The following is a 57,671-nucleotide window of genomic DNA, read 5'->3' on the forward strand; positions in this document are numbered from 1 at the left end:
CGCTCCCACAGGTTTTGCGTCGTTCATCAACTTTGTGAACGACGCAAAACCTGTGGGAGCGGGCTTGCTCGCGAAGACGGACTTTCAGGCGCTACAGCACTCAGCCCTTGGCCCCAGCCTCCAGCATGTTCTCCGGCCTCACCCAGGCATCGAACTCTTCATCAGTCAGATACCCGAGCTGCAACGCCGCCTCGCGCAAGGTCAGGCCTTCGCTGTAGGCCTTCTTGGCGATCTCCGCCGATTTGTCATAGCCGATGTGCGGGTTGAGCGCCGTCACCAGCATCAGGCCACGCTCCAGGTGTTCAGCCATTTTTTCCGCATCCGGTTCCAGGCCTGTCACGCAGTGCTGCTGGAAGTTGCTGCAGCCATCAGCCAGCAAACGGATCGATTGCAGCAGGTTATGGATGATCACCGGTTTGAACACGTTGAGCTGCAGGTGGCCCTGACTGGCGGCAAAGCCGATGGCGACGTCGTTGCCCAATACCTGGCAGGCCAGCATCGACAGCGCTTCGCACTGGGTCGGGTTGACCTTGCCCGGCATGATCGAACTCCCCGGTTCATTGGCCGGTAGTCTGACTTCGGCGAAGCCTGCGCGCGGGCCGGAACCCAGCAGGCGCAGATCGTTGGCGATTTTCATCAGTGTCACGGCGAGGGTTTTCAGCGCGCCGGACAGCGTGGTCAGCGGCTCATGACCGGCCAGTGCGGCGAACTTGTTCGGCGCGGTGATAAACGGCAAACCGGAGAGAGCGGCCAATTCCGCAGCGATGGCCTCACCGAAGCCGTGGGGTGAGTTCAGTCCGGTGCCGACGGCGGTTCCACCCTGGGCCAGCTCGCAGACCGCGGGCAGTGCGCTGCGGATCGCCCGCTCGGCGTAGTCGAGTTGTGCGATGAAGGCCGAGATTTCCTGACCGAAGCTGATCGGTGTCGCATCCATCATGTGGGTTCGGCCGGTCTTGACCAGTTTCATATGGCGGGCGGCCAGTTCGGCCAGCCCGCCGGTCAGTTCACTGATCGCCGGCAGCAAGTGCTGCTGCACCGCCTGGACGGCGGCGATATGCATGGCGGTGGGGAAGCAGTCGTTGGAACTCTGGGAGCGATTGACGTGATCGTTGGGGTGCACCGGGGACTTGCCGCCACGGGGGTTGCCGGCCAGTTCGTTGGCGCGACCGGCGATCACTTCGTTGACGTTCATGTTGCTCTGGGTGCCGCTGCCGGTTTGCCAGACCACCAGCGGAAACTGGTCGTCGTGGTCGCCGGCGAGCACTTCGTCGGCTGCCTGCTCGATCAGGCGGGCGATATCGGCGGGCACGTCGCCATTTCGATCATTGACCCGTGCCGCGGCTTTCTTGATCAGCGCCAAGGCATGCAACACGGCCAGCGGCATGCGTTCGTTGCCGATGGCGAAGTTGATCAGCGAGCGTTGCGTCTGAGCGCCCCAGTAGGCTTCATCCGGGACTTCAACCTGGCCGAGGCTGTCGGTTTCGATACGGCTCATCTTGCTCACTCCTGTAGGTCCGATTGCGCAGTTTAGGCCGTGATCGACGGCCGTGGTTCCATCAGTCTGAATTTGACCATTCAACCCCTCTAAATCAGTCGCGACAAGGCTTGGGGTTGAGCGACACACTTTTTTAGGCGCAGAATGGACGCCCTTGGGGTCTTACCTCGCCAGCTAGAAAAGGAAACTCGATGACTCGTCTTCGTGCCATCTGTACCGCCGTTGCTTTGGTCTGCGCCAGCGGCCAGGTTCTTGCCGACACCGCCAGCCATAACGCCAGTGCCGAGGCTTTCCTGACCATGGCGCACGCTGACAAACTGGGCACTCCGGTGTACATGCAAGTACAGCAGATGTTTGCCCAGCGTTTCGAACAGACCAAAGCCCCTGAGTCGAAAAAGGCCGTGCTGGAAACCTACCAGGCCAAGGCCAACGCCGCTCTGGACCAGGCCATTGGCTGGAATAAGCTGAAACCGGACATGGTCAAGCTCTACACCACCAACTTCACCGAATCCGAGCTCAAGGACCTGGTTGCGTTCTACCAGTCGCCACTGGGCAAGAAAGTCCTGGAAAAAATGCCTCAGCTGACCCAGCAATCGGCCCAGATGACCCAGGCCAAGCTGGAAAGCGCGGTGCCTGTGGTCAACAAGCTGCTGGCCGACATGACCGCCGAGCTGACGCCGAAAGACGCGGCTGCTCCAGCCAAGAAAAAGCCTTAAGCGGAGTTCGGTATGACCATGCAACAACGCATCGAATCGACGCTGGCCCTGCTTCAGCCCGAGCATCTGCAAGTACTGGATGAGAGCCATATGCACAGCCGGGGGCTGCAAACCCATTTCAAGGCTGTGGTGGTCAGTGCGCAGTTCGAAGGCTTGAACCGGGTCAAGCGCCACCAGAAGGTCTACGGCACGCTTGGCGAGCTGATGGGCGAGTTCCATGCGTTGGCGCTGCATACCTACACGCCAGAGGAATGGGCCCGGATCGACGCGGCTCCGGCCTCGCCGACCTGTGCCGGCGGCAGCAAGCACTAAACACAGGTTTTTTGTTAGAATGCCCAACGCGCCGCTCACCCGGCGCGTTTTTTTTCGCATCCGGTTCACCCCTTACGAGGGTAGCCACCTGGAGATTCACCCATGACACAACAGATTGTCGTGGCGGCACTGTATAAGTTCGTCACCCTGGAAGATTACGTCGCCCTGCGCGAGCCCCTGCTGCAAGCGATGGTCGACAACGGCATCAAAGGCACGCTGCTGATTGCCGAAGAAGGCATCAACGGCACCGTGTCCGGCAGTCGCGAAGGCATTGACGGGCTGATGGCCTGGCTCAAGAACGACCCGCGCATGGACGACATCGACCATAAAGAGTCGTACTGCGACGAGCAGCCGTTCTACCGCACCAAAGTCAAACTCAAGAAAGAAATCGTCACCCTTGGCGTGGAAGGCGTGGACCCGAACAAAAAGGTCGGCACCTACGTCGATCCGCAGGACTGGAACGCGCTGATCAGCGACCCGCAAGTGCTGTTGATCGACACCCGTAACGACTACGAAGTCTCGATCGGTACCTTCGAAGGCGCCATCGACCCGAAAACCACCAGTTTTCGCGAATTTCCAGACTATATCAAAGCCAACTTCGACCCGGCCGTGCACAAGAAGGTCGCGATGTTCTGCACCGGCGGCATTCGCTGCGAGAAGGCGTCGAGCTACATGCTCAGCGAAGGTTTCGATGAGGTCTATCACCTCAAGGGCGGCATCCTGAAGTACCTCGAAGAGGTGCCGCAGGAAGAAACCAAGTGGCAGGGCGACTGCTTCGTGTTCGACAACCGCGTGACCGTGCGTCACGACCTGAGCGAAGGTGACTACGATCAATGTCATGCCTGCCGCACACCGGTCAGCATCGAAGACCGCACGTCCGAGCATTACGTGGCCGGCATCAGTTGCCCGCATTGCTGGGATAAGCTGAGCGAGAAGACCCGTCGCAGCGCCATCGACCGGCAGAAGCAGATCGAACTGGCCAAGGCTCGTAACCAGCCTCACCCGATCGGCTTCAACTACAAGCAAGCATCCTCCGAGGCCTGAACCATGTCTGCGCGCCTGCTCTATGTGATGGACCCGATGTGTTCCTGGTGTTGGGGGTTTGCCCCGGTGGCCAACGCACTGGTCGAGCAGGCGCAAGCCGCGGGTGTGGATGTGCATCTGATCGTGGGTGGTTTGCGCACCGGTAGCGGTGCGGCGCTGGAGCCGACCACCCGCCGCTACATCCTTGAACACTGGCAGGCTGTCACCGAGGCCACCGGCCAGCCGTTCAAGTTTGAAGGCGCGTTACCCGATGGTTTTGTCTACGACACCGAGCCGGCCTGCCGGGCACTGGTGACGGCGCGCGGACTGGCGCCGGATTACGCCTGGAAGCTGCTCGGGCTGATCCAGCATGCGTTTTATGTCGAAGGCCGGGACGTCACCCGCGCCAGCGTGCTGGTGGAGTTGGCCGAACAGGCCGGCGTACCGCGCATCGAGTTCGCCGCCGCTTTCGACCGTGCCGACATGCACACTGCGACTGATGCCGATTTCACCTGGGTCCAGGACCTGGGCATTGCCGGTTTCCCCACCCTGCTGGCCGAGCGTAACGGCCAACTGGCGTTGTTGACCAATGGCTATCAGCCGTTGAGCGAGTTGTCCCCGCTGCTCGGCCGCTGGCTGGAGCGTGCTGCCTGTGCATGACCTGCCTGATGATGTCGCTACCGCTAAACGCGTCGACCGTCTGAGCTGGGCGGAAATCCGTCGCCTGGCCCTGCATCACAAGAAATCCCTGTGGATCGCCAACGGCGTGGCCGTGCTGGCGACCTTGTGCAGCGTGCCGATTCCGTTGCTCCTGCCGTTGCTGGTGGACGAGGTGTTGCTGGGGCACGGTGACGCCGCGCTTAAGATCATGAACCACGCGCTGCCCGAAGGCTGGCAAAAAGCGGCGGGCTACATCGGCCTGATGCTGCTGGTGACCTTGACCCTGAGGTGTACGGCGTTGCTGTTCAACGTGGTGCAGGCGAAGTTGTTCGCCGGGCTGGCCAAGGACATCGTCTACCGCATTCGCATACGCCTGATCGAACGGCTCAAGCGTATCTCGCTGGGTGAATACGAAAGCCTGGGCAGCGGCACCGTAACCACGCACCTTGTGACTGACCTGGACACACTGGACAAATTCGTCGGTGAAACCCTCAGCCGTTTCCTCGTGGCCATGCTGACCCTGGTCGGTACGGCGGGCATTCTGATGTGGATGCACTGGAAACTGGCATTGCTGATCTTGCTGTTCAACCCGCTGGTGATCTACGCCACGGTGCAGTTGGGCAAACGGGTCAAGCACCTGAAGAAACTCGAGAACGACAGCACTTCGCGCTTTACCCAGGCGCTGACCGAAACCCTGGATGCCATCCAGGAAGTTCGCGCCGGCAACCGTCAGGGGTTCTTCCTCGGTCGCTTGGGGCAACGCGCCCGTGATGTGCGCGACTATGCGGTGAATTCGCAATGGAAAACCGATGCGTCGAACCGGGCCAGCGGTTTGCTGTTCCAGTTCGGCATCGATATTTTCCGGGCCGCGGCGATGCTCACGGTGTTGTTCTCCGACCTGTCCATCGGCCAGATGCTCGCGGTATTCAGCTACCTGTGGTTCATGATCGGTCCGGTAGAGCAACTGCTGAACCTGCAATATGCCTACTACGCTGCCGGCGGTGCGCTGTCGCGGATCAATGAGCTGCTGTCGCGCGATGATGAGCCTGAATACCCGGGCGGCGTCGACCCGTTCATCGGGCGCGAGACGGTCGGGCTGGAAGTTCAAGGGTTGAGCTTCGGTTACGGTGACGAACTGGTCTTGAACCAGATGAACCTGTCCATCGCCCCCGGCGAAAAGGTCGCGATCGTCGGCGCCAGTGGCGGGGGCAAGAGCACGCTGGTGCAACTGCTGCTGGGCTTGTACACGCCGTTGGCCGGAACCATTCGCTTTGGCGGTTCGACCCAGCAGGAGATTGGTCTGGAAACCGTGCGGGAAAATGTTGCTGTGGTCCTGCAACATCCGGCGCTGTTCAACGACACCATCCGGGCCAACCTGACCATGGGCCGCGAGCGCAGTGACGAGGCCTGCTGGCAGGCACTGGAAATCGCCCAATTGCACGGCACGGTGCGGGATTTGCCCAATGGCCTGGACAGCGTCGTCGGACGCTCTGGCGTGCGTTTGTCCGGCGGGCAGCGTCAACGCCTGGCAATTGCGCGGATGGTACTGGCCGAGCCCAAGGTGGTGATCCTCGACGAAGCCACCTCCGCGCTGGACGCCGCCACCGAATACAACCTGCACCAGGCACTGGCGCGGTTTCTGAGCAACCGCACCACATTGATCATTGCCCACCGTCTTTCGGCGGTGAAACAGGCCGATCGTGTGCTGGTGTTCGATGGCGGGCAAATTGCCGAGGATGGCGACCATCAGCAACTGATTGCCGATGGTGGGTTGTATGCCAAGCTTTATGGTCATTTGCAGCGGTTGTAGGTTTAACTCCACAGCACCTGGAGCGCGTTTTTCCCACCGTCGTAGCCGAACTCTTTCATCACGATCGAGCACGACTCGCAAGGGGGCATCGTCGTGGCGATGTTGACGGATTTGATTGCCTTGGGGTCGGGGTATTTTTCCCGAATCACGCGGATCAACTTGCTTTCGCTGTCCAGTGACGTCGGTTTTTTCGACTGCGCCGGCTTGTATTTTTCGATGTCCTTGATGGTCACCGGCACGGCCAGCAACTTGCCCTCGGCGGTCACGTCAAGGGAGGTATAGGGAAAGCTCTGATTCATGTCGATATTGAAGTAGGTCGAATCACCGACCGGAACTGAATCCGCTCCAAGATGTTGCTTGAACAGCGGCAATTGACCGGTTGTTTGCTGGGCACCGGACACGCTGACGTAGATTTCCCGTTGCCCACTGCTGGTCATGACATCGGCGTAGGCAATGTTTCTCGGATTGAAGGAGCGTTCGCGTTTGGGTATCAACTGGTGCAGCTTCTGCATGGTCTGGTTGATCCTTAGCGCGCTGTTGGCATTATTGGCGTCGATCGTCGGCTCCTTGAACAAGGTATCGAAAATATTGGCGGTGCTTTGACGCAAGTCCTCCGGAGCGTCCTTGCTCCTGCTCCATGTCGTGGCTCCTTCAGGCAGTCGAGTGACGATCATTCGGGTTGAATGATCGAACATCAGTGCTTCTCCAGGACTGGTGTCGACCTTCAGGAGTTTCATGTTGCCCGGAGGGTTAGAGGTCGTTCCGATCGGAATGGCGATCTCGTCCATGGTTTTCATGGCGAGCTCAAGGGCTTCTTTGCTATGGATGCGTGCGATGTTATTGGCGCTCAATGACCCGGTGTACACCGTTAGCAGTTCCGCACCCAGGGTGCCTTCAGCCATGTCAGCCTTGAACAAGCGTTTCAATGTCAGCGGCTCGCTCAGGTTTTGGCCCTTGGGCACTGTCGCGACGTAATATTTGTCGGTGTTGATTCGGCTGAAGACATAAGTGCTCGATTCATCGGTGGATGGCACCAGAATGGCCCCGATCCGGTGCGGGTCCTCGGCGCCCTCATAAACCCCCTTGACTTCGATACGGCCATAAATGCCTTTGCGGAACATCAGGCTGGCCGGCATCTCGCGACGGGGCACCAGCCACTTCTTGTCAAAGCCAAGTTCGGTGATGTCACCAGGGTAAAGGGTCGGTTTATTGTCGATGACCTGATAAAGATTTCCCTCATGGGTTATAAACTGACCGTCATGACCTGGCCGGGTAACCGCTTCAGCCACCCTGTCGCCAAACCAGGGGGCGTAACCTTTGGTTTCGTCGAATGAGCCGACCTCCGGTGTTGGGGCGGGCGTTCCTGTCACAAAACTGCTGAGGCATTCGCTGCCGTTGTTTGGCGCGCGGCGTGGCCGGCAGGGGACTGACGTCAATGCGCTGCTGTCATCGATCATCTCGATGCGGCGCAGGTCTTCGCCATCCAGGCGGTAGGGAACGTCGTCGATGAAGACTGTCGTGCGCCCATCTATATCGAACTGATAGCGAACGTGCGCCTGATCCGGGAGTTCGAAGAAAACCAGATCGTCGGTTTTTTTCACGGTGCTGTAGCTGGAGCGCCCGAGTGAAAGCTCATGATTTCGGGTGGTGAGCCGGGGCCCGTAGGGCCTGGTGGACAGCAGGTCAAACAAGTAATGGTGGCCGTCGATCTTGCGTACCGGAACGTCTTCGATGCCTTTGACGATGGCTAACTGGTCGGCGTCCGTCAGCGGCTTCCAGCGTCCCGGTTCAGTGATCTGGGGCAGGCTGTCGAAAAAGTCATAGCTATCGGCTCTCCCCGCGAGTTTTTTCAACTGGAGCATCGCCCGCTTTTCCAGATAGACGACTGCACGCCCTGCGCTTTTTATGCCGCTGCCAGTAAGCCGCAGCAGATCCACTGAACCGTCCAGGGGGTTGAAGTTTTTCAGACTCGAGGTCACCAGTTTTCGGGATAGATTCGTCATTCGCGGCAACGTTGCCCGAATCCCCATTCTGCCGGCATTGGCGCTCAAGCGGATGCTGCCGGCAACGAACTTACCCAAGGGAACCATGAATGACACGATATCGAGCGCCAGTCCGATCACGCCGAGGACGCGATCACCGAACTTATCCGATTGAAGGTCTTCGAGGCTGCCCCAGAATGGTACGAAACCCTTGAGGTTATGCAGCCAGTGTTCCTTGTTACTGTCGCGTTCGAATTGAGTGACTCCCCAGGCTTCGCGACGAAGTTCCTGTTCATCAAGATAAAACAATCGGGCTGCAATAAACGACGCGATTTGTCGTGTACGGGGGGATGTCAGCGTGAGGTTGGGAAAATGGTCGTGATATGCCGACGGCAACGCAGCTGGAGGGAGGGTGTCGCCGAGCTGGTCAAGAATCGCGAGGCAGGTGGTGCCTGATTTCGGGGGCGTGCCGGAATCATGGGCATTACGATCGAATGGCAGGCGATGTGGGCGTATGGCGATATGGAAGTCATAGTCTTCCTCAACCAGGCGGTTGACGAAGAAAAATTTGTCACGAACACCTCCGACATGGGCGGTTGTCACATCAGTGCGCGGCCTTATGACGCCAGCACGGGGCAGGCACTCATAGAAGCGCACGGCGTTGTCATAAGTTGCTTGCAGCACAAACCCCATGCGCGCCCTGAGCGGCAGCGTATGTGTTGCAGTTTCTTCTTCGGCCTTGCGCCCGGTCTCATCCCTGAGGCTGAGAACCCTGACCTCACCCTGCTCCAGTATCTTGCGATCAGCCCACGGCAGCGTGACCAACAGGCTTTTGATCAGGTTTTCGTAGGCTGTTTTTTTCTTGGCCAGATAGTTTTTGAATTGCTCGTCGAACAGGGCTGCAATGTCAGGCAGCGTGCGATTGACTGGAAACAACTGTACGTGGCGAGTCTTGGAATCTACCGGGCCTGATTCAAATTTGCGTTCAGATGACAGTCTGATCCAGTGTCTCGCGGTTTTGCCGTCGCTGCTGATGTACCACTTGTGATCGGGGCTCAAGCCATCCGAGGCATATACTTCCACCAGCGGCCAGGTTTTATGCGGTACGTCCGGTGTGTCCAGAAGACTGCGCTCAACGCGCTTGCCTGAACGATACAGGTTGCGCATCACTTTGGTGGCAACAGGGGCCGGCATAAGGTCGTTGGCCAATGCCCGCTTTAGTTGTTGTTCCGCCAGTTTCAGCCGGTCTGGAGGCGCCACTTCGAGTTGGACAATTGCCTCATTCAATTGCGCCTTGTGGTTTTCCAGCGCTTGCAAGGCGCTCAGTTTGTCCTGCGTAGCGTCGCCAGTTTGCGCACCCGGCTGCACTGCACCGGTTGCATTTGTCCACGCCAACGCCGCTGGAACTCGCGTCAGGTCAATCAACTGGTGCAGAGCGTCGGTGGCGTTGCGGATTTTCTCCAGCGGCAGATCGGTGATTTGCTGGAAGGTCAGTCGTTGCAGCAGGGCCGGGTCCAGTGCATGGGCGAGATGGGCGCCGTGAACGAAATTGACCCAGACGACAGAAGTGGCGTATGGCAAGTCGTGGGGGATGTCGCGCACCTGAAATTCAACCGGGAACCAGGCTTGACAGAGCCTTCCCAGCAACGCTGTTTCGGTCGGCGTTGTCGTGCGAAATGAGTCTTCCAGATGCTGCCGGAAGTTCTTGAGGATATTCGCGTAGCTTTGGCCTTGATTGGCGCGTTGTTGCAATTGATAGCCGGCAATGCTGTGTGGCGCTTCGGTACACGTCAGGTCGTACCATAGTCGCAATGCCTCCAGCAGCAGTTTTTCACCAATGTCCGGAACCGTTACTTCGTCGGGTTTGCTGCCGTACCAATCGAGTTCTTCCAGCAGGCGTTGGGCCAGGTTGCGTGCCTTCGCAGTGTCGAGCAAACGCTCAAGACAGGCGGTGGGCTGGACCGCCAGTTGATGGGGGGCCAGCGGTGGTTCGATTTCACTGGTCAGGGCGTCGATGACGGAGCTGGCTTCATTGGTGACCAATTCGCTGACGACGTCGAGAATCAGGGTGTGGTCGTGTGGTTCTATCAGTTCACTGATTTGCAGACCCTGCTCCAGATTCAATCGGTGAATGGCGCGTTTCTCCTCCACCTCTTCAATCAGTCGGGTCAGGGAATCGGTGTTTTGTGCAATTGGCAACGCAAGTCCGTAATACTTCAGGAACTGTGACAAAGGCAGCAATCTGTCGGTGCGGATGTATCCACCTATGTTCAACAACGCTTGTTGAAAGGCTCGAACATCGCTGGTGGAACTTGTTACATCCTCGATTGTGTATGTAGCGACGCCATCCTTGAAGCTTGTCGAGAACACACACTGATCGGCGATGCCGGTGACTTCCATCAGCAGTCCTTCAGGGGTTCGAAGATACTCAGACAAGGCCCTGTTGCCGGCGTTTTCGATAAGCCCTGACAGTAGGGTTTGCGCGTGGCTGTGCTCCATGCCCAGGGGAGAATCTGCCTCGGGAGGCATGTAAAAGTATCGCAAGTCGGAAGATGCCGTTTGCACAGATCGTAATGCGGTCAGTAATGCCCTGAATTCGGCTTGATGACTGGTACGTCGTTGTAATGGGGGGGGATTCGAGTTTGTGGATAGCATGAGAATACGGCTCTTGAAATGGAGTAGAGCCGTCAGTGTCAGAGTTTTGTGCACTCCGGATGCGGTACATATGTAATGCATGTTGTACCGTATCTGGCTTGCTGGAAACGGGAACGCCCCCTAGTCTAGCGGTAGCGATTTCGTCCGGAAGGCGAGCAAGCAGTGCTAATGCAAGGGACCTCATGAATCAAACGCGGACTCTCGGAACGCCACGGCTGTTGGGCATCGTCTGGCCATTTATTGCCGTTGTGGTGTTTCAAGCCTTGTTGGGCGGCGTTAGCCTTTACGTGCTGTCGGCGGTTCGCGGCTATGTTGCCGGCGAAAGCCTGTGGTCCAAGGGCCAGAAAGACGCCATCTATTACCTCAACCTCTACGCCGACAGCGGCGACGAAGCGATTTTTCATAAATACCAGAACGCCATTTCCGTGCCACAGGGCGGGCATGAGTTGCGTGTGGCGCTGGATCATCAACCGCCGAATATCGAGGCGGCACGTGTGGCGATCCTCAAGGGCGGCAACCATCCGGATGACATCTCCAGTGTGATCTGGCTGTACCTGAATTTCCGGCACTTCAGTTACCACCAGAAAGCCATCGACCTTTGGAGGGTGGGCGACGCGTATCTGGTGCAACTCGATGCCATTGCGCGGGAGATGCATCAGCGCATCACCACCAGGCAGGCCACCGATGCTGATATCAAGCACTGGAAGGATCAGATATTCGTCATCAACGAAAGTGTGACACCGGCGGCGAAGGCCTTCAGCGATGCCTTGGGCGAAGGCTCGCGGATGATCCTGCGACTGTTGCTGGTGACCAACCTCGCCACCGCCCTGGGCTTGATTGCATTGGCCTTGATGCGCACCCATAAACTGCTCAAGCAGCGCCATGCCTTCGCCGATGCGCTGCAGCTGGAGAAAGAGCGGGCGCAGGTCACCCTGCAATCGATTGGCGACGGCGTGATCACCACGGATGTTTCCGGTGCGATTGCCTACATGAATCCGGCGGCCGAAGCGTTGACCCACTGGAAGGCCGAGCAGGCGACCGGGTTGCCGCTGGCGGCGCTGTTCAACTTGCTGGACGAAGATGCCCAGATCGATGGTCTCACCCTGATCGAGCATATTCTCAGCGGCCAACTCAGTGGCGGCAGTAAACACTCCAAGCTGATTCAACGCCTGGACGGCAGCACGGTGTCAGTCACGCTGGTGGGCGCGCCAATCCGCAATGCCGGCAAAGTCAGCGGGACGGTGCTGGTGCTGCATGACATGACCCAGGAACGGCAATACATCGCCAATCTGTCGTGGCAGGCGACCCACGATGCCTTGACCGGGCTTGCCAACCGTCGCGAGTTCGAATATCGCCTGGAACAGGCGCTGCACAACCTGTCTCGCCATTCGGGTCGCCATGCCCTGATGTTCCTCGATCTGGACCAGTTCAAGCTGGTCAACGATACCTGCGGCCACGCAGCGGGCGATGAGCTGTTGCGACACATCTGTGCGCTGCTGCAATCCGGGCTGCGCGAAGGCGACACCCTGGCGCGCCTTGGCGGCGACGAATTCGGCATCCTGCTGGAAAACTGCGCACCGGAAGCGGCGGAGAAAATTGCCGAAAGCCTGCGCCAGACTGTGCAGAATTTGCATTTTGTCTGGAAGGGCCGGCCTTTCGTGACCACTGTCAGTATCGGGCTGGTCCATGTCGCGCAGAATCCGACGACGCTCGAAGCTTCGCTGCGTGCTGCCGACATGGCGTGCTACATGGCCAAGGAAAAGGGCCGGAACCGGGTCCAGGTCTATCATCCGGATGACTCGGAACTGTCCCTGCGCTTCGGCGAAATGGCCTGGGTGCAGCGTTTGCACATGGCGCTGGAGGAAGACCGCTTCTGCCTGTACGCCCAGGAAATTGCCCCCTTGGGCCATGTCGATCAGGGCAGCGGGCACATTGAGATTCTGCTGCGATTGCATGATGAAGCCGGGCGGATAATCTTGCCCGACAGCTTCATTCCAGCAGCTGAACGCTATGGTCTGATGAGTTCGATCGATCGTTGGGTGGTGCAGAACGTGTTCAAGGTCATCGCCCAATGCCGGGCCGAGCAAGGCCACGGGCCGCTGGCCATGTGTGCGATCAATCTGTCAGGCGCGACGATCGGGGATGAGGCGTTCCTGGACTTCTTGCGCGAACAGTTTGTGACGCATTCGATTCCGCCTGAAATGATTTGTTTTGAAATTACTGAAACCAGTGCCATTTCAAATCTTGGCAGCGCCATTCGATTCATTAATGAACTCAAAGGCTTAGGCTGCCATTTTTCCCTGGACGATTTTTGTGCCGGAATGTCCTCATTCGCGTACCTGAAACATTTGCCTGTAGACTTCCTGAAGATCGACGGGAGTTTCGTAAAGGATATGCTGGACGACCCGATTAACCGCGCCATGGTCGAAGTGATCAATCACATTGGCCATGTGATGGGTAAGCGCACGATTGCCGAGTTTGTCGAAACGCCCCAGATCGAGCAGGCATTGCTGGAAATCGGGGTGGATTATGCTCAAGGGTATGTGATTGAACGCCCGCATCTGTTTACCAGCGATAGTCTGCTAAGTCGTCCTGCCAGGCCTCAGCCGCTGCTGTTCAAGGCGCCTGGCACGTTCCGTTGAAACTCCTGTCGGTCTGACAATCACAATCAAAAGGAGCTCGACAGTGATCGATACATTCAACCGAACCGGACCGCTCATGGAAGCTGCAAGTTACCCTGCCTGGGCCCAGCGCCTGATCCAGGATTGCAGCGAGAGCAAGCGCCGGGTTGTCGAACACGAACTGTACCAACGCATGCGAGACAACAAGCTCAGTGCGAAGACCATGCGCCAGTACCTGATTGGTGGCTGGCCGGTGGTCGAACAGTTCGCGTTGTATATGGCACAAAACCTGACCAAGACCCGTTTTGCCCGTCATCCCGGCGAAGACATGGCCCGTCGCTGGCTGATGCGCAATATCCGTGTCGAATTGAATCACGCCGACTACTGGGTGCACTGGAGCCGCGCGCACGGTGTCAGCCTGGAAGACCTGCAGGCACAGCAGGTAGCACCGGAGCTTCACGCCTTGAGCCATTGGTGCTGGCACACCAGTTCAGCCGACTCGCTGATCGTTGGGATTGCCGCCACCAACTACGCCATCGAAGGGGCGACCGGGGAATGGTCGGCGGTAGTGTGTTCCAACGGTATCTATGCAGCCTCGTTCCCCGAGGAAGATCGCAAGCGGGCGATGAAGTGGCTGAAGATGCATGCCCAGTACGACGATGCCCATCCATGGGAAGCCCTGGAAATCATCTGCACATTGGCGGGCACCAACCCGAGCAAAACCCTGCAGGTGGAGCTGCGTCAGGCTGTTTGCAAGAGCTACGACTATATGTACCTGTTTCTCGAGCGTTGCATGCAATTGGAGCACGCAGAACGGGCACCGGTCGTTCGTGAGCGGATGGCACTGGCCGAAGGCTGATACAGCCATCACGCAATAAAACTGTGGGGGCGGGCTTGCTCGCGAAAGCGGAGTGTCATTCAGCTCAGATGTTAGCTGATACGCCGCCTTCGCGAGCAAGTCGAATCGTCGCACCGCCGCTCCCACATTGTTTTGTGTCGCGTCTAGTGACTCAGCCCGCCATCTCCAGCCGGTTACGACCTTCGCGCTTGGCCACATACAACGCGCTGTCTGCCCGTCGCAACAGGCTTTCGGCAGACTCGCCGGGTAACAGTGTCGAACAGCCGAGGCTGACCGTCAGCACGATCGTATGACCATCGGCCAGGTACTCTTCAGACTGCGCTGCAAACCGCAGCCGCTCACCGACCATGGCAGCGGCCTCGCGACAGGTATTGGACAGCAGGATCAGGAACTCTTCACCGCCATAGCGGAATACCATGTCCACATTGCGCAGCTGGTTTTTGATCGAGGCAGCGACCGCCTTGAGCACGTCATCGCCTGTGCTGTGGCCATGGGTGTCATTGACTTGCTTGAAATGATCGATGTCCAGCATCAGCACCGACAACGGTTGCAGATGGCGCCGAGACAGCTCGATTTCCCTTTGCAGCGTCTGGTCCATGGCGATGCGGTTACCGGCGCCTGTCAGCGGGTCGCGCAGTGCGTTTTGGGTGGCGGTACGGTACAGCAGCGCATTGCGCATCGGGAAAAGCAGCGCGGCCAGCAGTGATTCGAGATTGCCTTGTTCCTGTTCGCTGAAACGCTGATTGCGGCGGAAAACCAGCTCACCCAGGTGTTCGCCTTCGTGGCTGAGGTTGTAACTGATGGAGTGGTGGCCGCGTTGGCCGAACTCCAGGCGCAGGTCACTGCTCTTGTGCTGGTAGCACAAGGCGTCCAGCGGCACCAACCGCTGAATCTCGCGATAGAAAGTCCCAAGAATGCGTTGCGGCTCCAGACTGGTTTGCAACTGCAGGCTTAGTTGCTGGCGCAATTGCGCAAGACTGACAGGTCTTTCCAGGAGGGGCGGCTGCTGACCAAAGCCCAGGCGCTGCAATTTGGCGCTATCGAAGTCAATTGCGTTGGTCTGGGAGGGTGGTTTCATAAGGCGTGCGCCCCTAAGCAGTAAGGCTGTCTTACAAGCAGGGTGAGAGCGGCTTAGGGCTGCGCGTCGTACTGGTCCGTCAGTCCCGTAGGACATTTCGTACAAGTTTAATCCGCTTTGTAGAAGAAGAGTAATCTCTGGACTCAAGCTTCACCCCCGTCTGCTTTCACGTTACATGTCTGAGCAAACTTAGAGCGAAAGTCGTGCCATTCGGTTCATCAGAATAAAAGCTGTATTAAATCAATAGGTTGATGTTCTTCTGCTTCCTGTGTAGCGCAGGGTGTGACGTTTGTTTGACAGGCGCCTGGTTCGAATCCGATAGCCTTCGTGTGCCGCGACAGGAAGCTGGCGCGGCACCAATAAGCGACGTACGGTCGTTACTGGGCGTTGAACGCCTGGCCATTGATACCCGTGCTGTCCGGGCCCATCAGGTAGAGGTAGACCGGCATGATCTCCTCGGGTGTCGGGTTGTTCAGCGGGTTTTCACCCGGGTATGCCTGGGCGCGCATACTGGTGCGGGTGGCGCCCGGGTTGATGCTGTTGGAGCGTACCGGAGCCACGGTATCGACTTCGTCAGCCAGGGTTTGCATCAGGCCTTCAGTGGCGAACTTGGAGACACCGTAAGCACCCCAGTACGCACGTCCCTTGCGGCCGACGCTGCTGGAAGTGAACACCACCGAAGCATCCTGCGACAGCTTGAGCAGCGGCAGCAGTGTGCTGGTGAGCATGAACATGGCATTGACGTTGACTTGCATGACCCGCATGAAGTTTTCGCCGGAAAGCTGCTCGATCGGCGTGCGCGGGCCGATGATCGAAGCATTGTGCAGCAGGCCGTCGAGATGCCCGAATTCGCTTTCGATCATCGCTGCCAGCTCATCGTATTGATGGGGCAGGGCGGTTTCGAGGTTGAAGGGGATGACTGCCGGTTGTGGATGACCGGCGGCTTCGATTTCGTCGTAGACCTGGGTCAGGTTGGCTTCGGTCTTGCCCAGCAGCAGCACGGTTGCGCCGTGTGCCGCGTAGGTTTTCGCCGCTGCGGCGCCGATGCCGCGTCCTGCGCCGGTGACCAGAATGACCCGATCCTTGAGCAGTTCGGGGCGGGCGGAATAATCAAACATAAAAAACCTCACAAACAGAAGACAGATCGCAGCGCGGCCATTCGCGGGCAAGCCCGCTCCCACAAAGACTGAGGGTGTTCACACATTTTGTATCCACCAGGGGAACCTGTGGGAGCGGGCTTGCCCGCGAAGGCGTCAGACATCCCGCCACTTCCCTGGAGCCTGAAACCGGATCTCAGCAGCTACACAAAGCGCTATCGAGCACCTTGCGCAACTCCAGCGGATGATCGACCACCACGTCCGCACCCCAATGCCGCGGGTTGTCATCCGGGTGGATATAACCGAAGGTCACCGCAGCAGTCTTTGTGCCGGCATCGCGACCCGACTCGATGTCGCGCAGGTCATCGCCCACGAACAGCACGCTGGCCGGGTCGAGGTCGAGCATCTTGCAGGCCAGGATCAGCGGCTCCGGGTCCGGTTTGCTGTTCTTCACGTGATCCGGGCAGATCAGCAGCGCCGAGCGTTCAGCCAGCCCCAGCTGTTGCATGATCGGCTCGGCGAAGCGCAGCGGCTTGTTGGTGACCACGCCCCAGATCAGGTTGGCCTTCTCGATGTCGGCGAGCAGTTCGCCCATGCCGTCGAACAGCTTGCTGTGAACGGCACAACCCACGAGGTAGCGCTCCAGGAACTCCAGGCGCAGTTCCTCGAACCCCGGCGATTCCGGGTCCATGGCGAAGGTCACTGCGACCATCGCCTTGGCGCCACCGGAAATCTCGTCGCGAATGTGCTTGTCGTTCATCGGTGGCAAGCCGCGGTCGGCACGCATCGCCTGGCAGATCGCAATGAAGTCCGGCGCGGTGTCGAGCAGGGTGCCGTCCATGTCGAAAAGAACTGCTCTGATTGGCATCGGCTTATTCCTCGCGCAGGGTCTGGATCATGTAGTTGACGTCCACGTCGGCCGCCAGTTTGTAGTGTTTGGTCAGCGGGTTGTAGGTCAGGCCGATGATGTCCTTGACGGTCAGGCCGGCCATGCGGCTCCAGGCACCGAGTTCGGAAGGGCGGATGAATTTCTTGAAGTCGTGGGTGCCGCGCGGCAGCAGCTTCATGATGTATTCGGCGCCGACGATGGCGAACAGGTACGCCTTCGGATTGCGGTTGATGGTGGAGAAGAACACCTGGCCGCCGGGCTTGACCATGCGGAAGCAGGCGCGGATGACCGACGATGGGTCCGGCACGTGCTCAAGCATTTCCAGGCAGGTGACCACGTCGAACTGCTCGGGCATCTCCTCGGCCAGGGCTTCGGCGGTGATCTGCCGGTATTCGACGTTGACGCCCGACTCCAGCTGATGCAGCTGGGCAACCGCCAGCGGCGCTTCGCCCATGTCGATACCCATGACGGTCGCGCCGCGCTGGGCCATGGCTTCGCTGAGGATGCCGCCGCCGCAACCGACGTCGAGGACTTTTTTCCCGGCCAGGTTGACCCGTTCGTCAATCCAGTTGACCCGCAGCGGGTTGATGTCGTGTAGCGGTTTGAATTCACTTTCGCGGTCCCACCAGCGATGGGCCAGGGCCTCGAATTTGGCGATTTCGGCGTAGTCGACGTTGCTCATGGTCTAAGTCCTCTAAAACTTGAAAAATCCTGTTGCCCCGGATTGTGCTCCAGGGTGCTTACGATTCGATACGGCCGCTGATGCGCTGGCCCCAGGCCTTCGCGACAGTGCCAAGCTGTTGTTCATCCAGGCGTGTCAGGCGACGGTCGTCGAGCAGTTGCTTGCCGGCTACCCAAAGGTGTTTCACGCAGTCCCGGCCGGTGGCGTATATAAGCTGCGAAACCGGGTCGTAGACCGGTTGCTGGGCCAGGCCGGAGAGGTCGAAAGCCACCATGTCCGCGGCCTTGCCGATTTCCAGTGAGCCGGTTTCGGCCTCGATACCCAGAGCCCGGGCGCCGTTGAGGGTAGCCATGCGCAAGGCGCGATGGGCATCCAGCGCGGTGGCCGAGCCGGCGACAGCCTTGGCCAGCAAGGCTGCGGTGCGGGTTTCGCCGAGCAGGTCCAGGTCATTGTTGCTCGCCGCGCCATCGGTGCCGACCGCGACATTGACCCCGGCCTGCCACAAACGCTCGACCGGGCAGAATCCGCTGGCCAGCTTCAGGTTCGACTCCGGGCAATGAATCACATTGCTGTTGCTTTCTACCAGCAGGGCCAGGTCTTCATCGCTGATCTGGGTCATGTGAACCGCCTGGAAGCGCGGCCCCAGCAGGCCCAGGCGCGCCAGGCGGGCCAGTGGTCGTTCACCGCGCTGCTCGACCGATTGCTGCACTTCGAACGCCGTCTCATGCACGTGCATGTGGATCGAGGCGTCCAGTTCTTCGGCAATCACCCGGATTTTTTCCAGGTTTTCGTCGCCCACGGTGTAGGGTGCATGGGGGCCGAAGGTGATTTTGATGCGCTCGTGGTGCTTGAGGTCGCCAAACAACTCGACACCCTGACGAATGGCTTCGTCCGCCGAAGCCGCGCCCGGAATAGGGAAATCGAGGATCGGAATCGCGATCTGCGCGCGAATGCCGCTGTTGTGTACGCGCTCGCTGGCAACCTTCGGGAAGAAGTACATGTCAGAGAAACAGGTGATGCCGCCTTTGATTTGCTCGGCGATGGCCAGGTCCGTGCCGTCGCGTACGAAATCCTCGTCGACCCACTTGGCTTCGGCGGGCCAGATGTGGTTTTCCAGCCAGGTCATCAATGGCAGATCATCGGCCAAGCCACGGAACAGTGTCATCGCCGCGTGCCCATGGGCATTGATCAGGCCGGGGCAGAGCAGCATGTCGGGCAATTCGCGGGTTTCTGTTGCGTTAAGCTTCAGTGCGGCGGAACGTGGGCCGATAAACACGATGCGTCCATCACGGATGCCCACGCCATGCTCCTTGAGGACAACACCAGCGGGCTCGACGGGTACCAGCCAGGTCGGCAGCAATAACAGGTCGAGCGCAGCGGCAGTGTTCGGCATCGAGGGTCGGTTCCAGTGCTTTTGTATAGGATGGCGAAGTATACCCGAGCGTCTTCGCGGGGGGATCGCTATAATCGGCGGCTTTTGTTCATGAGTGCGGGGTGAGGGATGCGCGATCGACTGTTGGCTGCGGAAAAGGTAAAGGCCATCGATTGGCGTGATGGCGCTCTCCATCTGCTGGATCAGCGTATTTTGCCGTTCGAGGAAACCTGGATTACCTACACCAGTGCAGCGGGTGTGGCCGAGGCAATCCGCTCGATGGTGGTGCGCGGTGCTCCGGCGATTGGCATCAGTGCGGCTTATGGCATTGTACTGGCAGCCCGCGCCCGGATTGCCGAAGGTGGCGACTGGTACGCGGCGCTGGAAGAGGATTTCATGTTGCTGGCCGATTCCCGCCCTACCGCCGTCAACCTGTTTTGGGCGCTTGGCCGCATGCATGACCGGCTTGATCGCCTGAAAGACAACGCCGATCCGCTGGAGGTGCTGGAGGCCGAGGCCATCGCCATTCACGAAAGTGATCGCGAAGCCAACCTGACCATGGCGCAACTGGGGGTGGACCTGATCCGCAAGCATCAGGGCAACGCCCAGGCGATCCTGACCCACTGCAACACCGGTGCGCTGGCCACGGGCGGCTTTGGCACCGCGCTGGGGGTGATTCGTGGCGCATTCATCGAGGGCATGGTCGAGCAGGTATATGTCGACGAAACCCGCCCATGGTTGCAGGGTTCGCGGCTGACTGCGTGGGAGCTGGCCAATGAAGGCATTCCCGTGACCCTCAATGTCGATTCCGCTGCGGCGCATATCATGAAGACCAAAGGCCCTACCTGGGTCATCGTCGGCGCTGACCGGATCACCGCCAATGGCGACGTGGCCAACAAGATCGGCACCTACCAACTGGCGGTCAACGCGATGCACCACGGCGTGCGCTTCATGGTGGTGGCGCCGAGTTCGACCATCGACATGAACCTGGCCAGTGGCGACGACATTCCGATTGAAGAGCGTGATGGTCGCGAGTTGCTGGAGGTCGGTGGCAAGCGCGTCGGGGCCGATGTCCATGCCTTCAACCCGGTGTTCGACGTGACGCCGGCGGATCTGATCGATGCGATCGTCACCGAAAAAGGCATCGTCGAGCGCCCGGACACGGCGAAGATGGCGCAGTTGATGTGCCGCAAGCGTCTGCATTGATGATTCAGGGTGCCTGATAAATTGCCTTCGCGGGCAAGCCCGCTCCCGCACTCGACCTGGTCTGACTGGAGAACTCGGTAAAATGTGGGAGCGGGCTTGCCCGCGAAGAGGCCCTCAAAGTCAACAAATCAACCCGAATCAGCCACAAATTCTCCATTCAACACGGCTCTGAGCCTCTCTCGTCCCCTTCAAGCCTGTCACCGGTCAACTAACTACTCTCCATGCGCATCTGGGGGATAGGTGCGTGGCGGCTCTTGTGATAACATCCGGCGGTTTCCATGGTTACCCTTCGGGGTGACCTTTACTGCGCAGATCCATGGCATAACTCGTTGATTTGTCGTAAGCCAATGCATGGCACTGAGCCTGCAGCGGCGAGCTTCGTTGGTCCTGACGAAGTTTCACCAGAAAAAGGAATCAGGCTTCTCATGGGCGAACTGGCCAAAGAAATCCTCCCGGTCAATATCGAAGACGAGCTGAAGCAGTCCTACCTCGACTACGCGATGAGCGTAATTGTCGGGCGGGCACTGCCGGATGCGCGCGATGGCTTGAAGCCCGTGCACCGGCGCGTGCTGTTCGCGATGAGCGAGCTGGGCAACGACTTCAACAAGCCGTACAAGAAATCTGCCCGTGTTGTCGGTGACGTGATCGGTAAGTATCACCCGCACGGTGATACCGCGGTGTACGACACCATCGTTCGGATGGCGCAGCCATTCTCCCTGCGCTACCTGCTGGTAGACGGCCAGGGCAACTTCGGTTCGGTGGACGGCGACAACGCCGCGGCCATGCGATACACCGAAGTGCGCATGACCAAGCTGGCGCACGAGCTGCTGGCTGACCTGCACAAGGAAACCGTGGACTGGGTGCCGAACTACGACGGCACCGAAATGATCCCGGCGGTCATGCCGACCCGTATTCCCAACCTGCTGGTCAACGGCTCCAGCGGTATCGCCGTGGGCATGGCGACCAACATTCCGCCGCACAACCTCGGTGAAGTCATCGACGGTTGCCTGGCGCTCATCGACAACCCAGAGTTGACTGTCGACGAGCTGATGCAATACATCCCCGGTCCGGACTTCCCGACCGCCGCGATCATCAACGGTCGCGCCGGCATCATCGAGGCCTACCGCACCGGTCGCGGGCGCATTTACATGCGCGCCCGCTCGATGATCGAAGACATCGACAAGGTCGGTGGTCGCCAGCAGATCGTCATCACCGAACTCCCTTACCAGCTGAACAAGGCGCGTCTGATCGAGAAGATCGCCGAGCTGGTAAAAGAGAAAAAGCTCGAAGGCATCACCGAGCTGCGCGACGAGTCCGACAAGGACGGTATGCGCGTCGTGATCGAGTTGCGTCGCGGCGAAGTGCCGGAGGTCATCCTCAACAACCTCTACGCCCAGACCCAGCTGCAAGCGGTGTTCGGTATCAACATCGTCGCGCTGATCGACGGTCGTCCGCGGATCCTGAACCTCAAGGACCTGCTGGAAGCCTTCGTCCGTCACCGCCGTGAAGTGGTGACCCGTCGTACCGTGTTCGAACTGCGTAAAGCGCGCGAACGTGGCCACATTCTGGAAGGCCAGGCAGTTGCCCTGTCGAACATCGACCCGGTCATCGCCCTGATCAAGGCATCGCCAACGCCGTCGGAAGCCAAGGAAGCGCTGGTCAGCACCCCTTGGGAATCCTCGGCCGTGGTGGCGATGGTCGAGCGCGCCGGCGCCGATTCGTGCCGTCCGGAAAACCTCGATCCGCAATACGGTCTGCGCGACGGCAAGTACTTCCTGTCGCCGGAGCAGGCGCAAGCCATTCTGGAACTGCGCCTGCACCGTCTGACCGGTCTGGAACACGAGAAGCTGCTGGCCGAGTATCAAGAGATCCTCAACCAGATCGGCGAGCTGATCCGCATCCTCAACAGCGCCACGCGCCTGATGGAAGTGATCCGCGAAGAGCTGGAAGTGATCCGCGCCGAATACGGCGACGTGCGTCGTACCGAAATCCTCGATGCCCGTCTCGACCTGACCCTGGGTGACATGATCCCGGAAGAAGAGCGCGTCGTGACCATTTCCCACGGTGGCTACGCCAAGACCCAGCCGCTGGCTGCGTACCAGGCCCAGCGTCGTGGCGGTAAAGGCAAGTCGGCGACCGGCGTCAAGGATGAGGACTACATCGCTCACCTGCTGGTTGCCAACAGCCACACCACGCTGCTGCTGTTCTCCAGCAAGGGCAAGGTGTACTGGCTGAAAACCTACGAAATCCCTGAAGCATCCCGCGCTGCCCGTGGTCGTCCGCTGGTCAACCTGCTGCCGCTGGATGACGGTGAATACATCACCACCATGCTGCCGGTCGAGGAATACACCGAAGGTCACTATATCTTCATGGCCACCGCCAACGGCACCGTGAAGAAGACCCCGCTGGAATCCTTCAGCCGTCAACGCAGCGTCGGCCTGATTGCGCTGGAGCTGGATGAAGGCGACGTATTGATCAGCGCGGCCATCACCGATGGCGAGCGCGAAGTGATGCTGTTCTCCGACGGCGGCAAGGTCACCCGCTTCAAGGAATCCGACGTTCGCGCCATGGGCCGTACCGCTCGCGGTGTGCGCGGCATGCGTCTGCCGGAAGGTCAGAAGCTGATTTCCATGCTGATTCCGGAAGAAGGCAGCCAGATCCTCACCGCTTCGGCGCGTGGCTACGGCAAGCGCACGGCGATCACCGAGTTCCCTGAGTACAAGCGTGGCGGTCAGGGCGTTATCGCCATGGTCAGCAACGAGCGTAACGGCCGTCTGGTCGGTGCGGTCCAGGTACTCGACGGCGAGGAGATCATGCTGATTTCCGACCAGGGTACCCTGGTGCGCACCCGTGTCGACGAAGTGTCCAGCCTGGGTCGTAACACCCAGGGCGTGACCCTGATCAAGCTGGCCAACGACGAAACACTGGTCGGGCTGGAGCGGGTTCAGGAACCGTCGGAAGTCGAGGGTGAAGAGCTGGAAGGTGAAGAGGGTGAAGGGTTTGTCGGGGAAGTCGTGATCGACGACGTTGCCGATGACCAGCAACTCGACGCCGCCGCTGACGAAGAACCACAGGAATAAGCGGGCAAGCAGGGGGCGGATGAAAATTCGCCCCCTTGTTGTTTGAATTGTCGAATTGTTCTCATGTAGGAGCTGTCGAGCGAAGCGAGGCTGCGATCTTTTGATCTTGCCTTCAGGAATAAAGATCAAAAGATCGCAGCCTCGCTTCGCTCGACAGCTCCTACAGATCAAATAGATTGATTGAAATCAGAGCGAGATTGGATGTGAGCAAGAGAGCCTATAACTTCTGTGCCGGTCCTGCGGCGCTTCCCGAAGCTGTCCTGCAGCGCGCCCAGGGTGAACTCCTCGACTGGCACGGCAAGGGCCTGTCGGTCATGGAAATGAGCCATCGCAGCGATGAGTTCGTGTCCATTGCCACCAAGGCCGAGCAGGATCTGCGTGATCTGCTGAATATCCCCTCGAACTATAAAGTGCTGTTCCTGCAAGGTGGCGCCAGCCAGCAATTTGCTCAGATTCCTCTGAACCTGTTGCCGGAAAACGGCTCGGCCGACTATATCGACACCGGTATCTGGTCGCAGAAAGCCATCGAAGAAGCTTCGCGCTTCGGCCACGTCAATGTTGCCGGCACCGCCAAGCCTTACGACTATTTCGCCATTCCCGGCCAGAACGAGTGGAAGCTGTCGAAAGACGCGGCCTACGTTCACTACGCGCCGAACGAAACCATCGGCGGTCTGGAATTCCAGTGGATCCCGGAAACCGGCGATGTTCCGCTGGTCGCCGACATGTCCTCGGACATCCTGTCGCGCCCGGTGGATGTGTCGCGCTTCGGCATGATCTACGCCGGCGCCCAGAAAAACATCGGCCCGAGCGGCATCGTGGTAAACATCGTGCGTGAAGACCTGTTGGGTCACGCCCGTTCGCTGTGCCCGACCATGCTCGACTACAAGGTCGCAGCCGATAACGGCTCGATGTACAACACGCCGCCGACCCTGGCCTGGTACCTGTCCGGCCTGGTGTTCGAGTGGCTCAAGGAGCAGGGCGGCGTCGAGGCCATCGGCAAGCTCAACGAAGTCAAGCAGCGCACGCTGTACGGCTTCATCGATGCCAGCGGCCTGTACAGCAACCCGATCAACAAGTCGGACCGCTCGTGGATGAACGTGCCGTTCCGCCTGGCTGATGATCGTCTGGACAAGCCGTTCCTGGCCGGTGCCGACGAACGTGGCCTGTTGAACCTCAAGGGTCACCGTTCCGTGGGCGGCATGCGCGCCTCCATCTATAACGCCGTCGACATCAACGCCGTCAATGCGCTGGTTTCGTACATGGCAGAGTTCGAGAAGGAACACGGCTAATGTCTGAGCAAGAACTCAAGGCACTGCGCCTGCGCATTGATGCCCTGGACGAAAAGGTCCTGGAGCTGATCAGCGAGCGTGCGCGCTGCGCCCAGGAAGTCGCGCGGGTAAAGATGGCCTCGCTGGCCGAAGGCGAAGTGCCGGTGTTCTATCGTCCTGAGCGTGAAGCTCAGGTGCTCAAACGTGTCATGGAGCGCAACCAGGGGCCGCTGGGCAACGAAGAGATGGCGCGGTTGTTCCGTGAAATCATGTCTTCGTGCCTGGCGCTCGAGCAGCCGCTGAAAGTGGCTTACCTCGGCCCTGAAGGTACGTTCACCCAGGCGGCGGCCATGAAGCACTTCGGCCACGCGGTGATCAGCAAGCCGATGGCGGCGATCGACGAAGTGTTCCGCGAAGTGGCGGCGGGGGCAGTGAATTTTGGCGTGGTGCCGGTGGAGAACTCCACCGAAGGCGCGGTCAATCACACCCTCGACAGCTTCCTCGAACATGACATGGTGATCTGCGGCGAAGTCGAGCTGCGTATCCACCATCACCTGTTGGTCGGTGAAAACACCAAGACCGACAGCATCAGCCGCATCTACTCCCACGCCCAGTCCCTGGCCCAGTGCCGCAAGTGGCTGGACGCCCATTACCCGAATGTCGAGCGCGTGGCGGTGTCCAGCAACGCCGAAGCGGCCAAGCGGGTCAAGGGTGAGTGGAACTCGGCGGCCATTGCCGGTGACATGGCGGCCGGCCTGTACGGCTTGACCCGTCTGGCCGAAAAAATCGAGGACCGCCCGGATAACTCCACGCGCTTCCTCATGATCGGCAACCAGGAAGTGCCGCCGACAGGCGACGACAAGACATCGATCATCGTTTCGATGAGCAACAAGCCGGGTGCGCTTCACGAGTTGCTGGTGCCGTTCCACGACAATGGCATCGACCTGACGCGAATCGAGACTCGTCCGTCGCGCAGCGGTAAATGGACCTACGTGTTCTTCATCGACTTCGTCGGCCATCACCGCGACCCGCTGGTCAAAGGTGTGCTGGAAAAGATCAGTCAGGAAGCAGTGGCACTCAAGGTGCTGGGTTCCTACCCGAAAGCAGTTCTCTAAGGGGCGGTAGCAAATGAGTGGCAATTTCCTCGCTCTGGCACAGCCGGGCGTGCAACAACTTTCGCCTTACGTTCCGGGCAAGCCCGTGGACGAACTGGCGCGTGAGCTGGACCTCGATCCAGCCAGCATCATCAAGCTGGCGAGCAACGAAAACCCGCTGGGCGCGGGCCCCAAAGCGCTGGCGGCGATCCGCGATGCGCTGGCCGAGCTGACCCGTTATCCGGACGGCAACGGTTTTGCACTCAAGAGCCTGTTGGCCGAGCAGTGCCGCGTCGAGATCGATCAGGTCACGCTGGGCAACGGCTCCAATGACATCCTGGAGCTGGTCGCGCGTGCCTACCTGGCACCGGGTCTGAATGCCGTGTTCAGCGAGCATGCGTTCGCTGTCTACCCGATTGCCACCCAGGCGGTCGGCGCACAGGCCAAGGTGGTTCCGGCCAAGGATTGGGGGCATGATTTGCCTGCCATGCTGGCGGCGATCGATGCCAACACCCGCGTGGTGTTCATCGCTAACCCGAACAATCCGACCGGGACCTGGTTCGACGCCGAGGCGCTGGACGAATTCCTGCAGGATGTGCCGGAGCATGTGCTGGTCGTACTGGACGAGGCTTACATCGAGTACGCCGAAGGCAGCGATCTGCCGGATGGCCTGGACTTCCTGGCGGCTTATCCGAACCTGCTGGTTTCCCGCACCTTCTCCAAGGCCTATGGCCTGGCGGCGCTGCGCGTGGGTTATGGCTTGTCCACGGCGGTGGTTGCAGACGTGCTGAACCGCGTACGCCAGCCGTTCAACGTCAACAGCCTGGCCCTGGCCGCGGCCTGTGCGGCGTTGAAGGACGAAGAATATCTGGCGCAAAGCCGTCAGTTGAACGAGTCCGGCATGCAGCAACTGGAGGCCGGTTTCCGTGAACTGGGGCTGAGCTGGATCCCGTCCAAGGGCAATTTCATTTGCGTCGATCTCGGTCAAGTCGCGGCCCCGGTGTTCCAGGGCTTGCTGCGTGAAGGCGTGATCGTGCGTCCGGTGGCCAACTACGGCATGCCGAATCACCTGCGCGTCACCATCGGCCTGCCGGCAGAGAACAGCCGTTTCCTGGAAGCGCTGTCCAAGGTTCTGGCTCGTGGTTGATGTCACTGCGCTGCAATCTGCTGAGCCTATGATCGGTCGCCTGGTGGTGGTCGGTCTCGGGTTGATCGGCGGTTCGTTTGCCAAGGGGTTGCGTGAAAGCGGTCTGTGCCGCGAAGTGGTCGGGGTCGATCTCGATCCACAATCGCGCAGGCTCGCGGTCGAGTTGGGTGTGGTGGATCGCTGCGAGGAAGACCTGGGCGTTGCTTGTCAGGGCGCCGATGTCATCCAGTTGGCGGTGCCGATCCTGGCCATGGAAAAAGTGCTCGCACGTCTGGCGGGCATGGATCTGGGGCAAGCGATCCTGACCGATGTCGGCAGTGCCAAGGGCAATGTGGTGCGTGCGGCCACCGAAGCATTTGGCAAGATGCCGTCATGTTTCGTGCCTGGGCATCCGATTGCCGGTTCAGAGCAAAGCGGGGTGGAAGCCTCCAATGCCGAGCTGTTCCGTCGCCATAAAGTCATTCTGACGCCGCTGGATCAAACCGATCCGGCAGCCCTGGCGGTGGTCGACCGTTTGTGGCGCGAACTGGGCGCCGATGTCGAGCACATGCAGGTCGAGCGCCACGATGAAGTGCTGGCCGCGACCAGTCATCTGCCGCACTTGCTGGCGTTCGGCCTGGTCGATTCGTTGGCCAAGCGCAATGAAAATCTTGAGATCTTCCGTTACGCTGCGGGCGGTTTCCGCGATTTCACAAGAATCGCCGGAAGCGACCCGGTCATGTGGCACGACATCTTCCTCGCCAACCGCGAGGCTGTCCTGCGCACACTCGATACATTTCGCAGCGACCTCGACGCCTTGCGCGACGCGGTCGATGCAGGGGATGGGCACCAATTGTTGGGCGTCTTCACTCGCGCCCGGGTTGCCCGCGAGCATTTCAGTAAAATCCTGGCCCGCAGGGCCTATGTGGACGCTATGAATTCCAACGATCTGATTTTCCTGGCTCAACCTGGTGGCCGCCTGTCCGGTCGGATTCGCGTACCGGGTGACAAATCGATTTCCCACCGTTCGATCATGCTGGGCTCCCTGGCCGAAGGCGTCACCGAAGTCGAAGGTTTCCTGGAGGGCGAAGATGCCCTGGCGACCTTGCAGGCTTTCCGTGACATGGGGGTGGTCATCGAAGGTCCGCACCACGGTCGCGTGACCATCCACGGCGTCGGCCTGCATGGCCTGAAGCAGGCACCGGGCCCGATCTATCTGGGCAACTCCGGTACTTCGATGCGCCTGCTGTCCGGCCTGCTGGCTGCGCAGAACTTCGACAGCACCCTGACCGGCGACGCTTCGCTGTCCAAGCGCCCGATGAATCGCGTGGCCAATCCGCTGCGTGAAATGGGCGCGGTGATCGAAACCGCCGCCGAAGGTCGTCCACCGATGACCATTCGTGGAGGCAACAAGCTCAAGGGGCTGACCTACACCATGCCGATGGCCAGTGCCCAGGTTAAGTCCTGCCTGCTGTTGGCCGGCCTGTATGCCGAAGGCAAGACCACGGTTACCGAGCCTGCTCCGACCCGCGACCATACCGAGCGCATGCTGCGTGGCTTCGGCTACCCGGTAACGGTCAATGGTGCGACCGCATCGGTCGAGTCCGGCAACAAGCTGACCGCGACCCACATTGAAGTCCCGGGTGATATTTCGTCTTCGGCGTTCTTCCTGGTGGCGGCATCGATCGCCGAAGGTTCGGAGCTGGTGCTGGAACACGTCGGCATCAACCCGACCCGTACCGGTGTGATCGACATCCTGCGCCTGATGGGCGCCGACATTACCCTGGAAAACCAGCGTGAAGTGGGTGGCGAGCCTGTAGCTGACTTGCGCGTACGTGCGGCTAAACTCAAGGGTATCGAGATTCCCGAGGCGCTGGTTCCGCTGGCGATCGACGAGTTCCCGGTGCTGTTCGTCGCCGCCGCCTGTGCCGAAGGGCGCACCGTGTTGCGTGGCGCGGAAGAACTGCGGGTCAAGGAGTCGGATCGTATCCAGGTCATGGCCGATGGCTTGCTGGCGCTGGGCGTCAAGTGCGAACCAACCCCGGATGGCATCATCATCGACGGCGGCCAGATCGGCGGCGGTGAAGTGCACGGTCATGGTGATCACCGTATTGCCATGGCGTTCAGCGTTGCTTCGCTGCGCGCCAGTGCGCCGATCCGCATTCATGATTGCGCCAACGTCGCGACATCGTTCCCGAATTTCCTGGCGCTGTGCGCACAGGTCGGTATTCGCGTGGCACAAGAGGCGCAGTCGTGATCAACATTGCACCGGTCATCACCATCGATGGGCCAAGCGGTTCGGGCAAGGGCACGGTAGCCGGGATTCTGGCCAAGCGCCTGGGCTGGAACCTGCTGGACTCCGGTGCGTTGTACCGATTGCTGGCGTTCGCCGCGCATAACCACGGTGTCGACCTGACCAATGAAGAGCTGCTGAAGAAACTCGCCGCTCATCTGGATGTGCAGTTCATCGCAGCGACGGACGGTCAGTTGCAACGCATCATTCTGGAAGGTGATGAAGTCAGCGATGTCATTCGCACCGAAAGCGTCGGTTCCGGCGCTTCCCAGGTAGCTGCGCTGCCCGCTGTACGCGAGGCGTTGCTGCAGCGCCAGCGGGCTTTTCAGGAAGCGCCGGGCCTTGTGGCGGATGGTCGGGACATGGGCACGGTGGTTTTTCCTGACGCGCCGCTGAAGATTTTTCTGACGGCCAGCGCCGAGGAACGGGCACGCCGTCGATATTTGCAGTTGAAGGGCAAAGTCGAGGGTGTTAGTCTGTCGAGTCTGCTAGATGAGATACGTGCACGCGATGAGCGTGACACCCAGCGAGCGGTAGCCCCGCTCAAACCGGCGGCTGACGCCATACAGCTGGATTCCACGGAATTATCCATCGACCAGGTGCTGGAACGCATCATGAGCGAAATCGCCATTCGCGATATCGCCGGGTGACCAAGAAGGCCGCAGGGGACCAGTCATAGTCCTGCGGTGGCTTCTTTTAAATGAAACTAACCCACACCGTCTGGGGTGTGGAGATGGGCGTATTCTTCGCCCTCATCAACAGGAATTAAAATGAGCGAAAGCTTTGCGGAACTCTTTGAAGAAAGCCTAAAAACCCTGAACCTTCAGGCAGGCTCCATCATCACCGGTGTTATCGTTGATATCGATTACCAGGCTCGCTGGGTAACCGTTCACGCTGGCCTGAAGTCTGAAGCACTCATCCCGCTTGAGCAGTTCTACAACGACGCTGGCGAACTGAACATCAACGTCGGTGACGAAGTTCACGTTGCTCTGGACTCGGTTGAAGACGGCTTTGGTGAAACCAAGCTGTCCCGTGAAAAAGCCAAGCGCGCTGAATGCTGGATTGTTCTGGAAGCAGCCTTCGCAGCCGAAGAAGTGGTCAAGGGCGTTATCAACGGTAAGGTTAAAGGCGGCTTCACTGTCGACGTTAACGGCATCCGTGCGTTCCTGCCAGGTTCTCTGGTTGACGTCCGTCCAGTGCGCGACACCACGCACCTGGAAGGCAAAGAGCTGGAATTCAAGGTCATCAAGCTGGACCAGAAGCGCAACAACGTTGTCGTTTCCCGTCGTAGCGTCCTGGAAGCCGAGAACTCCGCCGAGCGCGAAGCTCTGCTGGAATCCTTGCAGGAAGGCCAACAAGTCAAAGGTATCGTCAAGAACCTCACCGATTACGGCGCATTCGTCGATCTGGGTGGCGTCGATGGCCTGCTGCACATTACCGACATGGCTTGGAAGCGTATCAAGCATCCTTCCGAAATCGTCAACGTTGGCGACGAGATCGATGTCAAGGTTCTGAAGTACGATCGCGAGCGCAATCGTGTTTCCCTGGGCCTGAAGCAACTGGGCGAAGATCCATGGGTTGCTATCAAAGCCCGTTACCCGGAAAGCACTCGCGTTACCGCGCGTGTAACCAACCTGACCGACTACGGCTGCTTCGCTGAGCTGGAAGAAGGCGTTGAAGGTCTGGTACACGTTTCCGAAATGGACTGGACCAACAAGAACATCCACCCTTCGAAAGTCGTACAAGTCGGCGACGAAGTGGAAGTCATGGTTCTGGACATCGACGAAGAGCGTCGTCGTATCTCCCTGGGCATCAAGCAGTGCAAATCCAACCCATGGGAAGATTTCTCTGGCCAGTTCAACAAGGGCGATAAAATCTCCGGCACCATCAAGTCGATCACCGATTTCGGTATCTTCATTGGTCTGGACGGCGGCATCGACGGTCTGGTTCACCTGTCCGACATCTCCTGGAACGAAGTGGGCGAAGAAGCCGTTCGCCGCTTCAAGAAGGGCGACGAGCTGGACACCGTTATCCTGTCGGTTGACCCAGAGCGCGAGCGCATCTCCCTGGGTATCAAGCAACTGGAAAGCGATCCGTTCTCCGAGTACGTTCAAGAGAACGACAAAGGCGCCATCGTTAAAGGCATCGTGAAGGAAGTTGACGCTAAAGGCGCCATCATCACTCTGGCCGACGATATCGAAGCGACTCTGAAAGCCTCCGAAATCAGCCGTGACCGCGTTGAAGACGCGCGCAACGTTCTGAAAGAAGGCGAAGAAGTAGAAGCCAAGATCATCAGCGTTGACCGCAAGAGCCGTGTAATTCAGCTCTCGATCAAGTCGAAAGACGTTGAAGACGAGAAAGAAGCAATCCAGAGCCTGCGCGACAAGCCAGTAGCTACTGATGCTCCTGTGGCCACCACTCTGGGTGACCTGCTGCGTGCACAAATGGAAAAACAGAACTAAGTTCTGATTTTCTGTAAAAAAGGGCGACTTCGGTCGCCCTTTTTTGTGCCTGGCGTTTGGTGAAGTACCTGGGGGGTAGTCGCTTGGGTCGTGAACCAAAAAGGACGAAAGAAGGTCTGATTGTTTAGTCGGATCAATCGCTTATTTGCAGCTAGTCTTTAGCCTGAGACTCATGATCGCTCGATAGGCTTTCTGGCAAAAGGACGTGAATGAACAAACTCATTGTCGCAGTAGCAGTGCTGGCATTGGCGGGTTGTACCACCAGCGCCAAAACTCACGTAGTGCGTGGGGTCAGCGGTATTGAAATCGATTGTTCGGGGCTCGGTTCGAAATGGGACAAGTGTTACAAGCGCGCGGCCAAGGAGTGCAAGGGGGCGGGCTATAAGGTTTTGACACGGTCTGATGATCTTAAGGAAGAGGAGGAGGAGGGAGGGCTTTTTGGGTTCAACCCGGCGGGTTTCCTGACGCGCACTATGCTGGTGATCTGCCGATGACTGGGTGAGCGCCCAGAGTCTTCCCGTTTCGGGAATCAAGCATTTTGAGGGGCTGGGATAGATGCTAAAACTCAGGCTGTTCAAAATCGCGCAGGCGTGCTAAAACCTTTGAAGCGCTGATCTAGCTGCTTGAAAAAGAAGGGAAAAATATGACGAAGTCGGAGTTGATCGAACGAATTGTCACCCATCAAGGGCTGCTCTCATCCAAGGATGTGGAGCTGGCCATCAAGACCATGCTTGAGCAAATGTCCCAATGTCTGGCTACCGGGGATCGCATCGAGATCCGGGGGTTTGGCAGCTTCTCTCTGCACTATCGCGCGCCACGGGTAGGGCGCAATCCGAAAACCGGCCAGTCTGTCAGTCTCGACGGTAAATTCGTTCCTCACTTCAAGCCAGGTAAAGAGCTGCGTGATCGGGTGAATGAAGAAGAGGAGGATGCGCTTTGACAGTCACTGCCGATCAAGGAGCCCTTCATGCGTAATCTCATGCGAGTGCTGCTTGGCGTGTTAATCCTTTTTCTGGTACTGGTGATCCTGGCTTTCGTACTGGAGAATCAGCAATCGGTTACCTTGTTTTTTCTCGGTTGGGCTGGCCCGCAATTGCCAGTATCTTTGGTAATAGTCCTGGCTTTGCTGGCAGGGATGGTCGTCGGACCGCTACTTGGCTGGATCCTGGGACGCTCGTCCAGGATTTTGCGCAAGCGACTTGTTTAGTAACATCCAGTACGAAGTACTCAGAGAGCTCGCGCCACAGCTTCTCTACATCCCTTAGTAAATCGGTCATTAAGCTGTAAAATGTTGCGCTTGTTCGAGAGTGGTCTATCTCCACATCGACTTAGACTGGCTCAGCCAGAGGCCGCATTTTTTGATGGCCTTGTATTCATGGATTTGGCAGTGCCGATGTGCAGCCCGGTCAGCAACTCAAGGGTATGGTTTCGCGTGAAAATTCTCGTAACCGGCGGAGCCGGATTTATTGGTTCGGCGGTCATTCGTCATATCATTTCGAATACCACCGATTCTGTTGTTAACGTCGATAAACTTACCTATGCCGGTAATCTCGAGTCTTTAGCGGAAGCCAGTCAGAGCCCGCGCTATGTATTCGAGCGCGTTGATATCTGCGATCGTGACCAGATCGATCGTGTACTGCTTGAGTCTCAACCCGACGCTATCATGCATTTGGCTGCGGAGTCGCACGTTGACCGCTCGATCTCGGCGCCCTCCGATTTCATCCAGACCAATATCATCGGCACCTACACCTTACTGGAAGCTACGCGTCAATACTGGATGTCGCTGGACGATACACGCAAAGCCAGTTTTCGGTTTCACCACATCTCGACTGATGAAGTTTACGGAGACCTGGAAGGTCCGGAAGACTTGTTCACTGAAACTACAGCCTATCAGCCAAGCTCGCCTTACTCGGCCAGCAAGGCCAGTTCCGATCACCTGGTCAGCGCCTGGAGTCGTACTTACGGTCTGCCAACTCTGATCACCAACTGCTCGAACAATTACGGCCCCTGCCATTTTCCTGAAAAATTGATCCCGTTGATCATTCTCAATGCTCTGGAAGGCAAGCCCCTGCCTGTCTATGGCAAAGGCAATCAGGTTCGTGACTGGCTCTATGTCGAAGACCACGCCCGTGCACTCTACAAAGTTGTGACCGAAGGCGTCATCGGTGAGACTTACAACATTGGTGGTCATAACGAAAAACAGAATATCGAGGTCGTCCATTCGCTGTGCGCGTTGCTCGATGAACTGCGTCCAAACTCTGCTCACCGTCCCCACGCAAACCTGATCACTTATGTTCAGGACCGCCCGGGTCACGACCAGCGTTATGCAATTGATGCCAGCAAAATTCAGCGCGAGCTTGGGTGGGTACCGCAAGAGACATTCGAAACGGGCATCCGCAAGACGGTTGAGTGGTATCTGAACAACACTGATTGGGTGGAACATGTGAAGAGCGGTAGCTACCAGCAGTGGATCGACCAGAATTACGCGGGTCGTTCGAGTACGGTATGAAAATCTTCCTGCTCGGGAAAAACGGACAGGTCGAGCGGGAGCTACAGCGATCACCCGCGTCATTGGGCGAGTTGATCGCACTGGATCGTCTGAAGGTTGATGGTCTCTTCGCAGACTTGTGTGATCTGCTACGTCCTTCCAAAGAGCTTGAAACTTTAAGCGTCATTGCTGATCAGATAGGGGTTGCGACAAGTGCGGATCCGATCGCCGATGTCGCCGCATTGGCTATTCAGCAAATTCAGACTCGGAAAGAATTTCTGGGTATCCGCTATGTACTTGCCAAACTGGCAATCGGGCATAGGCCGGAAAGCTTGGGGGGCTTATAAGCGGCTGATAAATACAAAAACAGGACTGTCGTTTCAATGAGTAGCGTCTTTACTCCAGGTACCAAGATTTTTAAAATTTTTTCCATGTTTAAATAAAATATTTTCACCTTGATGTGTGACTAAACTCATTGAAGGGCGCTGATTTGAGTAAGTGGGGCGCGTGCGGAGAGGAACTGAAGGTGTTTTACATGGTTGGGGCTATGGTTTTTTTTATTTCAAGGGTTTTAGGATATGCAGGTTGGTTCAAGTAATTCTGTAGTCAATGATGGTCTCGATTTGCACGCGCTTGCTTATACACTTTGGCGACAAAAAATTGTGATTTTATGCGCGGCGCTGCTAGGAACATTCGGAGCCGCTTCCTATGCATTCCTCGCTGAACCTTTGTACGAAGCGAAGGCTTTTGTGATCCCGCCTACCCAAAATGACATTGAGAACTTAAATTACGGTCGCATCGATCAGTCAAAGTTGCCTCAGTTTACGGTAAAAGACGTTTATTCGGTTTTTTTGAAGAACTTGCAAAGTGAGTCACTTCGTCGCGAGTTTTTCAAGAATACATATTTAGCTGCGCAAGGAAAGAGTGAGGATCCTAAAGGGCGGTTATATGAGAAGCTTTCTAAGAATCTTGTTGTTTCCATGGTTGGCAAAGATGCGTTGGATCGATACTCCGTTGTTATCCTGAATAATGATCCGGAAATGGGTGCCAAGTGGATTGAGCAACTGTTGGCGCGTGCACAGCAATTGGCGATGCAAGAGATCAATAAAAATATCTCCAGTGAGTATGATGTTGAGTCTCAAAATCTTCATCAGGAAATAGTCTCGTTGCGAGAAATTGGCGACAAGACAAGAGAAGATAGCTTAATTAAACTTCGTGAGGCCCTGGTGGTTGCCCAAGCTATTGGTCTTGAAAAGCCGCTAGCCGTTGGCAGCGACTCGAAGGCCTCGATTGGTATTGTAGGCAACATGGACGGTGATCTTACCTACATGCGCGGCACGAAAGCACTGACGGCTGAAATAGAAAATTTGAAAACAAGGAAGTCTGACGATCCATTTATCAGCCGGTTGCGAGAGATAGAAACGAAGTACAATTTTTATAATCAACTCTCAAAGAGCTATCGAGAAGCGAAAGCTTTCAGGATAGATGGGCTCGTAGAGAAATCGGGCTCACCAGTCAAGCCAAAATTTTTATTTATAATTTTGGCTGGTATGTTTTTAGGTCTTGTTTTCGGGATGGTTTTTGCAGTTATTCGGGACTTTTTTATAACCAATAAAGTTGGCATACAGAAGACCCTATAACGCGCAGCGATCTTGCTTATTTTGATAGATTTTATTTATCGTGGCGGTTGTTTGATTTGCCAGGTCTATTGAGCGGGGTTGGTTGTCTTGTGGGACGGCTTTATGTTCGTCTATCGGAAAAATAGCACTAAACAGGTGTAGGATTATGTTTAGCCGGTAGATGGTTTGTATCAATGTTGGTGAGTAGCCTAGGATCAGGCACGAGGGAAGAGTATGAAAGGTATCATTCTGGCAGGCGGTTCGGGAACTCGTTTGTACCCACTGACGAAAGGGGTATCCAAGCAGCTGCTTCCGATTTACGACAAGCCGATGATTTTTTATCCGCTTTCTGTGCTCATGCTCGCCGGGATCCGTGACATCCTGATTATCACGACGCCTGAGGACCAAGCTGGATTTCAACGTTTGCTTGCTGATGGCAGTCAGATCGGTGTCAACCTCACATATGCAGTTCAAGCAAGTCCCGATGGTCTTGCACAAGCATTTCTTATCGGTGAGGAATTTATTGGCAAGGATTCGGTGTGTTTGGTGCTTGGCGATAATATTTTTTACGGCCAGGGCTTTACGCCCATGCTCCAAGAGGCGACGAAGCGTAAAAGCGGCGCCACAGTATTCGGTTATCAAGTGAAGGATCCGGAACGATTTGGTGTTGTTCAGTTCGATGAAAGTCGTAAAGCGATTTCTATTGAAGAAAAGCCACTCAAGCCAAAGTCGAATTTCGCAGTAACCGGATTGTATTTTTACGATAATGATGTGATTGAAATTGCAAAGCAAGTCAAGCCTTCTGCACGCGGCGAGTTTGAAATTACCTGTATAAACCAGGCATATCTGGAGAGAGGAAGTTTGCATGTCGAACTTCTGGGGCGAGGGTTTGCGTGGCTGGATACCGGTACACACGAAAGCTTGCTCGAGGCTTCGCATTTTGTTGAAACAATAGAAAGGCGCCAAGGTTACAAGATCGCCTGTTTAGAGGAAATTGCCTTTAATAATGGGTGGTTGACCGTTGCAGAGCTCAAAAGGACTGGCAATGAACTGAAGAAAAACAGTTATGGACAGTATCTGTTGAGTCTGGTTGACGAGATTGATGAAAAGTAATTCGTTTCGAGTTTGAGTTGAGTTCTACATGGGTGGCCTATGGCGTACTTGAGCGCAATACAGTTGAGTGAACTAGGTTTCAGAACCCTAGGGAAACAAGTAAAAATCAGTGACAAGGCTGCTATCTATAACCCAGAGTTGATTGACCTTGGGGATTACACACGAATAGATGATTTTTGCGTAGTGTCGGGGCGCGTGGTGTTTGGTAAGTACAATCATATTACACCAATGTGCCTCGTTGCTGGTGGAGAGCCAGGTATCGAGTTTTCCGACTTCTGTACGCTGGCTTATGGTGTAAAAATTTTCTCGCAGTCAGACGATTACAGTGGTGCCACACTTACTAACTCGTTGGTTCCAAAAAAATATAAAAATGAAATATTCGAGAAGGTTAAGCTCGAGCGTCATGTAATAGTTGGTGCAGGAGCAATAGTGATGCCTGGAGTCACTATTAAAGAGGGCTGCTCGATAGGTGCTATGGCATTGGTTACGAAAAGCACTGATCCATGGGGGATTTACGTTGGTGTTCCTGCTGAGCGAGTGAAGGAGCGCAAGCGAGATCTCCTGGCACTCGAACGAATGTTTCTGGATGAACAAAAATGACTATTCCATTTAATAAACCACCTTATACCGGAAATGAAGATCAATACGTCATTTCCGCAATGCGCAGCGGAAAGATGTCTGGTGACGGGGAGTTTACCCTTCGTTGTCAACGTTGGTTTGAAGAAAAACTACACTGCAAAAAAGCGTTGTTAACGCCGTCGTGTACTCAGGCTCTTGAAATGGCTGCTCTGCTGGTTGATATTCAACCGGGCGATGAAGTGATCATGCCTAGTTATACGTTTGTCAGCACAGCTAATGCTTTTGTATTGCGCGGTGCAAAAATCGTATTTGTTGATATTCGCCCTGACACTATGAATATTGATGAAGCGCTTATTGAGGCTGCAATTACCGACAAAACAAAAGCTATTGTGCCTGTCCATTACGCGGGGATTGCTTGCGAAATGGACACAATTATGTCCATCGCAAAGCAATATAACTTGTTTGTTATCGAAGATGCTGCTCAAGGTATGATGTCGACCTATAAAGGTAAGGCGTTAGGTACCATTGGCCACATGGCGGCCTATAGTTTTCATGAAACAAAGAACTATACGAGTGGTGGTGAAGGTGGACTGCTACTGATAAATGATGAACAATTTATAGTTCGGGCGGAGATCATTCGAGAGAAAGGGACTAATCGCAGTCTGTTTTTTCGCGGCATGATTGATAAATATACCTGGGTTGATGTGGGTAGTAGTTATCTTCCAGGAGAACTGCAAGCTGCTTATCTATTCGGTCAACTTGAAAAAGTGGACGAGATAAATAGTGCAAGACGTCATATCTGGGAAAGTTATTATCTGGCATTAAAAGAGCTCTCCGATGCTGGCCATGTCGAACTTCCCACGACACCTGATGGATGTGTCGGCAACGCCCATATGTTTTATATAAAAGTTCGGGATATCGACGTTCGAACAAAAGTACTGGGTTTGCTCAAAGATCAAGAGATCGGTGCAGTTTTCCATTACATTCCACTCCACTCAGCGCCTGCGGGATTGCGGCTTGGTCGTTTTCACGGCAAGGATGTTTGCACCACAGTTGAGAGTGAGCGCCTGATTCGTCTGCCAATTTGGTACGGAATGCAAAAGAAGGACATAGATCGAGTAGCTTCTGTTGTCATCGGTGCGGTTCATGCATCCGACCAGTAAAGTTACAAAAAATTTCTCTGATAACAAGCGTGCGCTAATCAGCGCCGCTTTAACCAGTCTCGCCCAGATTTCGAAAATTGGAGTTGGTTTCGCCTTCATTAAGCTTGTTGCTGTATACCTCGGTGCAGAGGGTATGGGGCAATTGGGACACTTTATGAGTGCTGTCACCATGCTTTCTCTGCTTGCAGGGGGAGGGATTGTAAATGGCCTTATTAAATACGTCGCACAGTACAAAAAACAACCTAAGGAACTGCTGAAGACGATTGCGGTTTCCAAAGCTTATTCTTTAGTTTTTTGTGTTGTTGTGTGTTTGTTGGGATGTTCTTTTTCCCGAGTTATCTCCAGTTATATCTTTAAAACGCCTGATTACTATTGGATTGTGGTGTTTCTTTCTGTTGCTCAGTTTGGGTTTGCTTTTACCAATCTAGTGACGGGAGTCGCAAATGGTCTTCGTGATACCAAGACATTTGCGGTTATACAAATAGTCGGAAATATATTGGTTCTTCCGGTAAGCTGGGTCTTGATTAAGAGGTTTGATTTTGTCGGTGCATCGATATCGATGGTGCTTTTTTTCTCATTTTATTCGATACCGGCACTGTATTTTTACTGTAAATCTATTTTCTTGAAATTGCCCGTTGGTTTCAAGTTTGAGAAGCAGGGTTTTAAACGATTGTTGTCCTTTACGTTGATGGCAACAGTTGGAGCAATCAGTGTTCCATTGGTCGAAATTATTGTTCGTGAACAAATTATTGAGCATGTTGGGTTTGTAGCAGCGGGTATTTGGCAGGCATCGATAAAGTTATCCAGTGCATACATGGGGTTTTTTACGATATTTCTCGCTGTTTATTTTATGCCAATGGTTTCAGAAAAGACTAAGGTGGCGGACATTACACCTCTGGTTTTTAAGTTTATGAAGCTCGTTATGGTTATTTTTGTATTGGGTGGAGCGTTGTTTTTTGCTCTTCGTCAATACGTAATTCCATTACTGCTTTCGTCCGAGTTTTCCGAGCTTGAAGGTCTTGTTAAGTATCAACTGCTAGCAGATTTTTTTCGTGTTATCACGTACGTGATAAGTTTCGTCGTTGTGGCACGAGCGGCACTCAAAATATATTTGCTAAGTGAACTGACTCAGGGTGTGGTGTTTTGCAGTTTAAGTCTGTTTTTTTTGAATAGTGGACAGGGCGTCGAAGGCGCTTTTATCGCTAACTTAATAATGAATGTAATTTATTTTATCGTTTCGGTTTTCGGTTTTGTAATTTATAAAAGGAGAAATGCTTGATGTTATCCGGGAGTGTGGTTGTATCTTGTTATAATCAACAAGATTACATAGAGGAATGTCTGGATAGTATCCTTTCTCAGGATATAGATTTTGATTGTGAAATTATTGTCTCGGATGATTGTTCAACCGATCGAACACAGGAAATACTTCGTGAGTACTCAAGCAAACACGAAGGTAGAATAAAGTTACTATTGAGAGAGAAAAACGTTGGCGCCGCCTTGAATTACCATGGTGTCCACAAAATGGCGTCAGGAGATGTTGTTTATCATTTTGATGGTGATGATGTCATGCTGCCGGGGAAGCTTCAGCAGCAGTATAATATTTTTAAAGAGAACGCAGATGTAAATGTCGTGTTCCATAAAGCTATTTATTTTTCTGATGACGGTTCTTACTCTTCTGAAACACAGTACCCAAGTTCTGACGCAAGCATGGTTTCTTTTATCTCGCTTCAGGAAATGGCCCGCTGGGGAGCGATTGCGGTTCACAGTTCCTACGCCTATCGTCGAACCTCCAGGAAGGCAGTCATCACTCGAGAATTTATGGAGTGGTTCTTCGTTATCGATTCTTTACTTCCTGACGGCAAGGCAGCCTACATAAATTCTCCGTTAGTAAAATATCGGTGCAATCCATCTGCAGGTTCTTATTTGTCGACGACCAAAGGGAAAATAAAATCGTATACGATTTATTTTGATGATTTGTATCGATATTTTTATCAGCTACCAGAACTGAGAGAAGATCTATACTCTAATTTTATTGTCACGTTCCTGGCGATGGCGAAATCCACTCGCAAGTGCACATTCAAGGGGTTGGTTTTTCTGTTGCGCAATTTTTACTACTTCCGACTACACAAGTTTATGGATACGGTAAGTGTCAGAAAGCATGTAGGCCCTGAGAGCAAGGTTCGTTGACTAGAGAACCGTGCGATGTGAGGCTGATCGAGGCGAGAAAATGGCTGGTTTAGAGTTGTATGGCACACCACTGTATGTGATAAGCGTTTTTCTACTGTTATTGACTGCAGTGAGAGCGTTGGTGCCTGATAACAGGGCGAGCAATCTGTTTCGCACGATAGAGGTTTTTATCGTATTTCTTGCGATTGTTTTGGCGTCCTATTATATATCTAATCGACCATTTGATATGGAAGGTGATACTGAGGTCTACATAAATTTTTACAACGATTTTAATTCTGGTCTCGAAAATCCATTTCAAACCTTTGAGCCAGGCTTTATCGGGGTGGTCAGCTTTTTTGGCTTTCTTGGTTTGAGCTATCAGTGTTTTTTCTTCTTTGTTGCATTTATGTTTTTATGGTCCTACTACCTTTTGCTGAAAGTTGTATTTGGCAGTAGCTCTGGTTGGGTGCTCCCTGCTTTTGGGTTTTTGTTGTTTTATCCGTTCTTTTTTTCATTGACGGCAAATATTATTCGTCAAGGTTTTGCTCTTTGCTTTGTGAATTTTGCCTTGGTTTGTTGTGTGAGAAACTATTGGCGTCGAGGTTTAGTGTTTTCACTGTTGGCAACATTGTTTCATAAGTCCTCATTGGTTTACTTTCCTTTTGTGCTTTTTCGAAAGCAAATAATGGGGGTTGGTGTTTTTGGTGTAGTTGTTTTTTGGGTGTTGGTGTCTATGGCATCCTACTTTAAGGTTTTTTCGTTACTGGTATCCATGTTGTTCGAGTTGTTGTCAGGTTACGGTCTGTCAATAAACTATACTGATATCGATAATATTGACTATCTCACAGGGTTTAGATGGGATTTCTGGGCGTTTTCATCGTTTTCTATTATATTGTTGATAGCGCTTAAACTGCTAGAGAGGGACAGAAAAAACGAAACGTATATATTCTACGTCTGTGCGTTTCTTTCTTGTTTGCATATTGCGATGTTTGATGTGGCTTATAATGATCGGTTTGGCATTTATGCCTGGATTTTCTATCCCTTGGAGATCGGGTACGTCATTCGCCTCGCATGTGCCAGTTTAGCAACTGGAAAACAACCAAAAGAAGCTGGAAACGAAAATGTGTTTTTGTAAGTGGGGGGAGGTGAGATGTTCGTATTACTGACAGGTGCCAAGGGTTTTATTGGAAGCCAATTGCTCGCGCGCCTGTGTGCATCGGGCCATAAAGTCAGAGTTGTAACTCGTACCTCCTTTGAGACCAGTTTCAGCGGTGTAGAGGTTGTGCTGGCTGACTTAACGAACCCTGAAACGAATTACGATTCTTTGGTATCCGGTTGCGAAGTCGTTTTCAATTGCGCGGGTGAAATCCGCGATGAAAAGGCCATGCGATCACTTCATGTCGATGCCACCAGTCGTTTGATTGCAGCTGTTAATCGTTTGGCATCTCCGGAACACCCTATCCACTTTGTTCAATTAAGTAGTGTGGGAGCATATGGCCCTGCCCAAGGTGCGCTCCGTATTGTAAGTGAAACAACAAAAGAAAACCCTCAAGGAACCTACGAAGAAACCAAGACGATAGCCGACTCACTGGTAATGAAAGGTGGAAGTAGTAAGTTCTTCAGTTACTCGATATTGAGGCCGTCTAACGTATTTGGTGCAAGCATGACGAACAATTCGCTTCGTCAGCTTGGGAAAATTGTACAGAAAGGCTTGTTTTTTTACATTGGGACTGCCAGGAGAGATGCCGTCGCTACATATATCCATGTTGAGGACGTTGCCTCTGCCTTGATGCTTTGTGGATTTCACCCATTGGCTAGAGGTGAGGTATTTAATCTTTCTAATGACTGTCCATTGTCTGATCTGATAAACGGAATGGCCGATGCACAACATGTATCCCGTCCGAAATGGAGCGTTTCAGAAACTCTGCTACGCGTGATGATTACCGTAGCCAATCGTTTTTTGCGTCTACCTGTCACACCGGCACGTATTGACGCACTAGTGTCTAAAACAACTTACCCAGCCACCAAGATTCGTGACACCCTCGGTTTTGTTCCTGAAAAAAATGTGCCAGAGGCTATCAGTGAACTTTTTACGAAACAGCCGATAGTCTGATAAATGGAGTCATCTTTATGTTTTACGACCAAGTACTCCTAAATATCATTCGTGTTTTTTTGCAACCTGTGGTTGCAGCTATTGGTTTGATTGTTTCGACGCCGGGTAATGGACGGAGCCAAGGTGTTAAGAGGGGGGATTCATAGTGCAGGATAAAAACTTAAAAATTGCTCGAGTTTCAACTGTTCCTTTTTTTGTTCTAACACAGTTGAAAGCGCAGATTGACGCGTTGGCAGCTTCTGGTGCTGCGGTTACTGTTATTGCTAGTCACGATGAAATGAGTAGTCAGCTAGCGGAAAGTACGAATTATATACCTGTAAATATTGAGCGTAAGATAGATCCTGTAAAGGATTTGTTAAGTTTGATATCGCTGATTAAGGTTTTCAGAAGCAAAAAATTCAATGTCGTTCATTCTACGACACCGAAAGCAGGGTTGCTTTGTGCAATTGCGGGTTTTCTATCGGGTACTGAAGTCCGTCTGCATACCTTTACCGGACAGCCTTGGGTGACGATGGGTGGAGCCAAAAAATTAATACTGAAGTTTTGTGATAAAGTTATAGGAGTACTGAATACACATTGTTATGCCGACAGTATAAGCCAAAAGAATTTTCTTGTTTCCAGCGGTGTAATAAAAGCTGAAAAAATTTCCGTTCTAGGAAGTGGGTCATTGGCAGGCATAAATCTTGATCGGTTTGATTCTTCTCGTTACGGCGTGGAGGAGTTGGCCGATTTGCGAAGTGGTCTTGGTATTCCGGAGGGCAGCAAAATACTATTGTTTGTCGGGAGAGTTACTCCAGACAAAGGAATCAGAGAACTTTTGGCGGCATTTGGTGAAATTGTACGTGCCGATAAAAGTGTATTTCTCATTCTGGTAGGGCCATTTGAAGCCGATGCCGAAGAAATTGTCGCCAGCGCCTCTACGGATGACTTGACTCGTAACCTTAAAATTGTCGGTTATTCAAACGAACCTGAAAAGTATATGGCTCTGGCGGACCTGCTATGTCTACCCAGCTATCGCGAAGGCTTCGGCACCGTTGTCATTGAGGCAGCGGCCATGGGGACCCCTACGGTAGGCACTGATATTTACGGTTTGTCAGATGCGATAGTAAATGGCGAGACGGGAATTTTGGTTCCTGTCAGGGATTCTGCTTCACTTGAGCAAGCCATTGTTTCGATATTGAATGATGCTCGATTACTGGAGGCGATGGGGGAGGCTGCGAGAATGCGGGCCATTACCGAATTCAGTGCGAATACCTGCTCTGAACTGTTGATTAACGAATATAAGAGGTTTTTTAATTGACTATTGATTCAGTTCAGGTCCCCCTACGTATCGTAGTTACAGGGGCAAGTGGCTTTGTCGGATCCGCGGTGGTGAGTGCGCTGGATAAAGTCGAGCGATATTTCCCAGTGGCTGTCGTGCGTTCAAAAAAAGATGGCCAACAACTTTCTTCGTCAATGTTTTCAGTCCCGGATATATCCTCTGCTACTGATTGGAGTGCTGGAGTAAAGGACGCTGCAGTTGTTGTTCATGCTGCCGCACGGGTTCACGTTATGAAGGAAGTAGAGCAGGATGCGTTAGCCGAGTTCAGGAAGGTTAATGTTGAAGGCACAATCAATCTTGCTCGGCAGGCTGCCGCAGCGGGAGTTAAACGTTTTGTTTTTATCAGTTCCATAAAGGTAAACGGGGAGCAGACAAATTGCGATAAGCCGTTTACCGCTGACGATAAGCCTGCCCCATCCGATGCCTATGGTGTTTCCAAAAAAGAAGCCGAAGACGCATTGCGGGTTATTTCGAAAGAAACTGGTATGGAAGTTGTCATCATTCGGCCTACCTTGGTTTATGGCCCTGGTGTAAAAGCTAATTTTAGAAATATGATGGCTTGGCTCTACAAGGGTATTCCGCTGCCATTTGGTTCTATTCATAACAAGCGAAGTTTGGTTTCACTCGACAATCTCGTCAGTTTGATTATGGTTTGCATTGAGCACCCCAATGCCGCAGGACAAACATTTTTGGTCAGTGATGGCATTGATTTGTCTACAACTGAATTATTACAACGTACTGCCAAGGCGCTAGGGGTCAAGAGTCGGCTGCTTCCGGTTCCTGCAAAGATGTTGGCATTTTGTGCTGTTGCCTTGGGACGTCGATCACTTTCCCAGCGTTTGTGTGGATCACTGCAAGTAGACATACAAAAGACCCAGCATCTTCTTGGATGGTACCCAGCAGTATCAGTCGAAGACGCTCTAGACAAAACAGCCAAAGAATTTTTGGAACATCACTGATGACGAACTTATATTGGATTTTACCTTTGGCGTTTTTTGGCGCTCTGGTAGGCACTGCTGTTCTACGTCGATATGCATTGTCCAATAGCCTTATTGATGTCCCAAACGCGCGGAGCTCCCACGTGTTACCCACCCCCAGGGGAGGAGGGGTCGCGATCGTGGTTTCCTTCCTTTTGAGTGCGATTTTTCTTGCTGTGACTCAACAGATTCAATGGTCCGTCGCCTTGGCTGTCCTGGTGCCCGGGGGACTTGTCGCGATCATTGGTTTTCTCGACGATCACGGTCATATCCCGGCACGTTGGAGACTGCTAGGCCATTTTTCGTCGGCAATCATCGGAATGGTGATTTTCAACGGAATGCCGGCGATTCACCTGTTCGGCATGGCCATCGATCTAGGATGGGCGGCGTATTTATTTGGAAGCTTCTATCTGGTCTGGTTATTGAACCTGTACAACTTTATGGACGGGATCGATGGATTGGCGAGTATGGAAGCCATTTTTGTTTGCCTGGGTGGAGCAATCCTGTACATCGTTTCAGGAAATCCCGGTTCTGTGTGGGGGCCGGTGGCGCTCGCGCTGGCTGTTGCCGGTTTCTTGTATTGGAATTTCCCTCCGGCGCGAATTTTCATGGGCGATGCCGGTAGCGGTTTCCTGGGCATAACGCTAGGTTTTCTGTCATTGCAGGCAGCGTGGGTAAACCCCGCTTTGTTTTGGGGGTGGCTGATTCTCCTGGGCGCGTTCATTGTCGACGCGACATGCACGCTTTTCGTTCGACTGATTAGAGGCGACAAGGTTTACGAGGCGCATCGCAGTCATGCTTATCAGTACGCGTCACGTCAGTACGGAAGCCATTTACCTGTAACGCTTTCAGTAACCGGTATAAATGTGGTTTGGCTGTTACCAATTGCCATACTGGTGGCGATAGGCCTGCTTGATGGTCTCGTCGGATTGTTGGTGGCTTATGTACCCTTGCTTGTGCTGGCATTGCGATTCAAAGCTGGTCAGCGCGAAGTGTGATGTGTCGCTTGAAGTTGTTTGAGATAAACACGCTTGAGCTTTAAGCTTGTCGTTTGCTTTATTTGAAAAGGATATTGAGATGCTTCGCCAATGGCTACTGCAGCTTCCGCGGCGCCAAAAAAGGCTGATGCAAGTTGCGACCGATATTTTTCTGGTCTGGGCTGCGCTTTGGTTGGCATTCGTCGTTCGCTTGGGTATTGACGAGATCGTAAATCCACTGCGGGCGCACACCTGGTTATTCGTGTGTGCACCGATTGTCGCGATTCCGCTGTTCATTCGCTTCGGATTGTATCGTGCGGTTTTGCGCTACTTCGGAAACGACGCACTGATTGAAATCGTAAAAGCGGTTAGTCTCTCGTCGCTGATCCTCGGGCTCGTGGTTTATTGGTATAGCAATCATCAGACTGTTATTCCTCGCTCGATCATTTTTAACTATTGGTGGCTCAGCTTATTGATGATCGGTGGGTTGCGACTAGCAATGCGCCAGTATTTTCTTGGCGATTGGTTTACTGCTGCCCAGCATGTCCCGTTTACGAACAGAGACAAAGGGTTGCCAAAGGTTGCAATCTACGGGGCAGGTGCCGCGGGGAATCAACTGGTAGCAGCGCTTCGCATGGGGCGATTGATGAGACCTGTCGCGTTTATCGATGACGACACCAGTATTGCTGACAGGGTCATTTCCGGATTGCATGTTTACGAGCCCAAGCATATCGAGAAGATGATAGATGTTACCGGGGCTCAGGAAATCCTTCTGGCCATCCCGTCGGCAAATCGCGCGCGGCGTCGTGAAATATTAGGGTACCTGGAAGGCTTTCCGCTGCATGTCCGAAGTGTTCCCGGCTTTATGGATCTGGCGAGCGGTCGTGTAAAAGTAGACGACATTCAGGAAGTGGATATTGCGGACCTGCTCGGGCGCGATGCCGTGCCTGCGCAAAGCAATTTGCTCGAGCACTGCATCAGGGGCCAGGTCGTGCTGGTGACGGGGGCAGGTGGATCGATCGGTTCTGAACTTTGCCGCCAGATACTGCTGCTGCGACCCACTACGCTTTTGTTGTTTGAGCATAGTGAGTTCAATCTTTACAGCATTATGTCCGAATTGGAGCAGCGGGTTGCACGCGAGTCTTTGCCTGTAAAGTTGCTGCCGATCCTTGGGTCTGTCCGTAATCAGGAAAAGCTGCTGGACGTGATGAAGACATGGCGTGTCGATACGGTTTACCACGCTGCAGCTTACAAGCATGTCCCGATGGTTGAGCACAACATTGCCGAAGGTGTACTCAACAACGTCATCGGTACGCTGAATACCGCGCAGGCTGCGTTGCAGGCCAACGTTGCCAATTTTGTACTCATCTCAACGGACAAGGCAGTACGGCCAACCAACGTCATGGGTAGCACCAAACGTTTGGCTGAGATGACGCTACAGGCGTTGAGCCAGGAGTTGGCACCTGTTTTGTTTGGGGACGCCTCGAATGTTTCGCGGGTCAATAAAACCCGTTTTACGATGGTTCGATTCGGCAACGTCCTGGGCTCTTCAGGATCAGTCATCCCGCTATTTCACAAGCAGATTCAACTCGGTGGCCCACTGACGGTTACGCATCCGAAGATCACTCGCTATTTCATGACGATCCCCGAGGCGGCCCAGCTTGTGATTCAAGCAGGCTCAATGGGGCAGGGAGGCGACGTTTTCGTTCTGGACATGGGCGAGCCGGTAAAGATTGTCGAGTTGGCGGAAAAAATGATCCACCTGTCCGGTCTCAGTGTGCGCTCGGAGAGAAATCCCCATGGAGATATCGCGATTGAGTTCACCGGACTTCGCCCTGGTGAAAAGCTGTATGAAGAGTTGTTGATCGGCGACAACGTAGCCGCAACGCCTCATCCAATGATCATGACCGCCACTGAGGACTACCTTTCCTGGGAGGTTCTCAAAGTCAAGCTGGCGCAATTGCTGGCTGCAGTCGAGCAGGACGACTACTCCTGCGTCCGCCAACTCCTGCGCGAAACCGTCAGCGGCTATACCCCCGACGGCGAGATTGTCGACTGGATCTATCAGCAGCGTCGCCTCGAACCCTGATTGTTTCACATGCTGTAACGGACACATTTTTGACGCGCTCCAGACATCACCTGAGTTTTGAAGGCAGCTTCGGAAAAGCTACTTTCTCAATCGATGTCATGGAGCGTCATTTATGTGGACTGGCTATCTCTACTCTCTCGTTTTTGCCCTGCTGACCAGCATTTCAATTGCCGTCGTCAAACACCCGGCCAATACACGGCCGGCTTCTTCCGGGAAGGGGGCTGCATGTCCCTGGTACGCAGGCCTGCTTCAACATGGGCAAACGGAATTCGGCGATAAAAACATGCCAGAGCCAAAGCGAAAACAGTGGTGGTATCACCTTATGTTCGACGCAGGAACCAGCGCGTCATCACAAAAGTAACGGGGATAGTCACCACAATGACGACCAGCGGTGCAACGCTCTGAGGAATGCTGAAGCGCTCGACAAAGACGCTTAACAGTGCTGCTGACAACAGATACTGCACCAGGTATACCAGTGGAAAGGCAAAGAAGCCTTTCCAACTGACGGGGGTCTTGAAAACGACCGTTGCGTTGAACCAATAGGAAAATACTACGCCGGTGGCAAAGGCCAGGGCGTATGCCACTTGATAAGGCAATACGACCTGAAGGCCGAAGTACAGGCCGAAGGTAAAGGCGGTGTTGATGCCTCCACCAACAACAAATTTGATCAGGTCTGTCAACGTCTTTCGCCGCGACATCCGCTCAAACCCGCTTTTGAGATTTAATCAGATCGACAAACTGACCGTAGTCGCGGATGTAGTCGTCCGCGTCGTAATAGTCGGATGCGAACACCAACAACATTGCATCGGCTGAGTACTTGTACTGAATGCCCCAGGTCTTGGGCGGCAGGTACAAGCCCATGTTAGGGCGATCCAGTGTGATTTCTTCACGCGTCTCGCCATCATCCACGACTACGCGGATGCTGCCTCTGACTGCGATCAGAAATTGGTGGCACTGGTGGTGAGCGTGCTCGCCACGGGTATCGGCAGTGGGTACGTCATAGACCAGGAAATAGCGTTTCGGGTTGAACGGAATCTCGCGTTCGAATTCACCCACCGACAGGCTGCCACGCAGGTCAGGAACAGCCTTGAAGGTATGCAATGTGACTCCGGACACTTTGGTGCCGGTCACTGCCGGTTTCGACGAGGCGCTGACCTTCATGCTCTCGTTGGTACTCTCGACGGCGTCAGCGTAACCAATGATCTTGGCCGGGTTGCCGACGACTATCGCAAACGGAGGGACGGATCGGGTTACAACGGCACCAGCGCCGATCATGGCGTTTTCACCAATGGTCAGGCCGGGGAGAATGGTGGCGTTGGCACCGATGGTCGCTTTGGTCTTGACGATGGTGCGCAGGAATTCATCCGGATACTGCTTGCTGCGCGGGAAGCGGTCATTGGTGAAAGTGGCATTGGGGCCAATGAACACATCGTCCATGATCTCGATACCATCCCACACTTGAACTCCGCACTTGATCGTGACGCGGTCACCAATGACCACATCGTTCTCGATAAAGACGTTATCGCAAATGTTGCATTCGGAGCCGAGACGGGCTTCGGGCAATACATGCGCGAAAGCCCAGATCTTAGTGTCCTTGCCGATATGTGGGGATTCGCAAAGCCCTTTGGGGTGAACGAAATACTCGGCGTTTTCATTATTCATGATTGAAATTCTCTGTCCTCATCGGGATGGCTAACGGCCTGGCCTTGGTATTTTCGTAGGTACGCCATGCGTATGAACCTACGATCCCCAGGCCCAACAGGTTGGCTGCCCCCAGAAAGACGATGACATTAATGGTCATTGCGTAACCTGAAACTGTAATCAGTCCAAGAAGCCGCGCAATGGCTACGGCGATACCGAAACTGGCAGCCAGAAGGGTAGTTACACCACCCAAACGTGTCAGAAGGCGGATGGGAAGGTCGGTAAATGCGAAAATGCTGTCCATCATGTAGTTCACTTTTTTGGAGAACGTCCATGCCGACTTGCCGTGCTCGCGCTTAAGGCGGTTGTAGGAAATAGTCTTGCGACGATAGCCCAGCCAGAAAATCTGTGCGATCAACGAACTGTGCCTTTCATCGAGGGTCAGCAGCGTGTCGCGAAAGGTTTTGTTGCAGCCGAATACATCTACGCCACCTTCCGGAATTTCCGGCACTACATAGCGTCGATACAGGTTCCAGAATGTTTTGGAGGCAATACGCGACAGAAGGGGGTCGTCCCGACCTTCACGGACACCGAGAATCACATCGTACTGCCCGGTGAGCAGTTGCGTGTTCATCTCCAGCACCAGTTCCGGTGGTTCCTGCAAATCGGCAGCCATGACCGCAAAACGATCACCTCGACCGGCCTCAAGACCTACCCGAATGGCCGGGAACGAGCCGAAGTTGCGGGAGAGCAAGACCAGGCGGGACTCGAAGCGTTGTTTGGGTAACTCATCCCGCAAGATCTCGTAGCATCGGTCTGGACTGCCATCGATCACAAAGACCACTTCGAAATCGCCTGCTAATTTGCTGTTCAGTCCATCGATGGCGATCAACAAGTCCGGCAATGAGCCTTCGTTTTTGTAAACAGGAATGACTAAAGTTAGCAAGCGACGATGCTCCTTATTGTTCGAAGTATTTTTTCACAGCTGTGATGACGGTCTCTACCGCTTCATCGGTCATGCCGGGGAAGCAAGGTAGGGTCACCAGGTTTTTACATGTGCTTTCGGTCACTTCCATTGAGCCGACAACATGGGGCTCGGCATAGGCCGCTTGGTGGTGGTCCGGAACCGGGTAATGAACGTCAGTGGTAACTCCTTGGGATTTCAGGAACTCACGCAGCGCATCACGATTCTGAATGCGCGCGACATACAAGTGTGCGGCGTATGACTCGTCGACCGATGGCAAAGCTTCGAAACCCAGGTCCGCAAAGGCGGCATTGTAGCGAAAAGCGATGTCGCGGCGCGCAGCGTTCCAGGAGTCGAGCAACGGCAGCTTGATCCGTAGAATCGCGGCTTGCATTTCATCCAGGCGACTGTTTTTGCCGCCGGCATGCCCAACGTGATACTTGGAAGACCAGCCGTATTGGCGCAGGGTCTTGAGGCGTGCGGCCAACTCCTTATTGCTGGTCACAACTGCACCACCATCACCCATGGCGCCGAGGTTTTTGGTGGGGTAGAAACTGAAACAAGCCACATCACCAAAGCTTCCGGCCTGACGACCATCGCGCTGTGCGCCGTGAGATTGTGCGCAATCCTCAATCAATTTCACGTCGGCCGCATGAGCCAGAGCCAGCAATTCCTTGATATTTGCCAACTGACCGTAGAGGTGAGTGACAATCACGCACTTGGGCTTGTGTTTGAGTGCCTCTGATAGGGCCTCAACCGACATGGTCATGCTGGACGGGTCGATGTCGACATAGAGTGGCGTGGCGCCGATGGCATGAATAGCCGTGCTGCTGTAGAAGCCGGCGTTGGCCACGGTAACTACGCTATCACCACGCTCAACACCGACGCTGCGCAGGGCAATCTCAATTGCGTCTGTGCCGTTTGCCATGGTCACACAGTGCTCGACGCCTACATAGGCGGCGAACTCCGCTTCGAAACCAGTCACTTCTTCACCCAGAACATACCAGTGGCGGTCCAGAACCTTTTTAACTGCACCAAGGAAGTCCAGATTTTTATTCATTGCTACATCGGAAAAGAGGGGGATCATATCAATGCTCCTTGGTTATTCAATCCGGAATTGATTGCTGACGTTTCAGGTTTTTTGAAGAAAACCTTTTTTAGACGCATGGCTCTTTTTTCGACGAGATGCCAAGAGGCAATACCGCAAGTCAAGGCGATCGTACTGGCAACCAGGCAGTTTTGAGTCCCTGAAAACTGTGGGAATGCCCAGGCGGTCAGCTGTTGTGCCGGCCAGCCGTAAAGATAGACGCCGTAAGAGTAATCTCCCCACTTATCCATCCATGCGAATTGTTTCAGGAAGCTGACTGAACAGAAGAACGTCACCAGCAGCAGTATGTAGCCATAGGCAAATTTTCCAGTACCCAGCGTAATGCCGGCCAGAAATAGTGCGATCAGTAAAAAGTACGGACTGACTGGTACGCTGTCGCGGTTGATGTATAGAAACGAGCCGATATAGAACAACAGGCAGACATGCAACATCGTCGAACCGAATGCCGCCGGCAGAGAGGCCTGGTTGTTCCAAATCACCACAATCAGAACGAAAAACAACGTATTGAACACGGCACGATTGCGCATCAAGCCGAAGAGGTAAAAGAACAGGACAACGACATATAGCCAGACTTCGATCACTACCGACCAGATCGAACCGTTCACTGCGTGATTATGATTTTGAGTGAATACGCCCGGCAGGAAAAAAGCACCTTGGTAGGCAAATGCCAGGTTTTTGAAGTAAGACCAGACCTCGCCGTTGGTGAGGTAGTCCGATACGGACAATGTGGTGACGATACTGCCCAGCACAAACGTCACTAGTATCAGATTGACCCAAAGTGCCGGAAAAATCCTCAGCACCCGGGAGATGACATAGCTCTTCACGCCGCTGTTCAGGATACTGGCCGTAACCAGAAAACCGCTGATCAGGAAGAACAGGTCGACTGCAATTCCGCCAAAAAATGCGTAACCTGTGGTGACCGCTACCCAGTCTGATGGGGCACCGGCAACAATCGCCGAAGTATGGCCGTAGATGACCGCAAGCGCGGCTACTAGCCGGATAAAGGTCAGATTGTTGTTCTTTCCAACGAATAGATCCGCCAGCGTACGCATCATTTAGCCTCGGCGATCGAAATTTTTATGCAGCTTGCATTTGCATCTGCTTTGTCTGTCACGACGACCTTTCCATGGGATAAACCCGCCCCCTGCTGGAAGCCCGGATAGAGCGGAGAGTTCTTGTCGACAACGATATTCCAGACAGTATGCAGACCCATCAAAGTGTCCAGATACTGGCCACTGTGCATGTACCACGGTGAGAAAGCACCGGCGCCGTAAACGCACACGGATGGCGCGGCATTGATGGCGGTCCTATTTTCATCAAGTTGTTTGAACACTCGGGAATTGTCTGAAGCAATAACGTTGTACCAATTGGCAATGCTGGATCGGCCTGGAGTGTCTACCACATACAACAGGATGGTAAGAGCCGCCAGCAACGCGCAGGTTACATAAGCGCTAATCGGGTTCACGGAGTTGGTCTTGAACAATTCTGTCAGTGCGACATAGACGCCGCCAATGATGAAAGGCAACCAGATCAACTCATAGTACGGATTCACGTGGTTCGGCAGGACGGAATAAGGGGCGATCAGTGTCAACGCCGCCCCAACTATATAAAGTGTTTTCGGGATCTGTTTGTCACGCACCAGCACGTACAGCGCCACAATTGCGGAAAAGACTATTGCCGCCGCAACGATGCGCCCGTGGCCAATCATGGTCGAATGTCCGGTGCCTGTCAGGTAGCGCCACACCGTGGCTGCCACGCTGGTCACCGAGGTATCGAGGTAGTATGGGGAGTGGGCACCGTTTTCGCCCAGGAAGCTGGAAGCGGCCAGGAACTTCGCGCCTGCAACCATGAGCAGTGATACTGCCAGGCCGATCAGGCCAACGATGATGCGTTTTTTGACCGGGTTGTTCGACTTGATCAGAATGTACGCGAAAGAAAACGCATAGAACAGAATAAAGTCTTCCTTGGCCAGTGTGGACAGCAACAGCAACCCCACTGATGCATACAGCCAGACGTTACTGGTCTCACGATCATCCTTGAACACGAAATATACGGCTGCGAGACCCAGGCAGCCCGACATCATATGCGTCACCATACCTGTGTAACGAGCGTATTCGGCGACGATAGGGCTGGATAGCGAAGCTACCGCAAACAGCACCAGAGTTATCCAGTACTGGCGAGGTTGCAAGACCTGAACCAGGATCTTCCAGCACAGGAATACGTAGGTGGCGGTGAAGATCCTGACAGCCCAGATCAGGTAGTCAGGTCCCATGGAGGAAAATATGTAAATCGCCCAGGTCGACAGCGGACGGTTCCACGACCAGGCCAAACCTCCTGAAGCCAGCGCATAGTTGGCGTAATCGTCGTGATGAACAGGAATGGAGCTTGGCAGCAAGGCTGAAACTGAGTAGTACGCCATTACATAGAAGATGGCACAAATTAATGCATATGAAAGGAGATTCATATGCCTTGAAATAATCGTTTTTTGCATCGGGTTCATTGAGCTGCTCATTTTTTCCCATGTTTTTGTAAGTGTGTGGCGTCCACGTGCCCCACTTGGCTTAGTTTAATGCTGTGTTCTGCTCGAACAGAGCCTGACGATCGGCGCTTTTAAGCTTATTGAAGGACGCAGACATGTGATGGTGAATAAACACATCTTCCGCACACACACAATTCTTGGGCCTGGCTGCTCTACACGGCGGCAATAGTCATCGTCCTCGAAGAATCCTCGACCGGAGGCCTCATTCAGTGGGCCGACCTTTTCATACACTTTTCGCGTGAACATCACGCACAAACCAACGAAAAGAATGATGGCGAAGTCGGTTTTACTTTCATCTGCCGATACACCCCAGCGTGCCTTGAAAACTACCGAAAAAACGAACGTGTAAATAACCAGCATTAAAATGGTGGTGAAAAAAGACCATGACAAACCCAATGTCGAACCGCGATAACGGCCAAGCAAATCGCGTTTACTCAACTGCATTGTCAGCCGTTTGTTGCGCCAAAAGCTGCTTATCATTTCCACGGGGTTTGCTGAGTAATTTCGCATTAGTAATGTGGCTCGACTTCTTGTACAGGTGGCCTGTCGACGTTCAAGTATTGACAATGAAGACTGTTGTCCATTGGTCAGGTAAGTCAGAATTTGCTTTGATACACTGTTGTCGATACAAATTCATACGTATTACGCCTTGAACAAAGGGATGCGATAGGTTGCTCAATGGTTTCGCTTGGCCCCTGTGAGCCCAGCGTCTCAACCGCGTCGCGCATGGTAGCGTATTGGACTGTGCCATTTCACCTTGTAATCGCCGTTTTCCTAAGCGGTGATGGTTGCAGGTGCAGCAGGTTCTTTTCAGGAGGGGCTTACCATTGCAAGTGCCTAGAACCAAGGGATACCGAGGCCTTTTGCCGTTTCTGACGGGTACGGCCATACGGAAAACAAACGGTCAAGAGAAGGTGTTAAATAAATGAAACACCACGGGTGGATGGGGAGGATGGATATTTTTTCGCGACTTTTTCATCCAACTGTAAAATTTTGGCTGATGGCTATATAGATAGGTAGGCCCGAGGCAACCTCTGCGTACGACATCGGGTCGTCTTACTGCAGGAAGCGAGTAGCACCGAGGATCCAGATCACAACGGGGCATTGCGGTCGTCAGCAAGACGCATTTTGCGCAGCGGCATGGTCGGAAGGGGCGACTATACATCTTGTGGAAAATTCAGGGTTTTCCTGCTGAGTCTGCCCCGGCGCCCTGGCTCGCCTTCATTGTGCGTCTGGGCATCGATGATATGTATAACCCGTTGCGGGTTCATTTCTGGCTATTCGCCTGCGCGCCGTTGCTTGCCTTTCCTCTATACATACGTTTCGGCAGGTACCGTGCGGTAATGCGGTAATGATGCCTTTCGCAATCATCAAGGCTGTCAGCCTTTCCTCTTTGATTCTGGCCCTTGTGGTTTATTGGTACAGTTCTGTGATTCCGCTGTTTCACCGGCAGATTAAAATCAGCGGTCCATTGTCAGTCACGCATCCTGAAATCACTCGCTACTTCATGACCATTCCTGAAGCAGCGCAACTGGTGATTCAGGCAGGTTCCGTGGGCCAAGGTGATGATGTGTTTGTTCTCGATATGGGCGAACCTGTGAGGATTGTCGAGTTGGCTGAGAAAATGATTCATTTTTTCGGCTTAAGCGTTCGTTTCGAAAAAACTTCATGGTCATATCTCCATCGAGTTCACGGGGCTGCGTCCTGGCGAGAAGTTGTATGAAGAGTTGCTGATTGGTGACAACATATCGGCTACCGATCATCCGATGCTCATGAGTGCCAATGAGGACCATCCGCCTTGGGACGTTTTAAAAGGCCGGTTGGCTGAGCTTCTCACAGCAGTCGAAAAGACGACTATTCCCGCGTACGCCAGTTATGCGAAGCCGTCAGCGGCTACACCCCGATGGCGATATCGTCGACTGGATCTACCAGCTGCGCCGTCTCGAGCCCTGATTGTTTCACATGCTGTAACGGACACATTTTTGACACGCTCCAGACATCACCTAAGTTTTGAAGGCAGCTTCGGAAAAGCTGCTTTCTCAATCGATGTCATGGAGCGTCATTTATGCGTACTGGCTATTTCTACTCTCTCGTTTTTGCCCTGCTGACCGGCACTTCAATTGCCGTCGTAGCTGCACCTGCAGTCAAACAGGAAGCTGGAAATCCTCCTGTGGTGATGGAGGCTTCAGAGAAAGAGCAGTCCGGCAAAATAAACCTCAATGCGGCGGATGCAGCGACACTGCACCGCGAACTGTCCGGTGTGGGCGAGGCCAAGGCGAAAGCGATTGTTGCGTATCGTGAGGTTAATGGACCCTTTGCTTCAATTGACGAACTGCTTGAGGTCAAGGGTATCGGCAAAGCCATTCTCGATAAAAACCGCGATAAGCTTGAGGTGAACTAAACTTGTAAATCTACGCCAAGGGGCCGGTCATTGACCGGCTTTTTTGCATTCTGGCAAGTGGGAACATTCCGGGCGTTGACTGTTTCTGGCCCCGATCATTGAGACTGACCCTCTGTCAGCATTATAAAATTACGACTATCATATATTGCTTAAATTATGCCTATAATAAATCGACGTTCCGTCACCGCGTCCTGAAACACAGGCGCTGGTTTTCTCTTTGCGTTTCTCAGGAGCACTGCCATGAATTCTGTTCAGTCCCCAGGTACGGCCCTCGTCACCGGTGCTTCGTCGGGTATCGGTGCGGTTTACGCCGAGCGTTTGGCGGCACGCGGTTTTGATCTGTTACTGGTTGCCCGCGATCAGGAACGATTGGAGTCCGCAGCCAGCAAACTGCGCACCGAGCATGGTGTTCGGGTAGAGGTGCTTAAAGCGGACCTGACTCAAAAGGAGGACCTGCTCAAGCTCGAGCAGCGTTTGCGTAGTGATTCGAGTATTAGCCTGCTACTCAATAATGCAGGTGTGGCAGCGGATGGTTTGCTGGCCAATGCCGATATGGACCAACTTGAGCGCTTGATTCAACTCAACATCACGGCGGTTACGCGGTTGGCGTCGGCCGCTGCGGCCAGCTTTACC

Annotated in this window: 48 protein-coding genes and 2 pseudogenes (1 of these 50 running past the window's edge); 35 read left to right on the forward strand and 15 right to left on the reverse strand. The window is 54.5% G+C overall.

Going from position 1 to position 57,671, the window contains the following annotated elements:
* Positions 1-100: 100 nt before the first annotated feature.
* The gene (locus AC07W4_RS11705; RefSeq protein ID WP_495032508.1) at positions 101-1,495 is read right to left on the reverse strand and encodes a class II fumarate hydratase; all 1,395 of its coding nucleotides are present in this window, start codon (positions 1,493-1,495) and stop codon (positions 101-103) included.
* Positions 1,496-1,686: 191 nt separating this feature from the next.
* On the opposite strand from AC07W4_RS11705, the gene AC07W4_RS11710 reads away from it, so the two are divergent.
* From AC07W4_RS11710 to AC07W4_RS11730, 5 genes are all read left to right on the forward strand, one after another.
* A complete protein-coding gene (locus tag AC07W4_RS11710; protein ID WP_007997268.1) occupies positions 1,687-2,211 on the forward strand; it encodes a DUF2059 domain-containing protein in 525 nt (174 codons plus the stop codon).
* A 12-nt stretch (positions 2,212-2,223) separates the two neighbouring features.
* The gene (locus AC07W4_RS11715; RefSeq protein WP_008048982.1) at positions 2,224-2,523 is read left to right on the forward strand and encodes a BolA family protein; all 300 of its coding nucleotides are present in this window, start codon (positions 2,224-2,226) and stop codon (positions 2,521-2,523) included.
* 102 nt (positions 2,524-2,625) lie between these two features.
* Positions 2,626-3,567 carry an oxygen-dependent tRNA uridine(34) hydroxylase TrhO gene (gene trhO / locus AC07W4_RS11720; RefSeq protein ID WP_495032509.1) on the forward strand — a complete coding sequence of 314 codons (942 nt, stop codon included), beginning with the start codon at positions 2,626-2,628 and terminating at the stop codon, positions 3,565-3,567.
* Positions 3,568-3,570: 3 nt separating this feature from the next.
* Positions 3,571-4,206, forward strand: coding sequence for a DsbA family protein (locus AC07W4_RS11725; RefSeq protein ID WP_495032510.1), 636 nt, complete (start codon positions 3,571-3,573; stop codon positions 4,204-4,206).
* Positions 4,199-6,016 carry an ABC transporter ATP-binding protein gene (locus AC07W4_RS11730; RefSeq protein ID WP_495032511.1) on the forward strand — a complete coding sequence of 606 codons (1,818 nt, stop codon included), beginning with the start codon at positions 4,199-4,201 and terminating at the stop codon, positions 6,014-6,016. The genes AC07W4_RS11725 and AC07W4_RS11730 overlap by 8 nt, the downstream gene beginning before the upstream one ends.
* A gap of 2 nt (positions 6,017-6,018) precedes the next feature.
* Here the strand turns inward: AC07W4_RS11730 and AC07W4_RS11735 are convergent, their stop codons facing one another.
* Positions 6,019-10,398, reverse strand: coding sequence for a hypothetical protein (locus AC07W4_RS11735; RefSeq protein ID WP_495032512.1), 4,380 nt, complete (start codon positions 10,396-10,398; stop codon positions 6,019-6,021).
* Positions 10,399-10,835: 437 nt separating this feature from the next.
* On the opposite strand from AC07W4_RS11735, the gene AC07W4_RS11740 reads away from it, so the two are divergent.
* Both AC07W4_RS11740 and AC07W4_RS11745 read left to right on the forward strand, forming a co-directional pair.
* A complete protein-coding gene (locus AC07W4_RS11740; RefSeq protein WP_495032513.1) occupies positions 10,836-13,295 on the forward strand; it encodes an EAL domain-containing protein in 2,460 nt (819 codons plus the stop codon).
* Between the two features lie 76 nt (positions 13,296-13,371).
* A complete protein-coding gene (locus AC07W4_RS11745; protein ID WP_443216457.1) occupies positions 13,372-14,133 on the forward strand; it encodes an iron-containing redox enzyme family protein in 762 nt (253 codons plus the stop codon).
* Between the two features lie 151 nt (positions 14,134-14,284).
* Here the strand turns inward: AC07W4_RS11745 and AC07W4_RS11750 are convergent, their stop codons facing one another.
* The 5 genes from AC07W4_RS11750 to AC07W4_RS11770 all read right to left on the reverse strand — a co-directional run bounded on the left by AC07W4_RS11750 (position 14,285) and on the right by AC07W4_RS11770 (position 19,272).
* Positions 14,285-15,211 (reverse strand): GGDEF domain-containing protein, encoded by a 927-nt coding sequence (locus AC07W4_RS11750; RefSeq protein WP_495032514.1) that lies wholly within the window; start codon positions 15,209-15,211, stop codon positions 14,285-14,287.
* 377 nt (positions 15,212-15,588) lie between these two features.
* Positions 15,589-16,329, reverse strand: a complete 741-nt coding sequence (locus AC07W4_RS11755; protein ID WP_007999919.1) for a YciK family oxidoreductase — start codon at positions 16,327-16,329, stop codon at positions 15,589-15,591.
* A 175-nt stretch (positions 16,330-16,504) separates the two neighbouring features.
* Positions 16,505-17,176, reverse strand: coding sequence for an N-acetylmuramic acid 6-phosphate phosphatase MupP (gene mupP, locus AC07W4_RS11760; protein WP_056727168.1), 672 nt, complete (start codon positions 17,174-17,176; stop codon positions 16,505-16,507).
* A gap of 4 nt (positions 17,177-17,180) precedes the next feature.
* A complete protein-coding gene (gene ubiG, locus AC07W4_RS11765; RefSeq protein ID WP_007985381.1) occupies positions 17,181-17,879 on the reverse strand; it encodes a bifunctional 2-polyprenyl-6-hydroxyphenol methylase/3-demethylubiquinol 3-O-methyltransferase UbiG in 699 nt (232 codons plus the stop codon).
* 58 nt (positions 17,880-17,937) lie between these two features.
* Positions 17,938-19,272: a TRZ/ATZ family hydrolase gene (locus AC07W4_RS11770; protein WP_495032515.1), complete on the reverse strand. Its 1,335-nt coding sequence runs from the start codon at positions 19,270-19,272 to the stop codon at positions 17,938-17,940.
* A gap of 108 nt (positions 19,273-19,380) precedes the next feature.
* Here AC07W4_RS11770 and mtnA point away from each other — a divergent pair, with 108 nt between their 5' ends.
* The 25 genes and pseudogenes from mtnA (at position 19,381) to AC07W4_RS11895 (ending at position 48,385) form a co-directional block, all read left to right on the forward strand.
* Positions 19,381-20,457 (forward strand): S-methyl-5-thioribose-1-phosphate isomerase, encoded by a 1,077-nt coding sequence (mtnA, locus tag AC07W4_RS11775; protein WP_495032516.1) that lies wholly within the window; start codon positions 19,381-19,383, stop codon positions 20,455-20,457.
* Between the two features lie 425 nt (positions 20,458-20,882).
* Positions 20,883-23,537: a DNA gyrase subunit A gene (gyrA, locus tag AC07W4_RS11780; protein ID WP_495032517.1), complete on the forward strand. Its 2,655-nt coding sequence runs from the start codon at positions 20,883-20,885 to the stop codon at positions 23,535-23,537.
* Between the two features lie 203 nt (positions 23,538-23,740).
* Positions 23,741-24,826 (forward strand): 3-phosphoserine/phosphohydroxythreonine transaminase, encoded by a 1,086-nt coding sequence (gene serC / locus AC07W4_RS11785; RefSeq protein ID WP_495032518.1) that lies wholly within the window; start codon positions 23,741-23,743, stop codon positions 24,824-24,826.
* Positions 24,826-25,920, forward strand: a complete 1,095-nt coding sequence (gene pheA, locus AC07W4_RS11790) for a prephenate dehydratase (RefSeq protein ID WP_007939916.1) — start codon at positions 24,826-24,828, stop codon at positions 25,918-25,920. Before serC ends, pheA begins: the two co-directional genes overlap by 1 nt.
* 13 nt (positions 25,921-25,933) lie before the next feature.
* The gene (gene hisC, locus AC07W4_RS11795; RefSeq protein WP_495032519.1) at positions 25,934-27,046 is read left to right on the forward strand and encodes a histidinol-phosphate transaminase; all 1,113 of its coding nucleotides are present in this window, start codon (positions 25,934-25,936) and stop codon (positions 27,044-27,046) included.
* Between the two features lie 28 nt (positions 27,047-27,074).
* A complete protein-coding gene (locus AC07W4_RS11800; protein WP_495032588.1) occupies positions 27,075-29,282 on the forward strand; it encodes a bifunctional prephenate dehydrogenase/3-phosphoshikimate 1-carboxyvinyltransferase in 2,208 nt (735 codons plus the stop codon).
* Positions 29,279-29,968: a (d)CMP kinase gene (cmk, locus tag AC07W4_RS11805; RefSeq protein WP_007985391.1), complete on the forward strand. Its 690-nt coding sequence runs from the start codon at positions 29,279-29,281 to the stop codon at positions 29,966-29,968. Before AC07W4_RS11800 ends, cmk begins: the two co-directional genes overlap by 4 nt.
* Positions 29,969-30,088: 120 nt before the next feature.
* Entirely contained in the window at positions 30,089-31,780 is a 1,692-nt protein-coding gene (gene rpsA, locus AC07W4_RS11810) for a 30S ribosomal protein S1 (RefSeq protein ID WP_007973639.1), read from the forward strand.
* Between the two features lie 209 nt (positions 31,781-31,989).
* A complete protein-coding gene (locus tag AC07W4_RS11815; protein ID WP_495032520.1) occupies positions 31,990-32,274 on the forward strand; it encodes a hypothetical protein in 285 nt (94 codons plus the stop codon).
* 149 nt (positions 32,275-32,423) lie between these two features.
* A complete protein-coding gene (gene ihfB, locus AC07W4_RS11820; RefSeq protein WP_008049004.1) occupies positions 32,424-32,720 on the forward strand; it encodes an integration host factor subunit beta in 297 nt (98 codons plus the stop codon).
* Between the two features lie 27 nt (positions 32,721-32,747).
* The gene (locus tag AC07W4_RS11825; protein ID WP_495032521.1) at positions 32,748-32,987 is read left to right on the forward strand and encodes a LapA family protein; all 240 of its coding nucleotides are present in this window, start codon (positions 32,748-32,750) and stop codon (positions 32,985-32,987) included.
* 225 nt (positions 32,988-33,212) lie between these two features.
* Positions 33,213-34,289 (forward strand): dTDP-glucose 4,6-dehydratase, encoded by a 1,077-nt coding sequence (rfbB, locus tag AC07W4_RS11830; RefSeq protein ID WP_495032522.1) that lies wholly within the window; start codon positions 33,213-33,215, stop codon positions 34,287-34,289.
* Positions 34,286-34,417 (forward strand): annotated as a pseudogene (locus tag AC07W4_RS11835) (dTDP-4-dehydrorhamnose reductase); the annotation flags it as partial. The gene rfbB and the pseudogene AC07W4_RS11835, both read left to right, overlap by 4 nt.
* A 429-nt stretch (positions 34,418-34,846) precedes the next feature.
* Entirely contained in the window at positions 34,847-35,908 is a 1,062-nt protein-coding gene (locus AC07W4_RS11840) for an LPS O-antigen chain length determinant protein WzzB (protein ID WP_495032523.1), read from the forward strand.
* A gap of 213 nt (positions 35,909-36,121) precedes the next feature.
* Positions 36,122-37,000 (forward strand): glucose-1-phosphate thymidylyltransferase RfbA, encoded by an 879-nt coding sequence (rfbA, locus tag AC07W4_RS11845; protein ID WP_495032524.1) that lies wholly within the window; start codon positions 36,122-36,124, stop codon positions 36,998-37,000.
* Positions 37,001-37,039: 39 nt separating this feature from the next.
* On the forward strand, positions 37,040-37,600 hold the full coding sequence (locus AC07W4_RS11850; protein WP_495032525.1) for an acyltransferase: 561 nt from the start codon (positions 37,040-37,042) through the stop codon (positions 37,598-37,600).
* Positions 37,597-38,742, forward strand: a complete 1,146-nt coding sequence (gene rffA, locus AC07W4_RS11855) for a dTDP-4-amino-4,6-dideoxygalactose transaminase (RefSeq protein WP_495032526.1) — start codon at positions 37,597-37,599, stop codon at positions 38,740-38,742. The genes AC07W4_RS11850 and rffA overlap by 4 nt, the downstream gene beginning before the upstream one ends.
* Complete coding sequence (locus AC07W4_RS11860; RefSeq protein ID WP_495032527.1) at positions 38,726-40,021, forward strand: O-antigen translocase; 1,296 nt, start codon at positions 38,726-38,728, stop codon at positions 40,019-40,021. The genes rffA and AC07W4_RS11860 overlap by 17 nt, the downstream gene beginning before the upstream one ends.
* Positions 40,021-40,929, forward strand: coding sequence for a glycosyltransferase family 2 protein (locus AC07W4_RS11865; protein WP_495032528.1), 909 nt, complete (start codon positions 40,021-40,023; stop codon positions 40,927-40,929). The genes AC07W4_RS11860 and AC07W4_RS11865 overlap by 1 nt, the downstream gene beginning before the upstream one ends.
* 40 nt (positions 40,930-40,969) lie before the next feature.
* On the forward strand, positions 40,970-42,043 hold the full coding sequence (locus AC07W4_RS11870) for an EpsG family protein (protein ID WP_495032529.1): 1,074 nt from the start codon (positions 40,970-40,972) through the stop codon (positions 42,041-42,043).
* Between the two features lie 15 nt (positions 42,044-42,058).
* Complete coding sequence (locus AC07W4_RS11875; protein WP_495032530.1) at positions 42,059-43,021, forward strand: NAD-dependent epimerase/dehydratase family protein; 963 nt, start codon at positions 42,059-42,061, stop codon at positions 43,019-43,021.
* Positions 43,022-43,166: 145 nt separating this feature from the next.
* A complete protein-coding gene (locus AC07W4_RS11880) occupies positions 43,167-44,321 on the forward strand; it encodes a glycosyltransferase family 4 protein (protein ID WP_495032531.1) in 1,155 nt (384 codons plus the stop codon).
* Positions 44,318-45,301, forward strand: a complete 984-nt coding sequence (locus tag AC07W4_RS11885; protein ID WP_495032532.1) for a UDP-glucose 4-epimerase family protein — start codon at positions 44,318-44,320, stop codon at positions 45,299-45,301. The genes AC07W4_RS11880 and AC07W4_RS11885 overlap by 4 nt, the downstream gene beginning before the upstream one ends.
* Positions 45,301-46,317, forward strand: coding sequence for an MraY family glycosyltransferase (locus AC07W4_RS11890; protein WP_495032533.1), 1,017 nt, complete (start codon positions 45,301-45,303; stop codon positions 46,315-46,317). The genes AC07W4_RS11885 and AC07W4_RS11890 overlap by 1 nt, the downstream gene beginning before the upstream one ends.
* 79 nt (positions 46,318-46,396) lie before the next feature.
* The gene (locus AC07W4_RS11895; protein ID WP_495032589.1) at positions 46,397-48,385 is read left to right on the forward strand and encodes a polysaccharide biosynthesis protein; all 1,989 of its coding nucleotides are present in this window, start codon (positions 46,397-46,399) and stop codon (positions 48,383-48,385) included.
* A gap of 176 nt (positions 48,386-48,561) precedes the next feature.
* Here the strand turns inward: AC07W4_RS11895 and AC07W4_RS11900 are convergent, their stop codons facing one another.
* From AC07W4_RS11900 to AC07W4_RS11935, 8 genes are all read right to left on the reverse strand, one after another.
* A complete protein-coding gene (locus AC07W4_RS11900; protein WP_495032534.1) occupies positions 48,562-48,681 on the reverse strand; it encodes a UDP-N-acetylglucosamine 2-epimerase in 120 nt (39 codons plus the stop codon).
* A 24-nt stretch (positions 48,682-48,705) separates the two neighbouring features.
* A complete protein-coding gene (locus AC07W4_RS11905; protein WP_495032535.1) occupies positions 48,706-49,065 on the reverse strand; it encodes a GtrA family protein in 360 nt (119 codons plus the stop codon).
* Positions 49,066-49,087: 22 nt separating this feature from the next.
* On the reverse strand, positions 49,088-50,047 hold the full coding sequence (locus tag AC07W4_RS11910; protein ID WP_495032536.1) for a WxcM-like domain-containing protein: 960 nt from the start codon (positions 50,045-50,047) through the stop codon (positions 49,088-49,090).
* Positions 50,040-50,972 carry a glycosyltransferase family 2 protein gene (locus AC07W4_RS11915; RefSeq protein ID WP_495032537.1) on the reverse strand — a complete coding sequence of 311 codons (933 nt, stop codon included), beginning with the start codon at positions 50,970-50,972 and terminating at the stop codon, positions 50,040-50,042. The genes AC07W4_RS11910 and AC07W4_RS11915 overlap by 8 nt, the downstream gene beginning before the upstream one ends.
* A 13-nt stretch (positions 50,973-50,985) precedes the next feature.
* Complete coding sequence (locus tag AC07W4_RS11920) at positions 50,986-52,077, reverse strand: DegT/DnrJ/EryC1/StrS family aminotransferase (protein WP_495032538.1); 1,092 nt, start codon at positions 52,075-52,077, stop codon at positions 50,986-50,988.
* Positions 52,074-53,153 carry an acyltransferase family protein gene (locus tag AC07W4_RS11925; protein WP_495032539.1) on the reverse strand — a complete coding sequence of 360 codons (1,080 nt, stop codon included), beginning with the start codon at positions 53,151-53,153 and terminating at the stop codon, positions 52,074-52,076. The genes AC07W4_RS11920 and AC07W4_RS11925 overlap by 4 nt, the downstream gene beginning before the upstream one ends.
* Complete coding sequence (locus AC07W4_RS11930; protein ID WP_495032540.1) at positions 53,150-54,598, reverse strand: glycosyltransferase family protein; 1,449 nt, start codon at positions 54,596-54,598, stop codon at positions 53,150-53,152. The genes AC07W4_RS11925 and AC07W4_RS11930 overlap by 4 nt, the downstream gene beginning before the upstream one ends.
* A gap of 66 nt (positions 54,599-54,664) precedes the next feature.
* The gene (locus AC07W4_RS11935; protein WP_495032541.1) at positions 54,665-55,123 is read right to left on the reverse strand and encodes a hypothetical protein; all 459 of its coding nucleotides are present in this window, start codon (positions 55,121-55,123) and stop codon (positions 54,665-54,667) included.
* A gap of 940 nt (positions 55,124-56,063) precedes the next feature.
* On the opposite strand from AC07W4_RS11935, the pseudogene AC07W4_RS11940 reads away from it, so the two are divergent.
* The 3 genes and pseudogenes from AC07W4_RS11940 to AC07W4_RS11950 form a co-directional block, all read left to right on the forward strand.
* Positions 56,064-56,590 (forward strand): annotated as a pseudogene (locus tag AC07W4_RS11940) (polysaccharide biosynthesis protein); the annotation flags it as partial.
* A 112-nt stretch (positions 56,591-56,702) separates the two neighbouring features.
* Positions 56,703-57,038 carry a ComEA family DNA-binding protein gene (locus tag AC07W4_RS11945; RefSeq protein ID WP_495032542.1) on the forward strand — a complete coding sequence of 112 codons (336 nt, stop codon included), beginning with the start codon at positions 56,703-56,705 and terminating at the stop codon, positions 57,036-57,038.
* A gap of 240 nt (positions 57,039-57,278) precedes the next feature.
* Positions 57,279-57,671 carry the beginning of an SDR family NAD(P)-dependent oxidoreductase gene (locus AC07W4_RS11950; protein WP_495032543.1) on the forward strand. It continues 402 nt past the right edge of the window, so 393 of the gene's 795 nt are visible here — the first part of the coding sequence; the start codon lies at positions 57,279-57,281; its stop codon lies off the right edge, out of view.

Source organism: Pseudomonas sp. GW821-FHT02A08, assembly GCF_059422045.1.

What these genes read in the sequence shown, in the direction of transcription:
- AC07W4_RS11890 (WP_495032533.1), top strand. Translation starts at nt 45,301, where the DNA reads ATGACGAACTTATATTGGATTTTACCTTTGGCGTTTTTTGGCGCTCTG.
- AC07W4_RS11715 (WP_008048982.1), top strand. Translation starts at nt 2,224, where the DNA reads ATGACCATGCAACAACGCATCGAATCGACGCTGGCCCTGCTTCAGCCC.
- AC07W4_RS11930 (WP_495032540.1), bottom strand. Translation starts at nt 54,598, where the DNA reads ATGAACCCGATGCAAAAAACGATTATTTCAAGGCATATGAATCTCCTT.
- ubiG (WP_007985381.1), bottom strand. Translation starts at nt 17,879, where the DNA reads ATGAGCAACGTCGACTACGCCGAAATCGCCAAATTCGAGGCCCTGGCC.
- AC07W4_RS11800 (WP_495032588.1), top strand. Translation starts at nt 27,075, where the DNA reads ATGATCGGTCGCCTGGTGGTGGTCGGTCTCGGGTTGATCGGCGGTTCG.
- AC07W4_RS11945 (WP_495032542.1), top strand. Translation starts at nt 56,703, where the DNA reads ATGCGTACTGGCTATTTCTACTCTCTCGTTTTTGCCCTGCTGACCGGC.
- ihfB (WP_008049004.1), top strand. Translation starts at nt 32,424, where the DNA reads ATGACGAAGTCGGAGTTGATCGAACGAATTGTCACCCATCAAGGGCTG.
- rfbA (WP_495032524.1), top strand. Translation starts at nt 36,122, where the DNA reads ATGAAAGGTATCATTCTGGCAGGCGGTTCGGGAACTCGTTTGTACCCA.
- AC07W4_RS11865 (WP_495032528.1), top strand. Translation starts at nt 40,021, where the DNA reads ATGTTATCCGGGAGTGTGGTTGTATCTTGTTATAATCAACAAGATTAC.
- AC07W4_RS11860 (WP_495032527.1), top strand. Translation starts at nt 38,726, where the DNA reads ATGCATCCGACCAGTAAAGTTACAAAAAATTTCTCTGATAACAAGCGT.
- AC07W4_RS11850 (WP_495032525.1), top strand. Translation starts at nt 37,040, where the DNA reads ATGGCGTACTTGAGCGCAATACAGTTGAGTGAACTAGGTTTCAGAACC.
- AC07W4_RS11725 (WP_495032510.1), top strand. Translation starts at nt 3,571, where the DNA reads ATGTCTGCGCGCCTGCTCTATGTGATGGACCCGATGTGTTCCTGGTGT.
- AC07W4_RS11875 (WP_495032530.1), top strand. Translation starts at nt 42,059, where the DNA reads ATGTTCGTATTACTGACAGGTGCCAAGGGTTTTATTGGAAGCCAATTG.
- AC07W4_RS11815 (WP_495032520.1), top strand. Translation starts at nt 31,990, where the DNA reads ATGAACAAACTCATTGTCGCAGTAGCAGTGCTGGCATTGGCGGGTTGT.
- AC07W4_RS11705 (WP_495032508.1), bottom strand. Translation starts at nt 1,495, where the DNA reads ATGAGCCGTATCGAAACCGACAGCCTCGGCCAGGTTGAAGTCCCGGAT.
- rffA (WP_495032526.1), top strand. Translation starts at nt 37,597, where the DNA reads ATGACTATTCCATTTAATAAACCACCTTATACCGGAAATGAAGATCAA.
- hisC (WP_495032519.1), top strand. Translation starts at nt 25,934, where the DNA reads ATGAGTGGCAATTTCCTCGCTCTGGCACAGCCGGGCGTGCAACAACTT.
- AC07W4_RS11710 (WP_007997268.1), top strand. Translation starts at nt 1,687, where the DNA reads ATGACTCGTCTTCGTGCCATCTGTACCGCCGTTGCTTTGGTCTGCGCC.
- AC07W4_RS11870 (WP_495032529.1), top strand. Translation starts at nt 40,970, where the DNA reads ATGGCTGGTTTAGAGTTGTATGGCACACCACTGTATGTGATAAGCGTT.
- AC07W4_RS11925 (WP_495032539.1), bottom strand. Translation starts at nt 53,153, where the DNA reads ATGATGCGTACGCTGGCGGATCTATTCGTTGGAAAGAACAACAATCTG.
- AC07W4_RS11910 (WP_495032536.1), bottom strand. Translation starts at nt 50,047, where the DNA reads ATGAATAATGAAAACGCCGAGTATTTCGTTCACCCCAAAGGGCTTTGC.
- AC07W4_RS11840 (WP_495032523.1), top strand. Translation starts at nt 34,847, where the DNA reads ATGCAGGTTGGTTCAAGTAATTCTGTAGTCAATGATGGTCTCGATTTG.
- AC07W4_RS11735 (WP_495032512.1), bottom strand. Translation starts at nt 10,398, where the DNA reads ATGGAAGTCACCGGCATCGCCGATCAGTGTGTGTTCTCGACAAGCTTC.
- mtnA (WP_495032516.1), top strand. Translation starts at nt 19,381, where the DNA reads ATGCGCGATCGACTGTTGGCTGCGGAAAAGGTAAAGGCCATCGATTGG.
- AC07W4_RS11740 (WP_495032513.1), top strand. Translation starts at nt 10,836, where the DNA reads ATGAATCAAACGCGGACTCTCGGAACGCCACGGCTGTTGGGCATCGTC.
- rpsA (WP_007973639.1), top strand. Translation starts at nt 30,089, where the DNA reads ATGAGCGAAAGCTTTGCGGAACTCTTTGAAGAAAGCCTAAAAACCCTG.
- mupP (WP_056727168.1), bottom strand. Translation starts at nt 17,176, where the DNA reads ATGCCAATCAGAGCAGTTCTTTTCGACATGGACGGCACCCTGCTCGAC.
- AC07W4_RS11755 (WP_007999919.1), bottom strand. Translation starts at nt 16,329, where the DNA reads ATGTTTGATTATTCCGCCCGCCCCGAACTGCTCAAGGATCGGGTCATT.
- gyrA (WP_495032517.1), top strand. Translation starts at nt 20,883, where the DNA reads ATGGGCGAACTGGCCAAAGAAATCCTCCCGGTCAATATCGAAGACGAG.
- pheA (WP_007939916.1), top strand. Translation starts at nt 24,826, where the DNA reads ATGTCTGAGCAAGAACTCAAGGCACTGCGCCTGCGCATTGATGCCCTG.
- AC07W4_RS11825 (WP_495032521.1), top strand. Translation starts at nt 32,748, where the DNA reads ATGCGTAATCTCATGCGAGTGCTGCTTGGCGTGTTAATCCTTTTTCTG.
- AC07W4_RS11745 (WP_443216457.1), top strand. Translation starts at nt 13,372, where the DNA reads ATGGAAGCTGCAAGTTACCCTGCCTGGGCCCAGCGCCTGATCCAGGAT.
- AC07W4_RS11895 (WP_495032589.1), top strand. Translation starts at nt 46,397, where the DNA reads ATGCTTCGCCAATGGCTACTGCAGCTTCCGCGGCGCCAAAAAAGGCTG.
- AC07W4_RS11770 (WP_495032515.1), bottom strand. Translation starts at nt 19,272, where the DNA reads ATGCCGAACACTGCCGCTGCGCTCGACCTGTTATTGCTGCCGACCTGG.
- trhO (WP_495032509.1), top strand. Translation starts at nt 2,626, where the DNA reads ATGACACAACAGATTGTCGTGGCGGCACTGTATAAGTTCGTCACCCTG.
- AC07W4_RS11920 (WP_495032538.1), bottom strand. Translation starts at nt 52,077, where the DNA reads ATGATCCCCCTCTTTTCCGATGTAGCAATGAATAAAAATCTGGACTTC.
- AC07W4_RS11750 (WP_495032514.1), bottom strand. Translation starts at nt 15,211, where the DNA reads ATGAAACCACCCTCCCAGACCAACGCAATTGACTTCGATAGCGCCAAA.